This window comes from Devosia sp. (assembly GCF_035944845.1).
Classification (GTDB): domain Bacteria; phylum Pseudomonadota; class Alphaproteobacteria; order Rhizobiales; family Devosiaceae; genus Devosia_A.
On the sequence record NZ_DASZAW010000112.1, the window covers coordinates 1 to 46,344 of the forward strand.

Consider the following 46,344-nt stretch of genomic DNA (forward strand, 5'->3'; position numbering starts at 1 on the left):
CGTTCTCGGCGATGTTGAGCGCCAGATTGGAGCCCATTACTGCGAGCCCGATCAGGCCGATATCGGCAGACGCCATCATTATCTCCATTGGGAGTCATTAGGATTTCTTTGCGCGGCTTTTTGGCACGGGCGACGCCCGAATGCCACCCCATCGGCAGCCCGACCTGCCTGCCCTGTGTACGTTCCTCACCGCCGAGGTCGCCCGGTCTTACCAAGCCGCGCATCATCCACTAGTCTCGCGCCGCCTGAACCTGGGAGGGGCACTGACTTTGGACTCGATTTCTCTATTCAATCTGGGCGGCAAGCGCGCCTTGGTCACCGGGTCGAGCCGCGGCATCGGCTTCGGCATTGCTGCAGCACTGGCCGGTGCCGGCGCCGAAATCATCCTCAACGGCCGCGACCCGGCAGCCCTCGGCGAAGCCGCGTCGCGTCTCGCTGATGATGGCGCGCTGAACGTCAAGGCGCTGGCCTTCGACGTCACCAGCGAAGACAGCGTCGAAGACGCCATTGCCCATGCAGAGACCGAGATCGGGCCGATCGACATCCTCGTCAACAATGCCGGCATGCAGCACCGGGCACCGCTCGAAGAATGGCCGCTCGACAAGTTCAGGCAGGTCATCGACACCAACCTGACTTCGGCCTTCATCGTCGGCCGCGCCGTGGCGCGCGGCATGATCGCCCGCAAGTCGGGCAAGATCATCAATATCTGCTCGGTGATGAGCAACCTCGCCCGCCCCTCGATCGCCCCCTATGCGGCGAGCAAGGCGGCGATCGCCAATCTGACACGCGGCATGGCGGTCGATTGGTCCAAGCACGGCCTCAACGTCAACGGCATCGCCCCCGGCTATATCCGCACCGAACTCAACGAGGCGCTGCTCAAGAACCAGGAGTTCAACTCCTGGGTCGAAAAGCGCACGCCCATGGGCCGCTGGGGCGACCCGGCCGAGCTGGGCGGCGCCGCCGTATTCCTCGCTTCCGACGCTTCCACCTTCGTCAACGGACACATCCTCTATGTCGACGGCGCCTTCACTGCCACCGTTTGAGAACGCGCGGATCATCATCGCCATGGGCGTGTCGTCGTCGGGCAAATCAGCCACCGGCGCGGCCATAGCGCGGCGCCTGCATGCGCCGTTCCTCGATGGCGACGGCTACCACCCGCCGGCCAACAAGGAGAAGATGCGCAACGGCATCCCGCTCACCGACGAGGATCGCTGGCCCTGGCTCGAAACGCTGGCCGGCGCGTTGCATGAAGCCGCCGCGCAGAAGGGTGTCGCGGTCGGCGCCTGCTCCTCGCTGAAGCGCGCCTATCGCGATTTCCTCACCGAGAAGGCGGGTGAGCCGATCCTCTTCGTCTTCCTCGACGGCGACATCGACACCATCCGCAAGCGCATCGAAGCCCGCAACCACGAGTTCATGAGCCCAAAACTGCTCGACAGCCAGTTTGCAACGCTCGAACGCCCTGCCCCGGACGAAAACGTGCTGGCGGTGTCGATCGAAGATCCGATCGAAACCGTCGCCACCAAGGTGGTGAAGCAGCTCGGCCACCTGAAGGTGTTCAAGCGGGGCCAGTAGGCCTGCAGCACGCCCTCGCTTTGAACATTTCACGATTGAGTTGCACCGGCTCAGTGTTTGCGCTCGATGCGGCACCTCCCCACGGCGTCATCCCCGCGCAGGCGGGGACCCAGTGGGATCTCTCGGCCTCAGCGAATTCCGCAGCATCCCACTAGGTTTCCGCCGGCGCGGGAATGACGCCGGTGACGGGCTGAGATGCCGTGCTGCATCTGCTCAGAACCCGAACGAGAACTGCCCGGTTGGCGAAGCGGCTTTTTCCAGCGCCAGCATTTCCATCTTGGCCCTGACGCCACCCGGCGAAGAGAAGCCGCCGGTCCGGCCGTCGGCGGCCAGCACCCGGTGACATGGGACGATCAGCGGGATCGGGTTGGCGCCCATGGCGGCGCCCACCGCGCGCGACAGCGCCACGTCGCCGAGCCAGCGGGCGATGGCGCCGTAAGTCGTGGTTTCGCCCCAGGCGAGCCCTCGGATGTGCTCGTAGATGCGTCGGCTGACCTCGGGCACGCGCGACAGGTCGAGCACGACATCGGCGAAATTATCGTTCGTCCCCTCGGCATAGGCGAGGACCCGAGTTGCGATCTCCGGCTGCCCATCGGCAGCCTCGACGCCATCAGCCTGCTCGAGCCGCGCCCGCATTTGCTGAGCCGTATCGCCGGGCAGCAGCACGCGTGATATCCCGGCATCGGTCCAGCCGATCGCCATGGGCCCAAGTGCGGTATCGAGCATGCGGTAGTGCATGGCGGCAATGTAGTAGCGCCGGGCAGCGGAATGAACCCGGAAACTACGAAATTCCGATTGCCGAAAGCCACTCACGCAGCTCGCGCCTCAGCAGGCCGCGCAGCGTCCCCTCGCGAGAGAATCCCCACCACAGCACTGCACCCTGCCATTGGCTGGCCATGAGCCGGCCCAGCAACTCCTGCCGGGCCGGATCAGCGCTGAGACGCCGGCCCAGCGCCTTGGTCATCGCCCGGTTCCAGGCCACGCCACGCTCCCGTAGCACCGGATCGCGAAAATCTTCGCGCAGCAGCAGCAGGCCCTGCGCCGCCTCGTCGCCCGCGCCATAACCGGCCGACAGCCGGACCAGCAGCGCGATCGCTCCCTCCGGATCGACCGGATGGCTGGCATCGGCGCCGGCAACGTTGAGGTCGAGCTGATCCCACATCCACAGCAATGCCGCGCGCAGCAACGCCTCGCGATTGCCGTAGCGCTGCACCAGGGTAGCAGGCGAGAGCCCGGTGGCTGCCGATGCCGAGGCGAAGGTCAGCCCGGCCGGGCCCTCACGCGACACCAGTGCCGCAACGGCCTCAACGACATCCTCATCTGAAATCTTGCGGGGTCTGGACATGGCTTCCAATATAAACGAATGTTTGTTTATAAATGACTTACGTTAGCACCGACAAGGAGAATCGCCATGGCCCGCATCGTTGGCTACATCGCTTCGAGCCTCGACGGCTTCATTGCCGACCCCCAGGAGTCGCTGGCCTGGCTCACCCAGCGCACCGATATGCAGCTGGGCCAGTTCGACTACAACCTGTTCATCAAGCGCATCCGCACCGTGGTGATGGGCCGCGGCACCTATGACTGGCTGGAGCGCGAGAACATCCCTTGGCCATATGGCGAGCAGCGTGTCATCGTCGTGACCTCCCGCCCCTTGCCCGCACCGATCGGCCAGTTAGAAACCCGCACCGACATCGACGCACTGGTCGCCGAACTTCGCGCCCTCGACGATGGCGACGTCTGGATGCTCGGCGGCGGCCAGTTGCAGATGGCCTTCATGGAACGCGGCGCGCTCGACGAGATCGAGATCTACGTCATCTCACACCTGCTCGGGGGCGGGTTCCCGCTGTTTCCGGCCACCGGGTTTGAGAAGAGCCTGAAGCTGCTGTCGTCGAACACGCTCGGCGCCGGCTGCGTGCGACTGCACTACAGCTTCGAGTAAGCGCTGGACGCCAGCAAGGCTCACATGCGTGACTCAGCGCCAGTCGGTGAGCTTGCCACCAGAAAGCGCCCACGCTCGGTGTCATCCCCGCGAAAGCGGGGACCTCTGTTTGCGATCGTGCCGCAGGCAAGAAAACAGAGGTTCCCGCTTTCGCGGGAATGACCCGGTGGGTGGGGCACCGCCATAACAGCGCACCGCCCTAGATCGGCTGGCTCTCCAGCACGATCTCCCACTTGTCGCCGAGCGCAATCTGGATCTCCGAGGCCACAAACGGCAGCAGCGCGTTGAACTCGTTGCGGTCGCGCTCGGAGATCCGCCAGGTCGGGTCGTTTGGGTTGTCCCAGTTGACCTGCCGGTCGTAGAGTTCGTTGAGCCGGGTCAGCCGCCGGATGATATCGTTGGAAAAGCCCCAGAAGCCGATCTCGGTGGCATGGCCGTCAACGAACAACGGGGCCAGCCCATGGCTGACCATGCCGAAATCGACGAGGAACACCACCTGCTTCACTGCGGATCGCGCCCCAGTTTGACGAGGTTCCCACGCCGCTTCCGGCGTCTCGTCCGTCCAAGCGACCGATACTGTCTTGCTTGAGGTCATAGGACCTCCGCCATGTGCCATAAATAGGGCAGCACCGCCCTCGATCGGAGGCGTGGCCTCCGCCGTACCAGATAGCTCACTGTCTATCGCCCCCTCAGTTCCGTCCGCAGGGGCAAGGTTAGCCAGTTCGGCTTGTGTGAGCAATTTATGTCCAGGCGAGTATCCACCTGCTTGTGCAAAAGCTCAGGCCAACCAAACTCCAACTAGTGCGACGACGGCGGGAATTGTCTGTACAAACAATATCTTGCGACTAACGGTGACGGCCCCGAACAGACCGGCGACGGCAACGCAGAGGAGGAAGAAGATCTTGATCGGATCGCCAGCCTCACCCAGCCAGATCCCCCAGATCAGTCCGGCTGCGAGAAAGCCGTTATAGAGTCCCTGATTGGCCGCCAGCGTTTTGGAGTCGGCGGCGAAGGCCGGCGTGGTGCCGAACGCCTTCATGCCCTGCGGCTTGTCCCAAAGGACCATCTCGAGGATGAGGATGTAGATGTGGATCAGGGCAACGATGCCCGTCAGAATGCTGCCGATCATGCCCGCGACTCCGTGCTGGATAAGCGGAGCCTAATGCAAAAGGCCGCCCATTGGGCGGCCTTCGCGCGAGCAGAACGCGGAAGTCAGTGCTTGAGCGCGTCGCGGGCCGCCTGCTTGACCTTGCCGGCAGCCTTCTGCACCGAACCTTCCACCTTGTCGGCGGCGCCGTCGGCCTGCAGCTTGCTGTCGCCTGTGGCCTTGCCGATGGCCTCCTTGACGTTGCCGCGCGCCTGTTTGGCGGCGCCCTTGATCTCGTCCTTGTGCATTTTCCCGGTCTCCCTGGGGGTTAGCGTTCGGGGCGGATAATGCCGGCCAGTTGCCAAACGTTCCGGCCGCCGGACGAATTAATCCGGCGGCCATGATCTTACCCCTGCCGGTTGGCGTAGACCTTCATCGAGCCCGACAGGTACTGGGCGAAGCCCGGTTCGATCGCCTCGAAGCGGGCGATGAAATCCGGGTGCGACAAATAGAGGTCGGCGAGGCCGGCATAGGCCTCGGGCGGGCACGGCTTGCCCCACATCTGCGATACCCAGGCGCGGTGGCGCCCGAGCAGCGGATCGAGGCTGGGCGAGCCCATCGGCACGCCGCGGCGCAGGCCCTCGGCCAGGCCCTGCTCCAGGTCGTGCAGCTCCTGGTTGAGCTCGAGCTTCTCGGTGTCCGACAGGCTTTCGTACTTGCGCTTGCTGAGCGCGATGCGCTCCGGCATGTCGCCGCCATAGTGCTCCACCAGCCAGGCCTCGTACTCGGCCTGCTTGTCGGGCGAGATGCCCTTATACAAATCCGCGTTTCTCATCGCGCGATCTCCTTCAAGACTGGCGATCGTGCGGTCGATCGTCCTGACAAGTTGGGCATAGCGCTTGGCTTCTTCACTCAGCCGCTCGCGCTGCTGGCGCAGTGTTGCGAGCCGATCGAAGTCAGGTGCATCGAGGATGGCGGCAATCTCCGACAGGGGAATGCCGAGTTCCCGGTGCAACAGGATCTGCTGCAGGCGCAGCAGTTCCTCCTGTCCGTAGTGGCGATAGCGGTTCTGCCCGGTGAACGCCGGTTTCAACAGACCAATCTGGTCGTAGTGGTGCAGCGTCCGGACCGATACCCCGGACAGTCTTGCAACCTCTTTGACGGTAAGTGTTTTCATCACGCGCGTTCTCCGCGGGCTTGGGGATAGTCCCTGACGCTACGTGAGGGTCAATATCGATTTGCGCAGAAGCTGCGACGGCTGGCTTTACGTCGCATCAACCAGGCCTCCCGCTATCGACGACAAATGTGGAAACTCGGTATTTCGTTGGCCGTTCCTCCCCGACAGACTGAGTTCCTGCGAGGTGAAATGGCCCAACGGATCGACATACAAGAGTTGCTTATCTGGGCGTTTCGTCACCAGTCGGTAGAGACGGCGACCGCCTCCGACCCTGACGCACTGACGGTATACTGGGCGGTGCTCGCGTTGCCCGTACCGCATGCCACGGTGATCCGCCGCTTTGCTCGCGAGGCGCGCTGCCCCGATTGGCATGCCGCCCACACGCGCTGCGTTTCGCTCGACGGCGTTCGCCGGTCGCGCAGGCTCTACACCGAGTGGGTCCGCGCCCTGGTCGTGCTGCAACGGACCCTTGAAGGCTCGCTTGGCCGCTTCACCGTCACCGGCCCCAGCCTTGACGATCAGCCCTGGCTACGCGAGCGCCTGCGCGCCTAGCGGCACTGCTGCACCAGCCGCGTCAGCGCCGCGGACGAACCGGTGAGCCCGAAACTGTGGACCGGATAGCGGCCGTCCGCATCGACGACATTGAGCCCCTGCCCCGATCTCAGCAGCGCCACCAACGGCCCGTTCGCCGGCACGCTGCCGGCAAACATCCCATCCATTGCCTCGTAGCGCATCGACAGCCGCTGGGTGGAAACGCCGACACTGAAATCGACGTCGTTGACCTCGTCTTCATCCGGCGAGCGCTCGGCTCCCGCCGCAAGATCGTAGCGGATGAAGACCTCGCCAGCCGAGCAGGTCATGAATAGGTAGGCATCGGGCCGGTCGGTGGCACAGGCGGCGACGGTGAACACCAGCCCGCCCTCATCTTCCTGGGCGCCCGCCGTCCAGGTTTCGCAGGCTTCCTCCGCTGCCGCCGGGAGCGTTGTTCCAAGCAGCAATACGGCAACCAGCCAGAGAGCCCGGATCATGGCGCCTCACCGAGATAGCTGACCTCGATTCGCTGGAACAGCGGGCCCTGCTTCATCGTGCCGAGCCATCTGTCGAACTCGGCCACATCCTTGAACCCCGCCTTCCGCGCATCCGCCTCAGTCACCTCGGCCGGCGACATGTCGTCGATCCGGCCGATCTGCAGCAGCCCGACCTTGGTCTTCAGGGTCCCGCCCGGCTTCACCGTCGGCCGGCTCCAGCGCCGGAACTGCAGCGTAATCTCGCCGCGCTTGATCGCCTCCAGCACTTCGAGCTTCAGCAGCATCCGTCACTCCTCAAAAACCGGTGCGGGCGGCGGGACTCGAGATTCAACACCACCCTCATCGAATGCTTGCGGAACCCGGCAGGCGGAAGTCAAGGCCGGCACCATGCAACACAGTCAGCGAGCCTGCTCGACGACATCTGCAGCGAGGGGGTTCGCGTTGGCCGCAATACGGAGGGCAACCAGCATCACGAGCAACTGTCGGAAGCTCGCATCTGCGATGCCGGGAGTTGAAGCGGCTCTACGATGCACCGACGAACGTGCATTACTTCCGAATATCGTCGTCGCAACGCTTCCACGAGCAAGAAATAGCGGTTACCGTCGCCACAGGAGACGGACATTCAATTCAATCGGATTTCCTGATGTGAGAACTGACCTGTCACAGTCCACTGGAACATTTACGGAACGGAAGAACGACACTGTCCCTCGTCTTCTGATTGTTCCGCCGCGCCACAGCTCGCCACTGGTTGACGCGCAAGATCACAGAATTGCCCTCTCTCTGGTCACAGATGTTACGCTCAGCCTGTGCCGGAGCCGCCTCTACGAGGTAATCGCGCCGCACTCGGCAATGAAGCTGACGATTGGCCCAATCTGGGAGGAGATGCTCCCTGCCGACTACGTCGTTCTGACTGACGTGGTTCTTTGCCAGAGAGAACTGCCATTTGCGTTGATGACCATCGACGTGGTCGCCACAGGCCCGGGCCGGCGCATCTATCGCAGCGAAGTCGAGCTGCGCTCGGGTGCGCTGCAAGGCATCCATGACAGTTTCTGTGCAGTACTCGCCGACAAGATCTGCGGCGAAATCGGCGCCTGCGAGTTGCAGCAATACCGACGTACCGGCGCCGCATCGGCATATGTGCACTACCTGATCGCCATGCAACGGCGGGATCGAAACGATCTCAACTCCCTGCTTCGAGCCCAGAAGTCGCTCCAGCGCTCGATCCAGTTGTCGCCGGATTTTGCACCGGCACTGGCGCAACTGGCGCGCACCAAGACACTGGAGTGGCTGGAGCGCGGCAGCGCGGACCGCACGCTGCTGCACGAAGCTCGACATCTGGCGCAGCGCGCCTACAGCTATGAACCGAACGACAGCGCCGGTCTACGCGAGATCGGCCACGCCACCTTGTACCTGCATGACCTCCCCGGCGCCCGCGAGCTTTTCGAAGCCGCCCATGAATTCGCCCCCAACCATGCCGACCTGCTGGTCGACCAGGCAGACGTGCTCACCCACCTGTCCCGGCACGATGAAGCCGAAGCCAAGATCTCGCGGGCGCTTTCCCTCAATCCGCTGGCGCCGGACGATTATTACTGGATCGCCGGAGCCGTCAGCTTTTTCCGGGGCGAGTACCAACAGGCCCTGACGAGATTGTCGGCGATGGAAACCCCGGGGCTGGCGCTGCGCCTGATGGCGGCCTGCGCGGCGATGCTGAACGACAAGCAGGCTGCGGCATCATACCGAGAGCAAGCGTTGGCCCGCGATCCCGGGTTCACGGTTGAGAAGTGGCAGAGCCTCTATCCGGCGCCCAATCCGGACGACACCGCGCACTATCTCAACGCCTTGCATTTGGCTGGGTTCTCGCGCGGCGCGTAAACTCTGTCTTAATTCGATTGTGCGCCTCCTGCTTTGTCATCAGGAGGATTGCAATTGAACACTTCATCTGCTTCGCCGAAGGTCGCCCCGGTTGCCAAGGCCCTGCCGGCTCTGCCCCGAATTCCCAGCCGCAAGTTCTTCCGGCAATAATCGGTGGACGGCGCCGTTTCGACGCCGTCGAGCTGGTTTGAATATGGCGAACGCAGTTCGCCGGCCGTGCAAACGGTCGAGCGGCTGCGGTCGCACCTTGCCTCGCTCGGCATCACCCGGCTGGCGCGCCAGACCGGCCTCGATCGTATAGGCATCCCCTGCTTCTCAGCGATTCGTCCCGCTGGACTGACGCTCAGCGTCAGCCAGGGAAAGGGACGCGACGATGCCGGCGCCATGGCATCGGCGCTGATGGAGGCTGCCGAGTTCGCCATTGCGGAGCGATCGGAGGTCCCTGACCGGCTTGCCACGGCCGATGCCCTTCGGCTGGCCGGCGAGAGCTACTACGATGCGGCCCGCCTCTTGCCACCCGACCGGCCGCTACCCACCGGGGCGCCGATCCGCTGGCTCAAGGGCAGCAGTTGGCCCCACAATGAGCCCCTTTGGATCCCCCGCGACGCCTTGACCATCGGCGAGGAAGCCACCGACCTTCCGGAGGTTGGCCGGAGCACCAACGGCCTCGCGTCCGGCAACACCACCGAGGAAGCGCTGTTTCACGCCATCTGCGAGTTGCTGGAGCGAGACGCGACCTCCTTGTGGTCGCTCCTCTCTGATGCAGCGAGGCTTGCGACCGAGTTCCCCATCGAGGCCGTAAACGACGCTGCAATCCAGGCATTCGGGAAACAGATCCGAGATGCCGATCTCGAGCTGCGGCTGTTCGACCAGACCACCGACCTTGGCGTACCTTGCGTTATGGCGGTGATCAGCGAGCGCGCCTCCGACACCACGAGGTTGTTCGATATTGCCGCCGGCTACGGCTGCCACCCGACGGGCCCCCGAGCGATCGGCCGCGCCATCACCGAAGCGGCTCAAACCAGAATCACCAACATCGCCGGTGGTCGGGACGATTTTCTGCCGGCCGAATACTTCGAGCAGCCGGACGAGTCGGTTGCGTTCCTCGCGCATCGTGGCCCAGGCCAGGCCGCCCCCCCGGCTTGGCTTGCCCCCGACACACCATTGCCTGAACTGCTCCATCATCTGGCGGAGCGCATAGGACCGACCGCTGAGATCGTCTGGAGCGAACTGGGCGGTGACCGCTACGGTATCTCGGTGGTGCGAGCGCTTTCGGCGGTACTCGAGGACCGGGAAACCAACGTCAACTGGTCGCCGGGTCGGCGCGCACTCCGGGTACTCACGCAATGAGGGTGCTGTTCGTCGGCCCGTCGCTCTACGGCGAGACGCCGGATCTGACCGGAATCTCGGTCCGCCCTCCAGCCAGGCAGGGTGACATCGCCCAGGCCGTGCTCGATGGCGCTGAGGCCATCGGCCTGGTCGATGGTTTCTTCGACGCCGTGGCGGCGCCATGGCACAAGGAAATCCTCTTCGCCCTCGGACGTGGGGTGACCATGCTCGGTTCATCCTCGATGGGCGCGCTTCGTGCCGCCGAATGCGCCACGTTCGGCATGCTTCCCATCGGCGAAATCGCGCAGGCCTATGGCAGCGGCGCCCTCGACGATGATGCCGCGGTGGCGATCTCCCACGGCCCGGAAGAACTCGGCTATCCTCCGTTGACCGAGCCGCTGGTCAACGTGAAGCCGACCCTTGCTCGCCTACGCAACCAGCAGCTCATCTCCGAGGGGGAACAGTTGCGCATCTGGGAGCGAGCCTGTCGGCTCTACTTCAAGGACCGCTCGATCGAGGCTCTGCTCCCCGCGGACGAGCGCCCGGAAATTCTTGCCGCCTATCGCGAGCACCGGGTCAACCGCAAGGCCGAGGATGCGCTGTTGCTGGTCGCCGAGCTGAAGACATGTACGACGGCAGGCAACCAGCGTTCCGCAGACCCTCAGCACCCTTCGTTCTTTTCGAAGCACATCCTCCCCGGCATGCTCGGGTAAGACTGGGCGTGTTCAACCGACGAGACGCGGGCCCCGATCGTCGACATTGCCGCCACCCGTTTTGAAAGGCCGTGCCGGATAGTTCCTTGGCATCCAGTGGTGCGGGCGGTGGGACTCGAACCCACACGGGGATACCCCCTCCGGATTTTAAGTCCGGTATGTCTACCATTCCATCACGCCCGCGGACGCTGAGCACTGCCACATCGGTTCGGACACTGACAACCATACAATTTCCGTCCATAGTCGTTCCGAGGCAAAGGGGTGCACTGTGCGCAACGCGCGACCAAACCTGGTCGGGGTCAACATCTATGGCGGCCTCGGAAACCAGATGTTCCAGTATGCCGCCGGGTTGACCCTGTCGGAGCGGCTTGGAGCCGAGCTCTGTTTCGATATCCGCCATTATGAGCGCAAGGATCGTGGCGACCGCCGCCTCGGCCTTCGCGATTTTGGCATCGAGCTGCAATCGGCCCGGGTCCCGCCGTTCAAGATCGGCCGCCGAATCGCCACCGCGCTACGGCTGCTGCCAACCCCCTTTCGCGGTGGCACGCGTCTCGTGAGCGTCGAGGGATTCGACCCAAGGTTCTTGAAACTCACCGCCCCCGCCGCCTTGTCCGGTTTCTTCCAATCCTGGCACTATTTCGAGGGGCACGAGGCTTCGGTTCGCCGGGCCTTCGACATCAAAAGGCTGGCAACGCCGCGCACCGCCGAGCTCGCCGCCGAGCTCGCGGCCGCCAGGAACCCTGTCGCCATCCATATCCGCCGCGGCGACTATACGAACTCGCCCGAAACCGTTGCGTTTTTTGGCCTGCTCCATGCCGAGCACTATTTCGCTGCCAAAGCTGCCCTCGAAGCGAGGGTCGAACGCCCAACCTACTTCCTGTTCAGCGACGATCCGGACATCGCCTTGGCGGAGCTCCAGGGCTGGCAGGGATTGCGGCCGGTGACCGGCTTTTCGGCCTATGAAGACATGCACCTGATGTCATCGTGCCGGCACTTCATCATCGCCAACTCGACCTTCAGCTGGTGGGCCGCATGGCTTGGCGCTGCGCCGGACAAACTGGTGATCGGCCCAAAACAATGGTTCGGGCCGGACTATCCGTATCCGGTCGACCCGACTGATCGCTCACCGCCCGGCTGGCTCATGGTCTGAACCGTCAGCCATCGGGAGCTGGTGCACTCGATAAACCCTGACATCGTCCGTCAGGATCAGTGCACTATCCCTGTCGCTCCAACCTGGCACAGGAGGCCGACATGCAGTTCATCGACCGCTACCCCATCACCGTCACCGAGCAGTTCCTCGCCTGCCGCGACTTCTGGGCCAGGCACCTCAGCTTCTCGGTGGTGTTCGAGAACGAGTGGTTCGTCTACATGCAGGCAGACGGCGCCAGCATTGCCTTCATGTCGCCCAACCACCCGTCGTATCCGCCTGGCCCCGAGGCCTATGCCGCCGGCACCAGCATGGAGCTCGAGGTGAAAGACGCCGCCGCGGCCCTCGAGGAAGTGCGCGCCACCGGCAAGGAGCCCGACTATCCGCTGACCGACGAACCCTTCGGCCAGCGCCGGTTCAGCCTGAAAGACCCCTCGGGCCTCTGGATCAACGTCGTGCAGCAGCTTTAGGCAGAGCGACGGCCCTCAGTCGGTGCCGCCCGAGATCGGCGGCACATAGGCCACATCCAGGTCCCACGGGAAGAAGATCCAGGTATCCTGGCTCACTTCGGTGATGAAGGTGTCGACCATCTCGCGGCCCTTCGGCTTGGCGTAGACGGTGGCGAAGTGGGCGCCGGGCAGCATGTCGCGCACCACGCGCGCCGTGGCTCCGGTATCCACCAGGTCGTCGACGATCAGCAGCTTGCCGCCCGAACGGGCCTTCTCCAGCAATTCCGGGGCGATCGGCTTCAGCACCTTGATGCCGCCCTGGTTCTGGTGGTCGTAGCTCTTCACCGCGACGCTCTCGACCACCCGGATGTTGAGCTCGCGCGCTACGATCGCCGCCGGCACGAGGCCGCCGCGGGTGATCGCCACCAAGGCATCGAACGGGCCCAGCGCCTGCAGCCGCCAGGCCAGTGCGCGGCTGTCGCGGTGAAACTGGTCCCACGTCACCGGGAAGGATTTTTGCGAGGTCTGGTTCAATTGTTTCTCCTGCGGTGGCCTTGCCACCTGTTGTGGAAAAGGCCCGTCAGGGCCGGAAACTCAATAGGCCTCGACATCCGGCGACAGGCCCGCGGCCCGGTGCGCCTCGGCAATCATGTCCCGAACGCGAGCGGCGGCTTCGGCCAGCCGCGCCTCGTTGGGTGAACGCAGCACCAGTTCAGTCATCACGAAGGTCTGCCCCATCTGCGGGTAGCTGCCCATCTTGACGTCGGGGAACTCCAGTTGGATCTGGCCGAGCGGACCGCCAATGGTGCCCTCGCCGACCCGGCAGCGGAGGGTGACCGACTTGATCTTGTCCCCGCCCTTCAGGGTCGGCCGGATCGCCTCGAGCATGGCCAGCATGATCTTGGGCACGCCGGCCATGACGTGCACGTTGCCGATGCGGAAACCCGGCGCCGCACTGACCGAGTTGACGATCAGCGCCCCGCCCTCCGGAATCCGCGCCATGCGCAACCGCGCCTCGTTGATTTCGGTGCCGGTCTGCTGCCAGCGCGCTTCCAGCATGGCGCGCGCCTCGTCGTTGATCGGCAGCTTGACCCCGAACGCCTTGGCAACCGCATCGGCGGTGATATCGTCATGCGTCGGCCCGATACCGCCGGTAGTGAACACATAGGTATAGCGGACGCGCACCGCGTTCACCGCGGCGATGATTTCGTCCTCGACGTCCGAGACCACCCGCACTTCTCGGAGCTCGATGCCGAGCTCGGTGCAGAAATCCGCCGTGGCGCCGATATTCACATCCTTGGTCCGGCCGGACAGGATTTCATCGCCGATGACGACGAGTGCGGCGGTGACGGGTTCGGGCGATGGCATGGCGGCCCCGGGATTTGCGAGGCACAATGCATTGCCTCACCAAAGCCCGAAAGGTCAAGCAATCCGGCATGTCATCGGGCCCGGTGCCCACAGTATTGGCGGAGGGCGGGCAGCGCCAACGAGACTTCCAATCCCGAGCCGGAACGCTTACTTTCGTTGACAACGGAGCCGCCATGATCACCTACGTCGAAGCCGAAACCAAGAGCCGCCGCACTTCCGGGGTCATCCCGCTGCACGGCGAGGCGGGCTTCAACGGCATGCGCAAGGCCGGACGCCTGACCGCCGAAGCCCTCGACTTGCTGGTTGATGCGGTAAAGCCCGGCGTCACCACGGCGGCGCTCGATCGGCTCGCCTACGAGTTTGCCCGCGACCATGACGCGATCCCGGCGACGCTGTTCTACAAGGGCTACCGCCACTCCATCTGCACCTCGATCAACCACGTGGTCTGCCACGGCATCCCCGAGGAGCGGCCGCTGCGCGAAGGCGACATCGTCAATATCGACCTGACGCTGATCGTCGACGGCTGGTACGGCGACAGCTCGCGCATGTATCCGGTGGGCGAGATCAGCCGTAAGGCCGAGCGCCTGATCGACGTCACCTATGCCGGCCTCGCCGCCGGCATAGCGGCGGCCCGAGCCGGCGCCACCACCGGCGATATCGGCGCCGCCATCCAGGCGCTGGCCGAAGCCGAGCGGATGAGCGTGGTGCGCGATTTCGTCGGCCATGGTGTGGGCCAGCTGTTCCACGACGAGCCCAACATCATGCATTTCGGCGTACCGGGCACCGGCGTGCCGCTGAAGCCGGGGATGATCTTCACCATCGAGCCGATGATCAACCTCGGCCGCCCGCACGTAAAAATCCTTGCCGACGGCTGGACCGCCGTGACCCGCGACCGCACGCTCTCGGCCCAGGCCGAGCATTCGATCGGCATCACCGAGACCGGCGTCGAGATCTTCACGCTCTCGCCTCGCGGCCTGTTCAACCCGCTCGACGCCCGCCGCTAGCCGATGCGCAGGGGGGAAAAGCCATCGCCGGACGGACTCGGCGAGGCTCCCGCTCCGCACTATCTCGGCCATCGCGAACGCGCCCGGCAGCGCTTCCTGCAGCTCGGCGAACAGCACATCGAAGACTATGAACTGCTGGAGCTGATCCTGCAGATCGTCATCCCGCGCAAAGACACCAAGCCGCTGGCCAAAGAACTGATCCGGGTGTTCGGCTCGTTCTCCGGCGTATTCTCCGCCACCCCGCAGCAACTCGACGGGGTCAAAGGGCTCGGGTTGGTTTCAGCCGCCAACCTCAAGATCATCCAGGCTGCCGCGCAGCGCTTCGCCCGCGACCGGATGACACCTGACCTGCCGATCCTCGGCTCATCGACGGCACTGATCGACTATTGCCACGCCCAGATGGCGTTCAACAATATCGAGCAGTTCCGCATCCTGTTCCTCGACAAGAAGAACCGCCTGATCGCCGACGAAGTGCAGCAGACCGGCACGGTCGACCACGCGCCGGTCTACCCACGCGAGGTGATCAAGCGCACGCTGGAACTGAGCGCCACGGCGCTGATCCTCGTCCACAACCACCCCTCTGGTGATCCGACCCCATCGACTGCCGACGTGCAGATGACCCGCCAGATCAACGACGTCGCCCGGCCGCTCGGCATAACGGTGCACGACCACATCATCATCGGGAAGAACGGGCACGCCTCAATGAAGGGGCTGAAGCTGATCTGAGGCTCAGCCTATTCTACCTGCCCGCGAACCTCGCCCTCGCCGCATCCGTCACCGGCGTGTAAAGCGCCACCGGCGTGCCTTCGGGGTCTCGAAACATCGTGGTGCGGTTGCCCCAGGGCATGGTCTTGGGCTCGTGGACGACCTCCAACTGGTCCTTGAGGCGGGAGTATTCCGCTTCGACATCGTCGACCATGAATTCGAGGATAGCGGTGCGGTTGGCGCGTGGTTCGGCGCTGCCTTCTTCGAACAGGGCGACGGTCTCGGCTGCGCCGATCGCGATGGTGGCGGCCGGCGTGACGATCTCGGCGAAGACTGGGGCGAGCCAGTCGGCCTTCTGGCGCGTGACCAGTTCGTAGAAGGCAACCACGGATTTGATGTCGGCGGCGACGAGGCGGGTGGAAGCGAATTTCATGCTTGCTCTCCTGAGTGATGCCCCGCTTGTAGCCAGCAGCTGCTGACAGCATTCTGGCAGCAGGAGTCATCAAGATGCGCCGCGCTGACAGGTTGTTTCAGATCATTCAGATCCTCCGCCGCTCGACTCGACCGGTGACGGCGGCCGCAATTGCGGGTGAGCTCGAGGTGTCGAAGCGCACGGTCTATCGCGATGTGGCCGACCTCATCGGCCAGCGTGTACCGATCGACGGCGAGGCGGGCTTCGGCTACCTGCTCGCTCCGGGCTATGACATGCCGCCGCTGATGTTGACGCCCGACGAGCTCGATGCCGTGGTACTGGGTGCACAATGGGTAGCCGGGCATGCCGACTCCGCCCTCGCGCTCGCGGCGCGTGACGTGGTGGCGAAAATCGCAGCGACGGTGCCGGAGCGGCTCAGGCCTTACGTCGAGCTGCCTAGCGTCGGCAGTCGGCCGGTGGTGCAGACCAACGTGGGGTCCATCGGCGAGACAGAGTTGCGGCAGACCATCCGCGACGGGCGAAAGCTGCATCTCCTCTATCGGGCGGAGAGCGGCGAGGTCAGCAGGCGCACAGTGTGGCCGGTGATCCTCGGCTACGACGACACGCATCGCATGCTGGTGGCGTGGTGTGAATTGCGTGAGGGGTTCCGGCACTTCCGGCTGGACCGGATGCTCGAAGCGCGGGTGCTGGAGGATGTCTATCCGCTGCGCCGAGCCGAACTCAGGGGCCGCTGGGAGCGGTGGCGCGAAGCGGAGTTGGCGCGACGCCGAATTGGCGTCCCCTAGGCCTCAGGCTCCGCGGCACGCTGCTCAGCCTTCGCCTTCAGCATTCGCCCGCGAACCGCCTTCACCACACCCATCACCGTCTTGTTCGCCTTGAGCTTCTGCCGCAGCACCTGCCAGCCGAAGTGCCCCTTGGCCGCAACGGTGCCGAGCGTCGTCAGCGGCACATAGTGCTGGCGCACCGGCAGCTTTAGGTTGCACCAGTGGCGCTTCTCGTCGGTGAAGCCGGCGCCCATATCGAAGACGCGATAGCCCGTATCGAACACCGTCTGCATCACCCGCAGCAGGCATTGCTTGCCGGGGGAGCCGGTCTGGATCGTCGCATCGTCGCTCATCGAGCTGATCAGGCAGAACAGCCGCTCGCCATGCGCGATGTTGTAGCGCACCGCGACGATCTCGCCATTGAGCCGCAGCACGTGCAGCCGCACGTCGATGGCAGAACTCGTTGCCAGGGTCGCGTCATAGAACGCCCGCACGCCCGGCTCCGCGAACGGGTCCGGTACGCCCATCGCGACGAAGCGCGCGGCGCGCTGGCGGAACATCACGTCGAGGATCGGTAGGGCCTCGGGGCCACCCCGCACCTCTTCGAAACCCACCTGCCCCAGCGCCTCGAGCCGCTCGCCCTGCTGGCGATCGTGCTTGCGGCGCGATTTCGAGCGCTGCGTGGTGTTGGCGTCATCCCAGCTCGCGAACTGCGCGCGATAGAGGGTCTCCGCCTCGATCGACTGGCCCAGCTCGGCGAAGATATCGACACCCTCGACGAACAGCTGTGGCACCGATTTCAGATAGATCAGGTCGGCGCCCTCGAGCCGCTCCAGCATTGCCGACCACAGCGCCGCCCGCTCGACCGAACCGAGCGTCGCGAGCCGTGCCGCATCGACCAGCGGCGCGTTGCAGCCGACATGGGCCCCGGGAAACCATGACAGCAGCCGCACGCCTTTGACGCGCCGCCGCCACAACGGCAGCAGTGCCACCGGCTCACCGTCAAAGGCAGCAGTCAGGTAGAACTGGTCGGCCTCGGCAATACCGAACGCATTGACCCAGGCACGGGTGAAGGCGGCGCTCTGGCCCGGCGACTCGATCTCTGCGGCTTCCAGTGCTGCCCAGATCGTCGCGACGTCATCGATCCGATGCGCCAGCTGCACGGTCGCCACCGGCACCACGGTCAGGCGCTGGCGCTGCGGCCGCGGCGGCGGGGTATCTTCTGCATAGGCTTCGAGAGCCATAGTCGCATCCTCGGGAGAAGGTTGCGGCGACTATCGCCAGCGGCAGTGAATGGCCTGTTGACGGAACCGTGATCGCGCGATCCGCCAGGGGATTTCGGCAGCGACGGTTAAGCCGCGCTTACCCGAATTGCTGCAGAACCGGGAAGGTTTCGAGGAACCAGTACGAAATGCGCGTGAACTGCCCAGTGAGGAACAATAGCCCGGTGATCACCAGCAAGCCGCCCATCACCTTTTCGACCAGCCCCAGATGTTTCTTGAAGCCGGAAAAGAAGGTGAGGAACGGCCCGATAGCAATGCCGGCGAGCAGAAACGGCACGCCCAGTCCGAGCGAGTAGAGCCCCAGCAGCGCCGCGCCATCGAGCGCCGTCTCCTTGGTCGAGGCCACGGCGAGGATCGCCGCCAGCACCGGGCCGATGCATGGCGTCCAGCCGACGGCAAAGGCCAGCCCGAGCAGAAACCCACCCACCGGGCCGCTGGCGACGCCCGGACCGTTATGCCGCAACTGCCGGTCGAGCAGGCCGATCCGATAGACCCCGAGGAAGTGCAGCCCCATGGCGATAATGAACAGGCCGGCAATCGGGGTAATGATCGGCAGCGCCTGGCGGAACGCCTGGCCGAACGCCGTGGCCGTGGCGCCGAACAGGATGAAGACGACGGAGAAGCCGGCGATGAAGAACAACGAGGTGAAGACACTTTTCCGCCAGATCACCCCGGCCGTGGCGCCATCGTCGCGTAACTGGTCGAAGCTCGCACCGCTCATATAGGTGAGGTAGGGCGGCACCAGTGGCAGTACGCATGGGCTGAGAAAGCTCAGCACCCCTGCCCCGAACACCAGCCAGAACGAAAACCCGTCCATCATGCCTCCGACAAATCGCGCGAAGTCATAGCCGGTTCGGGGCCGAAGGCAATGCGACGGGCGGCCGCTCGCTCTGATGTGAAGCGCGTCACTTAAACTTGACTATCTGCATCTTTCCTCTAGTGCCGCCAATTCAGGACTCCAGGGAATTTCAGATGAGACAGATATTGGCCACGCTGGCGCTGCTGGCGGCTCTGGCGGCTCCCGCCCTCGCAGCGGATTTTCCGGTGACCGTCGAGCACGTCTATGGCGCCACCACCATTCCGGCCAAGCCGCAGCGTGTCGTCTCGGTCGGCATGCACGAGCAGGATTTCCTTTATGCGCTCGGCATCGCGCCCGTCGGTGTCAAGGAATGGTGGGGTGAGCACGCCTACGCTACCTGGCCCTGGGCCGAGGCGGCGCGGCAGGCAGTTGACGCCAAGCCCGAGGTGATGACCGCCGACGGCATCAACATCGAATGGGTCGCAGCCCAGCGCCCCGACCTGATCATCGCCATCTACGTCACCATGGACGAGCCGATGTACCAGAACCTTTCGAAGATTGCGCCCGTCGTGGTCACCCCCGCAGGCTACCAGCACTGGGGCGCGCCGTGGCAGGCCGAGCTGACCATCATCGACCAGGCGACCTCGGGCAGCACCGAGAAATCCGACGTCATCATCAACAGCTTTGCCGATCGCTACGCCGCGGTGCGCCAGCAATATCCCGAGCTCGAGGGTAAGACCGGGACCAATGTCTACCTCAGGGAGGACGGCTCGTTCGACCTGTGGAGCAGCAACGATCTCGCCAGCAAGTTCCTCATCGACCTCGGCCTCACCTTCCCGCCTGAGCTCGACAAGCTGGCGCAGGACGACAACCGCATCACCGTCAGCGCCGAGTACATCGATCTGCTCGACATGGATGTGGCGATCTGGCCGGCCGACAATGCCGAGATCCAGCACAAGGTCGAAGCCATGAGCCTCTACCAGGGCCTGAAGCTCGCTACACAAGGACGCTCGATCTGGCTCGACGACGGCGACGGCCTGGCGAGTGCCGCCATGAGCTGGCAGACACCATTGTCGCTCGGCTACCTGCTCGACCTGCTGCCGCCCAAGCTCGCGGCTGCGGTAGATGGCGATCCGGCGACCGCTATTCCGTAATCGGATCGAACCACCGGGCATCCCTGGAACTCGGTGTCATCCCTGCGAAAGCAGGGACCCAACTCGCCAGTTGCGCCGGCGGATAAATGGGTCCCTGCTTTCGCAGGGATGACATCGCGGTTGGGGCGGGGTATCAGCCACCTAACAACCGGCTTTTGCCCCGACGAGGCCCCATGTCCCGCCCCATCCGCATCGCGCCCTCCATCCTGTCCGCCGATTTCACCCGGCTCGGCGACGAGATTCGCGCCATCGATGCTGGCGGCGCCGACTACATTCATGTCGATGTGATGGATGGCCATTTCGTGCCCAACATCACCATCGGCCCCCTGATCGTCTCGGCCATCCGTCCCCTCACCAAAAAGGTCATCGACGTTCACCTGATGATCGCCCCGGCTGACCCCTATCTCGGCGCCTTCGCCAAGGCCGGCGCCGACTCGATCACCGTGCATGCCGAGGCCGGCCCGCACCTGCATCGCTCGCTGCAGGCGATCCGCGCCGAAGGCAAGCGCGCCGGCGTCGCCATCAATCCGGCGACCCCGGTTTCGGCGATCGAGCACGTCATCGGTGATGTCGACCTCGTGCTGGTGATGAGCGTCAATCCCGGCTTCGGCGGGCAGAAGTTCATCCCCGAGAGCCTCAACAAGATCCGGCAAGTCCGCGCCCTGATCGGCAACCGCTCGATTGACCTGCAGGTCGATGGCGGCGTCACCGAGCACAACGCCAAAGCCCTCGCCGATGCCGGCGCCGATCTCTACGTTGCCGGAACCTCAGTCTTCGCCGGCAACGACCCCGAGACCTATGCCGGCCGCATTGCGGCCATCCGCAACGCCGCCACCACAGTTACCGCGTAACGCATCGGTTACGCGAACAAAGAGCCATAAGCCCATGATCCCGCGCTATTCCCGCCCCGAAATGGTCGCCATCTGGTCGCCCGAGACCCGCTTCAAGATCTGGTTCGAGATCGAAGCCCACGCCACCACCAAGCTGGCGGAACTCGGCGTGGTGCCCAGGGAGGCCGCCGAGACCATCTGGGCCAAGGGCGGCAACGCTACTTTCGATGTCGAGCGCGTCGACGAGATCGAGCGCACCACCAAGCACGATGTCATCGCCTTCCTGACCCACGTCTCAGAGATCGTCGGCCCCGAGGCCCGTTTCCTGCACCAGGGCATGACCTCGTCGGACGTGCTCGACACCTGCCTGGCGGTACAGCTGGCCCGCGCCTCCGACATCCTGCTCGGTGACATCGACCGGCTACTGGCCGCGATCAAGAAGCGCGCCAAGGAGCACAAGTACTCGATCACCATCGGCCGCAGCCACGGCATCCATGCCGAGCCGACCACCTTCGGCATCAAGCTGGCCGAAGCCTATGCCGAGTTCGCCCGCAATCGTGCCCGGCTGGTCGCAGCGCGTGCCGAGATCGCCACGGCTGCCATTTCCGGCGCCATCGGCACCTTCGCCAATATCGATCCACAGGTGGAAGCCTATGTGGCGGAGAAGCTGGGGCTCACGCCGGAGCCGATCTCCACCCAGGTGATCCCCCGGGATCGCCACGCCATGTTCTTTGCCACCCTCGGCGTCATTGCCTCCTCGATCGAGCGCATCGCCACCGAGATTCGTCACCTGCAGCGCACCGAGGTGCTGGAAGCCGAGGAGTTCTTCTCGCCTGGCCAGAAGGGCTCTTCGGCCATGCCGCACAAGCGCAACCCGGTGCTGAGCGAAAACCTTACCGGCCTCGCCCGCCTGGTTCGCGGCATGGTCACCCCGGCGCTGGAGAACGTCGCACTCTGGCACGAGCGCGACATCTCGCATTCCTCGGTCGAGCGCATGATCGGCCCTGATGCCACGGTGACGCTGGATTTTGCGCTCAATCGGCTGGTCGGGCTGATCGACAACCTGCTCGTCTACCCAGAGAACATGAAGCGCAATCTGGATCTGCTGGGCGGGCTGCACAATTCGCAGCGCGTGCTGCTGGCGCTGACCCAGGCCGGCATGAGCCGCGAGGATTCCTATGCTGCGGTGCAGCGCAACGCCATGCAGGTCTGGCAGGCGCGCGGCGATCGAGCCGGGCTGTTCGCGCAACTGCTGAAAGCCGATCCCGAGGTTTCGAGTAAACTCGGCGCTTCCGAGATCGACGCCATGTTCGACGATTTCTATCACCTGAAGCATGTTGACGCGCTGTTCGAGCGCGTCTTCGGACCGGAGGTCTGATGGCCATCGTCTACGCGCGCGAAGCGGCCCTGCCGGTCGACGACTATATCGCGGTGGTCGGCCACAGCGCGCTCGGGCCGACCCGCCCGATCAACGATCGCGCGCGTATTGCCGCGATGATCGAAGGTGCCGACCTGATCGTCACCGCCCGCATCGACGGACGCTGCATCGGCCTCGCCCGCTGCCTCACCGATTTCGCCTGGGTTGCCTATTGCGGCGATCTCGCCGTGCACGACGACTTCCAGGGCCGCGGCATCGGCAAGGGCCTGCTCGAGGCCTGCCGGCAGCACCTTGGCGACGGCGTCGGCATGGCCCTGCTGTCCGTTCCAGGCGCTGTCGGCTTTTACGACAAGCACGGGCCGTCGGTGGACCTCCACCGCTACGGACATGCTTACTTCATGAACCGAAAGCGCGGTGTATGAGAATCGCGGAAGCAGACATCCTGATCCTCCCCGGCCTGGGCAATTCCGGCGCCGGCCATTGGCAGCGCCGCTGGGCCGATCGCTTTTCCACCGGCCGTATCGTCGAACAGGACGAGTGGGACGACCCCGATCTGCGCGACTGGACCGCAGCGATCGTGGAAGCGGTAGAAGCTGCCCGGCGTCCCGTCGTGCTGATCGCCCATTCGCTGGCCGTTTCGGCATTGGTACACGCAGCGCCGCGCTTTCCGGCCGGCAAAGTGAAGGGGGCATTCCTCGTTTCGCCGCCCGACCACGAAGGTCCAGGTTTTCCGCGCGAGGGCCGCAGCTTCGACAACGTTCCGACCGACCCGCTGCCCTTCCCCTCGCTGCTGGTGGCCTCGACCAACGACAGTTATGTCTCCCCCAACCGCGCCGCCGACATGGCCACGGCCTGGGGCTCGGAGCTGCACTTTGCCGGTGAAGCCGGCCACATCAACCTCGCCTCCGGGCATGGCCCGTGGCCCGAGGGCCTGCTGATGTTCACCCGCCTGATGCAGCGGATCTGACCCCTTACATCGCCGAGAACTGCGCCACGACCTTCCCGGCATCGTCGCTGAGGAACAGCTTGCGCTGCGCCGGATCGATCCGATACGCCCGCGCCACGGCCAGCGCCGCGTGCAGTTTCATCTCCTGGTCCATCGCCGCTTCGGTGCAGGCCATCATGGTCGAAGCGAGTTCGCCGAAGCTGATCTTGTCGCCCGCGATGGTGGCGCTGCCGCTGAAGCGATTACAGCCGCCATTGCCGGAGACTTTGCCGCCCGCGCCGATCTCCAGCGTCGTCTGCAGGTAGTCGATCACCCCACCGCCAGCAATGTCTTCAGCCAGCCAGGCTCCCTCCAGCGGCAGTGTCGTGGTATCGCCGCCGGCGACGCGCTGCACCAGCAGTTCCACGTCCGCCACCTGCGGGTCGAAGCTATGTCGCTCGGTGGTGGTGAACATCAGTTCGTCGCCGGCTGTGATGCTGGCGCGCCAGGCATAGGTGTGGCCGGTCTCGAGCTTTGCCGGATCGAAATCGAGGCTGAAAGCCGTGGGGCTGGTCGTTGCCGGTACGGTTGTTTCGGCGATCACGGTTGCCGGCGCGTCGGCCAGCGACACATCCTCGAGCCGCACCGTCGCCTTGGCGCCGACGGGCAACAGCATCCGCTCGCGATAGACAACGGTGCCGGTGATCGTCGTGCCGTCGGCCAGCGCGATGCCAGCGACCGAGGCCAGCATGGCCCCGACGATCAGGGTCATGGCAGGACGCCGGCCAATCAGCAGAGTACGTTCCATCCTGGACCTCCAGCTTAGGTCCAAACCGAAACGCCTCGCACCCATGGGGCGCAAGGCAAATCGAGACGATGGTTTAGGTTGGCTTACCGCGAAGGCATCAGCCCTCGTTGAGCACCTGGTCGCGCGCTACGCCGACGAGCTCGGCCATCTTCTGACGAATCATGTCGTCCGACACCGAAGCACCCTTGGCCTTCAGGTCGCCCGAGATCTTGCGGAATACGTCTTCGTCGCCGGCTTCCTCGAAGTCGGAAGCGACGACCTCCGCGGCGTACTGCTTGGCGTGCTCGTCGCTCAGGCCCATGTGCTCTGCCGCCCACAGCCCGAGCAGCTTGTTGCGACGCGCCTCAGCCTTGAAGCGCAGTTCCGAGTCGTGAGCGAACTTCGCTTCCTGACCCTTTTCGCGATCGTTGAATCCCGACATCTACGCTCTCCGCAAATCTGCCCGGCAGTGGGCACCCTCGATGGGTTTGCACATAAGCTGGACCGCCAGCCAAATCAACGGGTGCCGGTCGCGGCATTTGGTCAATGCGATCAGCGGCTGATGCGCGACCCCGATGCTCGTCGCTCGCCGGCAACCCCACGGTTTGACCGAATTTTCTCAGGCGAATGAGCTCCGCCGCAGGGCTCGCCTGCAGGTGAAAGAGCTTGCATTGCGCTGCCATTCTGGCGCATGAACGCCGCAATTCCCCACATTGTCCGAGAGGCAGGGCTCATATGAACCGTCGCCGCAAAATCTATGACGGCAAGGCCAAGACGCTCTACGAGGGCCCGGAGCCCGGGACGCTGATCCAGTATTTCAAGGACGACGCGACTGCCGGCAACGGTGCCAGGCACGAGATCATCGACGGCAAGGGCGTGCTGAACAACCGGATCTCGGAGTACATCTTCTCCAAGCTCAACGGCCTTGGCATTCCGACGCACTTCATCCGGCGGCTCAACATGCGCGAGCAGTTGATCAAGGAAGTCGAGATCATCCCGCTCGAGGTGGTGGTGCGCAATGTTGCCGCCGGGTCCCTGACCAAGCGCCTCGGGCTCGAGCCCGGCACCCAGCTGCCCCGTTCGATCATCGAGTTCTACTACAAGGATGATGCACTCAACGACCCGATGGTGTCGGAAGAGCACATCACCGCCTTCGGTTGGGCGACCCCGCAGGAACTCGACGACATCATGGCGCTGGCCATCCGCGTCAACGATTTCCTCACCGGACTGTTCATGGGCGTCGGCATCCAGCTGGTCGACTTCAAGATCGAGTGCGGCCGCCTCTATGACGGCGACCTGATGCGGATCGTTCTGGCCGACGAGATCAGCCCGGACAACTGCCGCCTGTGGGACATCAAGACCCGCAACAAGCTCGACAAGGATCGCTTCCGCGAGAACCTTGGTGGACTGGTCGATGCCTATCGTGAAGTGGCGCAGCGCCTCGGTATTCTTGTGGAAACCGACAACGCGTTGACCACCGGCCCACGACTCGTGCAATAGCCGCCCAGCGTGCTCGGAAGGCGGTGACGCCTTCCACCTCGAGCCCGCCGCACTGAAAATCCAGGGCAGCCCCCTGCCCTTTTTCGGGAATCCTCGATGAAAGCCCGCGTCACCGTTACGCTGAAATCCGGCGTCCTCGACCCCCAGGGTCAGGCCATCCAGGGCTCGCTCAAAAGCCTGGGCTTTTCTGGTGTCGGTGCCATTCGGCAGGGAAAAGTGTTCGACCTGGAGCTCGGTGAATCCGATTTGTCACAGGCCGAGGCTAATGTCCGCGCGATGTGCGACAAGCTCTTGGCGAACACCGTCATCGAAAACTACACCATAGAAATCACGCCTTAAGATTCACCGCTTATGGTACCGGCCGCTCGCGTAACCCTGAGCCTGTACCAGTAAAAGACCGCCCCAATGCTCAAGACATTCTCCCTGTCGATTGCCTTCTTCCTCGCGCTCGGCCTGCTGTTTGCCGCCTACGCGTCGGTTCCCGTCTGAGCCGTAGGCCTCAGAACCCCTTAGCCACTGCCAGCGGGCACGCTCCGGCCTTCATGCTTGCGTGCGTGTTTGGTCCTCCCCACCCGGCAGCGCCAAAAACTCGTTGTCATCCCAGCGAAAGCTGGGACCCAACTCACAGCCCGCGCAAGTGGATGGATGGGTCCCAGCTTTCGCTGGGATGACAGCCGGTGGGTGGGGCACAGACCTGCTCACGAAGGGCAGCATGATCACCCTTAGACTTTGGTCGCGTGGCGCCGCTACCACAGGCGGCGCCCCACCACTTTTCCGCCGCCCCGCGCTCTTCGAATAGTCACAGGACCCCATCACACCCTGCAATTAACCGTGCCGGTTCAGACTCCATTCAGCCGTCGGGGCGCATTGGAGCCATGCACGGTCCGAGACTATTCCGGTCCCGCGAACCGACCTAAGCACGGCCCTGAACCAAAGCGCAGTTTCGCGCTGCTGAACGATATCGAAAATGCTCAAGACCTTCTCGCTCTCTGCCTTGTTCTTCATGACCATCGGCGTCCTGCTCGCTACTCATCTGTCGCTGCCGTTCTGAGGTCCGGCAGCCCGCGAGGCTGCCTTCGACGCACCGCCGCCAGCTCGATAAACCTTTAGTGATTAAGCACTTGGCTTAAGCCTAAATGCAGGCACTTCGCCCCAGATGACCCGCCAGGCGCTAAAACGCGCTGGACGCGCCTCGGGAGCTTCGAGAAATGTCGACTGCAGCCAACCGCCTCGAATGGGTTGATGCCGCCAAGGGCCTCTCCATCATCCTCGTGGTGATGATGCACTCGGCCTATGGTGTCGGCGAAGATCTCAACGGCACCGGCGTCCTCCACTACATCATCGGCTGGGCCACCCCGTTCCGCATGCCGGAGTTCTTCCTGATCTCCGGTCTGTTCCTTGGCCAGGTGATTGCGCGTCCCTGGGCGGCCTATGCCGATCGTCGCGTGGTGCACTACCTCTATTTCTATGCGCTGTGGGCCGTGCTGCAGATCGTCTTCAAGGTCGGCCTCGGTACCGGTGACTTTGCATCGGTGGGGAGCCAGATCCTCTGGGCCATCGTCGAGCCCTACGGCGTCTTGTGGTTTATCTACATGCTGGCGGTCTACTCGCTGGTGACCAAGCTGCTTTTCACCTTCAAGGTGCCGCACGGGCTGGCGCTGGCCGCCGCGGCCGCGCTGCAGATCTTCCCGGTCACCACAGGCATCGGCCTGCTCGACCACTTCGCCGCCTATTTCGTCTACTTCTGTGCCGGCTATGCGTTCGCTCCGCTGGTGTTCCGCATCGTCGCCTCGGCGCAGGGCAATGCGCTCTGGGCCGCGTTGGCGCTCATTGGTTATGCGGTAATCGAGGGCTACCTGGTCTTCGCCGGCGGCTCCGAAATGCACCCGCGCGGCATCACCATGGGCTATGCCGCGCTGCCCGTGGTGCATCTCGGGCTCGGCTTCGTCGGCTCGCTCGCCGTCTGCCTCACCGCCGCGCTGCTCATCAAGCTGCCATGGATGGGGTGGCTCCGCTGGCTTGGCGAACACTCCATCGTCGTCTATCTCAGCTTTTCGATCCCGATGGCGGCGAGCCGCACCTTGCTGGAAGCGACCGGCCTGATCTCCGATGTCAGCACCCTCAGTATCATCGTCATGACCGTCGCACTGCTGTCGCCGCTGGTGCTCTTCTGGCTGATCGAGAAGACCGGCTGGGGCCGGTTCCTGTTCGAGCGCCCGACCTGGGCTCACCTACCCGGCACCCCGGGCAGCCGCGGCAACGTCAAGCCAGCTTCGGTTCAGCCTGCCGAGTAAGCCACAGCCGAGCGGACGGAACTGCGGTTCCGCCCTTGCTTTTGCCACCAAGACTCACCAAAGGATCGGCATCTCGCACCAGGAGCTGCTGCCGATGAAAGCCGCCGTCGTCGTGTTCCCCGGCCTCAACCGTGATCGCGACATGATTGCCGCACTGACCAAGATCGGCGGCGCGGCGCCGGCGATCGTCTGGCACAAGGATGCCGAGATTCCCAAGGTCGACCTGATCGTGATCCCTGGCGGCTTCTCCTACGGCGATTACCTGCGGGTCGGCGCCATCGCGGCGCGCTCCCCGGCCATGGACACAATCCGCGAACGCGCCTCCCAGGGCGTCAGGGTGATGGGCGTCTGCAACGGCTTCCAGATTCTCAGCGAAGCTGGCCTCGTTCCCGGCGTGCTGATGCGCAACGCCTCGCTGAAGTTCGTCTGCCGTGAGGTGAAGCTTTCGGTCGAGAATGCCTCGACCGCCTTCACCAGCGGTTACGCGCAGGGCCAGGTGATCCGTTGCCCGGTCGCCCACCACGACGGCAACTACTTCGCCGACGCCGAGACCTTGGCCGCCGTCGAAGGCAACGGCCAGGTAGCGTTCCGCTATGCCGAGGGCACCAACCCGAACGGCTCGCTCAACGACATCGCCGGCGTGTTCAACGCACAGAAGAACGTCCTCGGCTTGATGCCGCACCCCGAGAACCTGATCGAGAGCGCGCACGGCGGCACCGATGGCCGGCAGCTCTTCGCAACGTTGCTGGACGCGGCCTGATCGCCAACTAGCGGTGGCGCAGCGCGGCGGCGCGCTTTAGGCTCGGCAGCATTGCAACGACTTTGCTGAGATTGCCAAATTGCGGATATTGCTCGCCTGGGTCGCCATTCTTGTCGGCGCAACCGGTCTCGCGCTCGACTGGTCGGCCATCTTTCCATCGGTGATGACCGCTTCGGCGACCAACGCGGTGGCCCGTAGCTTCCCCGATGCCTTCATCTACTTCTGGACCTACTTCACCCACCTGACCAACCTGTGGCTGCTGCTGACCTATGCCTCGGTGCTCTCGGGCTGGCGCTGGCTCGGCTGGTTTCGCCGCCCGGTGATCATGGCCTCGGCGGCCGCCTTCATCACGCTGGTTATGCTCTACTACCATTTCATGCTGGCCCCGACGCTGAACATGCAAGGCGCGCTGGCAGTGGCGACCTGGCTGCTCCACTACGCCGCGCCGATCCTTTACCTCGTCTGGTGGGCCCTGTTCGCGCCGCACGGCGTGCTGCGCTTCCGGCATATCGGCCTGATGCTGCTGCCCGGCATCGGCTACGTCGCCTGGGTGCTGCTGCGCGGCGCCGTGGTCCACGAGTATCCCTATGATATCCTCGATGCCGGCAAGTTCGGCTATGGCGGTGTGGCGATCGGCGTCGCCGTGCTGCTGGTTGCCGTCTGCATCTTTTCCGTGATCATTGTCTGGGGCGATCGCGTTTTGGCGCAGAGGGGGAAACCGGCATGACGTTGCGCATGGTGCTGCTGTGGTTCGGCGCCATTGCCGGCCCGCTGACGTTGCTGGCGCGCACCTGGCTGACGCTGGGGAGCCGGCTGGAAAACGGCGACAACCTCCTCGGTGCGTCGGCCTTCCTCCTCACCTTCTTCACCGTGCTCACCAACCTGATGATGGCGCTCTGCTACGTCGCGGCGCTGACCGGCTGGACATGGCTCGGTTGGTGGAATCGTCCCTTCGCTCGCGGCCTGACCGTCGGCTCGATCGTCATGGTCTCGGTCTACTACATCTTCTTTCTGTCGGGCCTCGAGAGCTTCACCGGCATCGACAACGTCCTCAACATCTACATGCACTACCTGGCGCCATGGCTGTTCGTGCTGTGGTGGCTGCTGACGCCCGGGCATGGTGCGCTGCGCTTCGCCGACGTGCCGAAGATGCTGCTCTATCCGCTCGTCTACGTCATTGTGGTGATGGTCCGCGGCGCGCTGGTGCACGAATACCCCTACCCCATCCTCAACGTCGACAAGCTCGGCTACGGTCAGGTCGCCATTGGCTGCCTGGGCATGCTGATCGGCTTCGTCGTCATCTACGCCCTGACCGTCGCCATCGACCGTTGGTTCGGCCGCCGGCAGCCGGCGAGCGCCTGACGCCTTGTTTGTGACAGCCGCCCGACCCTAAGCTTCCCCTTTCAACGGGGCCGAATGTCCATGGGTTTCGAATGGTCGCGGGATGACGCCACCGTGGGTGATGGGTTTCTGCGCATAGCGCGTGAGCAGATCGGCAAGGCTGTCGCCGGCGCCGAGAACAGCCAGGAATCGCCCGAACGGCGGGTGCACGAAGCCCGGCGACGCTGCAAGAAGCTGCGGGCTTTGTTCCGCCTGGTCCGTCCGGGCTTCGCAGGTTATGGCACCGAAGATGCCTTCGTACGCGACGCCTCGCGCGGTCTCGCCGCCGCCCGTGACATGCGGGTGACGCAGCAGACCTATGTCGAACTGATGGCCTGGGCTCACCGGCCGGTGCCCCCCCTTGCGTCCGATGCGTCCGGTCGCGATGGCGAGGTGGAAGCCCTGCGGAGCTTCGCAGATCAGATGCGCGAACTCGATCACCGCAGCCGCGACTGGCGGCTCGAGCGGATCGACCTCGACACCCTCGCTGCGGGTCTCAAGCACACTTACCGCCGCGGTCGCCAGACCGGCCGCGAGGCAAACCGGCGCCGCACCGACGAGGCCTTCCACGAGTGGCGCAAGTACAGCAAGTATCATTGGAACCAGCTCGGACTGCTCGAAGGCTGTGCGGGCGAAATCCTCCCCGCCGCCCATAAGTGCGCCGGCGACCTCGCCGACCAGCTGGGGCTGCACCACGACCTGGCGGTGCTGCAGGATCTGTTGCGTACCGCTCCCGCGGAACTCGGCCCGGATATCGACGTGGGGTTCGCCATTGATGCGGCAGACCGCCGGCAGGCCGAGAGCGAGGCGAGGATCGCCAGTCTCGGCCGCCAGGTCTTCGCCGAAAAGCCCAAGGCCCTGAAAGCGCGCTTTTCCGCCTATTTCGACGGTTGGTTGAGCCGCGAGGCCGCCGAGTAATGGGCATCGAGATCGAGCGGAAATACCTCATCGCCCGTAGTGGCTGGCGCGATATCGTCACCTCCACCCAGTTGCTGCGCCAGGGCTATCTCACTGCCGGGAGTGGCGTCACCGTGCGCGTTCGCACCGTCGATGATCGCGTTGGCTACATCACCATCAAGAGCGGCGGCTCGGCCTTAGCCCGCGCCGAGTTCGAATACGAAGTTCCGATCGCCGATGCGCGCCAGATGCTGGGCTACATCCGCGGGGCACAGGTCGAGAAGCTGCGCCACCACCTCGACCTTGCCGGCGGCGACTGGGTGGTCGATGAGTTTCAGGGCCGTCACGCCGGCCTCTTGATCGCCGAAGTCGAACTCGAAACTCCGACTGGCAAGCCCGACCTGCCCGACTGGCTCGGCGACGAGGTCACCGGCGATCCGCAATACTACAATTCCAGCCTCGCCATGCTGGTCGGCGGGGAAATCTAGGACCTTTCCAGTGTCGCGCGTCGGCGTCATCCGCTATAGCGGGCGCTAGCGGATCAAGGCCGGATTCTCATGACCTTCAACAACCACATCGCCATCACGCCCGAACTCGTCAAAGACCACGGGCTGAAGCTCGACGAGTATCAGAAGATCCTGCAGCTGATCGGCCGCGCGCCGACCTACACCGAGCTCGGCATCTTCTCGGCGATGTGGAACGAGCACTGCTCGTACAAGAGTTCGAAGAAGTGGCTGCGCACGCTCCCCACCACCGGCCAGCTGGTAATACAGGGCCCGGGTGAAAACGCCGGCGTCGTCGATATCGGCGACGGCCAGGCGATCGTCTTCAAGATGGAATCGCACAACCACCCCAGCTACATCGAACCCTACCAGGGCGCGGCGACTGGCGTGGGTGGCATCCTCCGCGACGTCTTCACCATGGGGGCGCGGCCCGTCGCGGCCATGAACGCGCTGCGTTTCGGTGATCCGAAGCATGAAAAGACCAAGCACCTCGTCTCCGGTGTCGTCGCCGGTGTCGGCGGCTACGGCAACTCCTTCGGCGTCCCCACGGTGGGCGGCGAGGTCGAGTTCGACGAGCGCTACAACGGCAATATCCTGGTCAACGCCTTCGCCGCCGGCCTCGCCGATACCGACAAGATTTTCTACTCCAAGGCCGAAGGCGTCGGCCTGCCGGTCGTCTATCTCGGCGCCAAGACCGGCCGTGACGGCGTCGGTGGCGCCACCATGGCTTCGGCCGAATTCGGCGACGACATCGAAGAGAAGCGCCCGACCGTGCAGGTAGGGGACCCCTTCACCGAAAAGCGCCTGCTCGAGGCCTGCCTCGAGCTGATGGCCACCGGCGCGGTGATCGCCATCCAGGACATGGGCGCTGCCGGCCTCACCTGCTCAGCCGTCGAAATGGGCGCCAAGGGCGACCTCGGCGTCGAGCTCAACCTTGACATGGTGCCGGTCCGCGAAGACGCCATGACCCCCTACGAGATGATGCTCTCGGAAAGCCAGGAGCGCATGCTCATGGTGCTGCATCCCGAAAAGGAAGCCGAAGCCCGCGCCGTGTTCGAAAAGTGGGAGCTCGACTTCGCCACCGTGGGTCACACCACCGACGATCTGCGCTTCCGCGTGATGTGGAAAGGCGAGGAAGTCGCCAACCTGCCGATCAAGCAGCTCGGCGACGAAGCGCCGGAGTACGACCGCCCATGGACCGCTCCGGTGGTGCCTCCGGCGCTCGCCGCTGACGACATCCCACAGATGGATATCGCCGACGCACTGCTGAAGCTGCTCGGCTCGCCGGCGCTGTCGTCGCGTCGCTGGGTCTACGAGCAGTACGACACGCTGATCCAGGGCAACTCGCTGCAGCGCCCCGGCGGCGATGCCGGCGTCATCCGCGTCGACGGCCACCCGACCAAGGCGCTCGCCTTCACCTCCGATGTCACCCCGCGCTATTGCGAGGCCGATGCCTACGAGGGCGGCAAGCAGGCCGTGGCAGAGTGCTGGCGTAACCTGACGGCTACCGGTGCCGATCCGCTGGCCGCCACCGACAACCTGAATTTCGGCAACCCCGAACGCCCCGAGATCATGGGCCAGCTGGTCCATGCGGTGAAGGGCATCGGCGATGCCTGCCGCGCACTGGGCTTCCCCATCGTTTCGGGCAACGTCTCGCTCTACAATGAAACCAATGGCCGCGGCATCTTGCCGACCCCGACCATTGGCGGCGTTGGCCTGATCCCCGACTGGTCGAAGATGGCCCGCGCCGCCTTCGCCGCCGAGGGCGAAGCGATCCTGCTGTTCGGCGCCCCGGATTGGTGGGGCACCCACCTGGGCCAGTCGATCTACCTGCGCGAGCTGTTTGGTCGCCGCGACGGCACGCCGCCGCCCGTCGATCTCGAGCATGAAAGGAAGGTCGGCGACCTTGTTCGCATCCTGATCCGCGACGGCGTGGCCACGTCGGTGCACGATCTCTCCGACGGCGGCCTCGCGGTTGGCCTCGCCGAGATGGCGATGGCCTCGGGCATCGGCGCCACGGTCAACCAGCTCGATGGTGGCGACCCGCTGCCGCTGTTCTTCGGCGAAGACCAGGGCCGCTATATCGTCACCATGAGCCGGGCCAACCTCGATAAGTTCTACGCCGAGGTCTACCCCTATGCTGGCGTCTTCGCCCCCTGGATCGGCAATACCGGCGGCACCACGCTGACCCTGGGCGAGGCCCGCCCGCTGGCGATTGCCGACCTCAAGGCGGCGCACGAAGGCTGGTTCCCGCAATACATGGCGGGCGAGATCGCCGAGGTTTGAGGCAAACCTGACCGATAGAGACGGCCCCCACCCGGCCTCCCCCATAAAGGGGGAGGTGAAGAGTCGAGGCTCGATCTTCGATAGAGCCCAACGAACCGGCAGGGCACCTCCCCCTTCATGGGGGAGGATGGGAGGGGGCCGTCTGCCGCAGCGACGCACCTCGCCAATGCCATTTCCGTGACCGGGTGTAACATTCCACCCCGCCAGTGCGTATATAGAGCGCATCCCAAATAATGGAGACCATCATGACGACCACTGAGCGGGCGGTTCTGGCTGGCGGGTGTTTCTGGGGCGCGCAGGAGCTGCTGCGCCACAAGGACGGGATTATCTCCACCCGTGTCGGCTATTCGGGCGATGACGGCTTCGCCAATGCAACTTATCGCAGCCACGGTGACCATGCAGAGGCGGTCGAGATCGTCTTCGATCCGAGCCGCATCAGCTATCGCGATATCCTGGAGTTCTTCTTCCAGATCCACGATCCCTCGACCAGGAACCGCCAGGGCAACGATGTCGGTCGCGCCTATCGCTCCGCGATCTTCTATGAGAATGCCGAGCAGAAGGCAGTGGCCGAGGACACCATCAAGGATGTCGACGCCTCCGGCTTGTGGCCCGGCAAGGTGGTGACCGAGCTGCAGCCGGTCGGCCCGTTCTGGGAGGCCGAGCCCGAGCATCAGGATTATCTGCAGCGCATCCCCAATGGCTACACCTGCCACTGGGTACGGCCGAACTGGAAGCTGCCCAAGCGCCAGGCCGCTTAACGCAAACGGGCGCCGGGACACCGGCGCCCGCTCCCGTTGAACAGCCCCTGCCTGCGTGCCATATCTCAACCAGGGCTCAACCACCGGGAGACTCGCCATGGGCATGGCCGCCACCGAAATCGAACGCCGCATCCTCAAGGCGCTTCCCGACGCCATCGTCGAAATCCGCGACCTCGCCGGCGACGGCGACCACTACGCGGCGACCGTCACCTCCGAAGCCTTCCGCGGCAAGAGCCGCGTCCAGCAACACCAGATGGTCAACGCCGCCTTCGGCGCCGACATGGGCACGGTGTTGCATTCGCTGGCGCTGCAAACGAAGGCGCCGGATTGACCCTCTTCATCCTCCCCCGCGTGGCGGGGGAGGGGGACCGGCGAAGCCGGTGGAGGGGGCGGCCCCATGCGCGGACCCATCATCACCTTCAAGCGTGCCAAGCGTCTGAGACGAGAGATGTCACTGCCTGAAGTCGTGCTGTGGCAGCATCTCCGACGCGACAAACTCAAAGGCTACCGGTTCCGCCGCCAACACCCGATTGGCCCCTTCATCCTTGATTTCTACTGTTCACAGGCGCGGCTATGCATCGAGATCGATGGCGCGGTCCACGACAGTGCAGAGCAGGCGGCACATGACGAACGGCGCACCAAATGGCTGCAGGAACAAGGGATACACGTGTTACGCTTCATAGCAGCGGACGTACTGATCGATAGCAGTCTTGAGGGAGTGCTCACCACCATCGAGCTTGCGGTCGCCCCCTCCACCGCCGTCCCGGCGGTCCCCCTCCCCCGCTTTGCGGGTGAGGATCAAAAATGACCCGCACCATCCTCTTCGACGTCGATGGCGTGCTCGTGCACGGCTACCATGCTCGTCCGGAAAAGCAGGTCCGCTGGGATCAGAACCTTTTCGCCGACCTCGGCGTCGATCCTGATCGGTTCAAGACCGAGTTCATCCACGACATCTTCATCAAGAAGGTCATCATCGGGCAGATGTCGCTGCTCGAGGCACTCGATCGCACCCTGCCCCGTCTCGGCTATCGCGGCCCCAGCATGGCCTTTGCCGGCTACTGGTTGAGCCATGACAGCAACGTCAACCAGCCGCTGCTCGATGTCGTGGCGCAACTGAAGGCCAAAGGTACGCCGCTCTTCGTCGCCACCAACCAGGAGCACATGCGGGCGCAATGGCTGTGGCAGCAGCTCAGGTTCGGCGAGTTGTTCGATGACATGTTCCACTCGGCGCGCATCGGACACACCAAACCGGCAAAGCCCTATTTCGACTGGATCAGCAACCGTCTCGGGCCACAGGCCGAGCCGCCGCTGTTCTTCGACGACCGCGAGGACATCGTGAAGGCCGCCCGCGCCCATGGGTGGGAGGCAGTGCAGTATGACGAACTCGAGGACGTCACCGGTCACCCCTATATCGCCGCGAGGCTCGGGTGACCTGGACCATCCGACCGATGCGAAGCGGTGACGGCACTGCCATGCAGCGGTTGCACCAGCGCGCCATCATGGCGACCTCAGACGCGTACTACTCTTTGGAGGAACGGCAGAGCTGGGCCTTCGGGCTGCGGCCGGACCAGTACGTGACGCCCACAAGCGGCCATTTCGACGTCGTCGTGGTGGACGATCTCCTCGTCGCCTTCTGCGATCACGGGCCGGACGAGGTGATCGGCCTCTACATCGACCCGGACTTCCAGGGCCGCGGCATTGGCAGCGCGCTGCTCGGCCAGGCGGAAAGCCGCATGCGCGGGGCCGGCACCAGCTTCGCCAAAGTCCATTCGGCACTTTCGTCGCAAGGTTTCTACGAACGGCACGGCTATCGCGAGACCGAACGAACCACGCACAGGAGCCGCGGCGGCATGATCCTGCCCAGCGTCCGCCTGCAGAAGCAGCTCTAAGCATCGTCAAATGACGATGTGCACCTCGACAGCGCCGCATTGCAGGATTATCTAACGGGGAGAACGGAGCCGGCATCCTCCCCGGCCTGAAAGGCATGCATATGAGCGACATCAACGCACTGATCGACGAGCAGGTGAAGAACAACGACGTGTTCCTCTATATGAAGGGCACGCCCGACTTCCCGATGTGCGGCTTCTCGGGCCGCGTCGTGCAGATTCTCGGCTACCTCGGCGTCGACTACCAGAGCGCCAATGTGCTGGAGAACCAGGACCTGCGCGAAGGCATCAAGGCTTACGCCAACTGGCCGACCATCCCGCAGCTCTACATCAAGGGCGAGTTTGTCGGCGGCGCCGACATCGTCACCGAAATGTTCCAGGCCGGCGAGTTGCAGTCGCACCTCGCCGACAAGGGCATCGCGGTCAAGCAGACCGCCTGACGGCAGCTTAGGCAGAGTACATATCAAAGGCCGCGTCCATCGGGCGCGGCCTTCGCTTTGCTGCTAGCCGCGCTGGCGCGCGACGATGGCTGCGAACCTCTCGCTGTCGCGGATGGCGGCATAGGCCCAGTGCTGCTCCAGCCATTCGGCCCGCCCCCGCCACCCGGCGCTCACCATCCGATCCAGGCACCGGAGCGCCCGCTGCGGTTCACCGGCCAGCGCCCAGGCGCCGGCCGCGTGGAAATCGTGCCAGAGCACGCTTTCGGCGGCCGTCTCGAGGTGCGCTGCCCAATCCCGGCACTGCGCCTCGCTGAGGTCACCGACGTTCTCAGCCGGCAGATTGCTCGAATAGCCAAAATACTGGCTCCGTTGCCGGAATCCGGCGGCTTCGGCGATACGGATCGAGCCGGCATTCGAGGCATGGCAGTGCCAGCCGATATCCACGAGCCCCCGTCGCAGGCATTCGTTGACCGCCGCCGTGGCGGCGGCGCGCCCCAGCCCGAGCCGGCGGAAGCCTTCCTCTGTTCCGACCCCAAGTTCGGCCCGGTCGCCGACCACGCAGTCGGCGAGGCTGTGGCTCACCACCGCCCCGTTGCAAAGCACCGCATACCCGACGCCCTCATCGAGGAAGTCCTCGAAGGATCGCCAGCGATCTCCCTCATCCTCGGCAAACTGGTGCAGCGCGGGATAGCCCGCCACACTGTTTCGGTCGATCGGCACCAGTTCGAACCCCTCCGGCAGTGCGGCGCCGGGCCCGGGGTGCTCCAGTTCGAACCGCAGCCGCGGGTGCGGCCGCGCAAATGGGTTGTCCCAGATCTCGGAGAGCCGGAAGACCCAGTTGTCCTCGGGAAGGAAATAGGTCCAGGCCGGGATCAGTGCCCGCAGCGCCTCGGGCTGCATGGGATGGCGGGGGTCGCCGGCGAGGTAGCATGCCTCGCCATCGGAAATCAGCGTCACCGATGGTCGGATCGGGTCGTCAGCCCACACCTCGCCATCCAAACCACCTGCGAGGATCGCGGCGACGGGGGCGTGGCGGGAGATGGTCTGCGTCAGAAGGGGGCGGACGGCCTCATAGGCGGTCTCGTCGAGGAGTTGCATCGTGCAAGAATCCTGCAAATTGCGACGCTCGAAGCGCCGCTGCCAGTCGAAAGAGCGGTGAACCCGCTCACACAGGTGCCGGCATTGGCCCGCCGGCGCTCGGCGATAGCTACTGTCATCTGTGATCCTCCCGACTGCGCAGAGATTGCGGCGTTGCAGGTAGCCCGACGTGGCTCAATACGAAAGCCCAAACTGGATTTCGATGCGATGGTACCGCCCTCCCTGCCCGGCCCATTGATGATAGACCTCGCGGCTTTCTCCGGAAAACGCGTGCCGGGAGGCCTCGATCGCCGCCACCAGCGGCGCATAGCCCTGTTTGAACAATGTCCGCATCGAGCCCTGATGCACAGCGCTCGCCACCATGATCGGCTCGAGGCGCTCAACGGCAAACAGCCCATCATAGCCAGCGGTGCTGATCACCGGCCGGCAGAAGCGCAGCTCGAACTCGGTCTTGCTGTCCCTTGGCAGATGCCGCGCCACGAACACCCACGGCCCGGCGATCTCCAGCCCGCAGCGCGCGATCTCAGCATCGAGGTCGCCGGTGACCTCCGGGCTGACCTGCTTCACCGCTGCAATGGTCAATCGCCTGCTGGCGCTCAACACCAGCATGGCGTCGGTTTCCTTGATCTCCATTATCGCCCTCCCGATCGCGGCAAAACTGCTGCGCGCTCAGTTTCCGGGCAAGCCAAACCGTAGAAAATCCTTGCGCGAGGGCGGCAATCCAATGGCGATGGAGGAATGGTCTTCCGTTCAGGCCGAGCGGCGCAGCACCTCGGCAGACCGCGTCGGAACGTCTGCGGCGAACCGCTGCTCTCGCAACGGCCGTACCCGTCGTGTCGCTTCGGCATAGAGCGGGTGCGCCTTGTAGGCAGCCAGCGCCGCCTCATCGGCGAACTCGGCATAGACCACCACGTCGATATCGTTGCCGAACTGATCGACCTTGGAGTTCCGCGTCACTTCGAAATGGTCCGAGTGGGGGATCTGGCCAAGCAGGTTCAGCCCCTCGACGACGGCGTCGAGGTTGGCCGGCTTGGCAGTGAAGAAGACAATGTGGCGGATCACGAGTCGAGGCTCCTTTGTCGCCATCCGACATAGTCATCCCCGATCGCCGGACAAATGCGGCAAGAGGCCACGATCACGCAACGTGATGGCAGGCATCACTGAAAAGCGTTTCCCGGCCCGCCGGCCCGGGGTGTAAGTACACAGTCTCCTTTCGGCTGTCCTCCCGAGTCCCCGCCATGTCCTCGATCACTGCCCCCCGCTCCCTGGCGACGCCGCTGATCGCCTTGATCATCTGCGGTTGCATCATCGCGGCAGTGACCAATGGCATCCGCACCAGCTTTGGCTTGCTGACTCTGCCGATGACTGCCGATCTGGGGCTGACGCGCGAAGCCTGGGGCATGGCCATGGCCATCCAGAACCTCGCCTGGGGCATCGCGCAGCCCTTCGCCGGTGGTCTCGCCGATCGCTACGGCACCGCCAAGGTGATCGTGGGCGGTCTGTTGATCTATGCGCTGGGCCTGGTGCTGATGGTGGCCTCGCCCACCGGAACACTGCTCAACCTCACGGCCGGCGTCATTACCGGCGTCGGCATCGCCACCTCGTCCTTCTCGATCGTCATGATCGCCTTCGGGCGCAGCGTGCCGCAGGAGAAACGCAGCCTGGTGTTCGGCGTGGCCACCGCCGCATCGTCCTTCGGCCAGTTCGCTTTCGCGCCGCTCGGGCAGGCCTTCATCAGCAATTTCGGCTGGCAGAGCGCCCTCATTTATGCCGCCGCCATCCTCGCCTTGGTGATCCCGCTGACCTTTGCGCTCCGCGGACGCACCGAACGCGGCGCTGGGCAGGCCGATCTGAAGTTCATGCAGGCACTGAGCCGCGCCTGGGGCTTTGGCTCCTACCGGCTGCTGGTGATCGGCTTCTTCGTCTGCGGCTTCCACCTCGCCTTCGTCAACGTCCACATGCCCGCTTACCTCGTGCAATGCGGCCTCGCGCCTGAAGTCGGCAGCTGGGCCATCGCAGTAATCGGCCTGTTCAACATCGTCGGCTCGCTGCTGGCCGGCTATCTCGGCGGGCGCCTGCCCAAGCAGCTGCTGCTTGCCACCATTTACTTCAGCCGCGCCGTGGCCATCGGCCTGTTCGTGCTGTTCCCGGTCACCGAGGTCAGTGCGTACATGTTCGCCGCCGCGATGGGGCTGCTGTGGCTTTCCACCGTACCGCTCACCGCCGGACTGGTAACGCTGTTCTTTGGCGCCCGCTACATGGGCATGCTCTATGGCGTTGCCTTCTTCAGTCACCAGGTCGGCTCTTTCGTCGGCGTCTGGCTGGGCGGCTTCGTCTACGATCACACCGGCTCCTACAGCCTCGTGTGGTACCTGGGCATCCTGCTTGGTCTCGCCTCGGCCGCCATTCACCTGCCGATCCGCGAGAAGAGCGCCACCAGCTTCCAGCTGCAGCCGGCACGATAGCCTCCGCCACTCCACAGTATTGATCGGCCGCGGGTTGCCAAAGGCCGAAGATGCGCGCATCTTCCCGGCCTTTCCGGCCCCTCCCGCGGCCACATCTGAGCTTACAATGTCCAATACATCTCTTGCTGCGCGGGACCTGTCCCGCGTCGAATTCATCATCCTTGTTGCAGGGCTGATGGCGCTCAACGCACTCGCCATCGACGTCATGTTGCCGGCCCTGCCCTACATGGGCGAAGCATTCGGCATCAGCCACGAGAACGAACGGCAGTTCGTGGTCGGCGTCTACATGTTCGGCTTCGGCATTGCCCAGCTTGCCTTCGGTCCGCTCACCGATCGCTTTGGCCGCCGTGGCCCGCTGCTGGTCGGCCTGGGCATTTACCTCGTCTGCGCCTTCGCCGCGACCTTTGCGCCAACCTTCGGGGCATTGCTGGCGCTGCGTTTCGTCCAGGGGATGGGCGCCGCCGGCACCCGCGTCATTGCCACCGCCGTCGTCCGCGACAAGTTCTCGGGCCGCGAGATGGCCGAGATCATGTCGCTGACCTTCATGGTGTTCATGGCGATCCCGATCCTTGCCCCCGGGATCGGCCAACTGATCCTGCTGACCGGACCATGGCAGTATATCTTCCTGTTCATGGGCGGACTCGCCACCCTGATCAGCCTCTGGGCCTTCTTCCGCCTGCCCGAGACCATGCACCCGGAATATCGCCGGCCGCTAAGCTTCAGCTCGGTGATCGACGGCTTTCGCATCGTCGTCACCAATCGGGTAGCGCTGTTCTACGGCCTCGCCGGCACCTTCCTGTTCGGCGCCATGTTCGGCTTCATCTCGGCAAGCCAGCAGATCTTCGTCGAAATCTACGGTCTCGGCCCCTACTTCCCGGTAGCCTTCGCGTTCATGGCCGGCACCATAGCCATTGCCCAGTTCATCAATTCCCGCGTGGTGCGCCGCTTCGGCATGCGGCGGCTGAGCCACACCGCGGCGCTGGTCTACTTTGGCGCTGCGTTGATCCTCGTGGCGGTGGCCCTGATGGGCCCCGTGCCTTTCCCGGTGTTCTTCGGGCTGCTGATGGTGATCCAGTTCTTCTTCGGCTGGGCCGCCTCGAACATGAACTCGTTGTCCATGGAGCCGCTCGGCAGTGTCGCCGGTACGGCCGCCTCGGTCTTCGGCTTCACCCAGACGGTCGGGGGGGCGCTGATCGGCACCTATATCGGCCAGCACTTCGACGGCACGATCCTTCCGAACGCCCTGGGCTACGCCAGCATGGGCGCGCTGGTGCTGATCTCGATCCTCGTCGCCGAAAAGGGCAAGCTGTTCGGCGTCAGCCCGCAATACGAAACGCAGCACGGCGAGGGCGGGCATTAGGGCCAAACCGCAGCAAGCACGGAGTCATTTCCGCGAAAGCGGGAACCTCTGTGTTCTTGCCCCCGCACCATCGCAAACGGAGATCCCCGCTTTCGCGGGGATCACACCCGGCTCAACGCACGCGAACCCGCTCAGTCCTGCTTGCGACCCACGAAGATCGTCCAGCCGAGCATCGGCCGGATGATCCGCTGGTAGTGCATCCAGTCTTCGCGGCTCTTTGCCAGCACTTCGGCGTGGTCGCGATGCCCGGGGTTCTCGCGGGCCCACGTCAGCGTCGCGTGCCGCTGGTGACTCTGGTAGCGCTCATAGTCGGCGTCTGATGCGCTGATGGTCGCCGAAACCTCGGCGCCATGCCGCTCCATCACGCCGATCATGCTCACCGTATCCGGCGGCAGGATGTCGCCCTTCGGCACCGCCGGCGCGTGCCGCAGCACGGTCGTGCCCAGCACCAGCGAACCACCGGGCTTGGCGGCGGCGGCCATCCATTCAAGCGCTGCCGGGACGTCGCCCAGTGATGCCGCAGCACCAAGGCACAGCACCACATCGTACGACGCGGGCTCCACCCGGAACCCCTTCACCGAGGCGTTGTGGAAGGTCAGTCGCCCCTTGGCCGGGCTCTTGCGCCGCGCCGCCTCGAGGAAGCGCGCGTTGATGTCGATACCGACGCCCTGGATGGCGAACTTCTCGGCCCAGTGCCGCATCAGCCAGGCCTTGCCGCAACCCATGTCGAGGACGCTCATCCCGTCGCGGATCGAGCAATAGTCATCCAGCAGGCGCAGCTTCCGATCGGTGATCGGGTTCTGGATTTCGACCTCGCGATCAGCGATCGCCCAATAGTTAAGCTGGTCCAAACCGCGTCTCCCCTCGCCGATCAGAGGGCTTACTATACCGTAAACACCTCTGAGCGCAGCAAATTCCAGGTATCGGGGTCACTCGCAATAAGCAGGCCGCCATCGCGATGGCTCGGCAGATAGGACGAACCGTCGAAGCGCGCCACGTAACCGCCCGCCTCCTGGGAGATCAGCGACCCCGCCAGGTGGTCCCAAGGCATCAGCTTGTTGAACACCACGAAATGCGAGAAGCCCGTCGCGAACGTGCGGTAGTCGTGCCCGGCGACGCGATAGTTCGCCGCGACCTTGAGCTTGGCGAGGTTGGCCAGCACCTTTGGCTTGCTGTCCGCCGTCAGGAAGGTGATCGACACGTGCCCGACGAGGTCGGCAAGTCCCGGGGCCGGCGCCACTTTCAGTCGCCATTGCGTGCCGTCCGGCCGCCGCTGCCAGGCGCCGCCCCCCTTTTCCGCCAGCACCCAGTCGTCGCCCATGGGGTCGTAGATGATGCCGGCAATGGTCTCGCCGTTCCTGACCACTGCGGCCATCGTGGCAAACAAGGGCAGCCCCGCCGCGAAGTTGGCCGTGCCATCGACCGGATCGACTACGATAGCGAACTCGGCCGCATTCAGTTCTTCCAGCAGGGCTGGCCGCGCCGCCACCGATTCCTCACCGACGAACAGCGCATCCGGCCAGGCCAGCTCAACCGCCGCCTTGATCCGCCGTTCCGCCTGCTCGTCGGCTTCGGTGACGAGGTCGATCGCATCGGTCTTCTGGCGGATCATCCCGGCATCGAGGTGCCGGAAGCGCGGCAGAATTTCTGCCTTGGCCGCATCGCGCAGGATGACGGCAAGGCGGTCGATATCGAATCTGGACATGATCACTCGGGTGCTTGGGTGGTCGGGGGAGTCGCCGCGTTTTCAACGAAACGCTCGAAGTCTTTGATGTGGTCGCGCTTTCGAACCGGAAAACCTGCAACTTTTCCTGAAAGCGCTCAGCCGCCGGAGGCGCCCGTGTCGGGCGTGCCCTGCAGGGCTAGGAAATCGAACAGTTTCGGGTCGAGCAGATGGCTCGGCCGCACATTGCCGAGTGCCCGGATCATGATGTCCTTGCGCCCCGGCATCCGCTTCTCGATGTCATTGAGCATCGCCTTCATGGCGTTGCGCTCGAGCCCCTCCTGCGACCCGCACAGGTCGCAGGGGATAATCGGGAACGCCATGTGCTCGGCAAACTTCTCGAGGTCCGGCTCGGCGCAATAGATCATCGGCCGCAGCACTTCGACGTCGCCGTCGTCGTTCATCAGCCGCGGCGGCATCGCCGCGAGCTTGCCGCCATGGAACATGTTCATGAAGAACGTCTCGAGGCTGTCCTCGCGATGGTGCCCCAGCACCAGGGCCGAACATCCCTCCTCGCGCGCGATGCGATAGAGGTTGCCGCGCCTGAGCCGCGAGCAGAGCGAGCAATAGGTTGCCCCCTGAGGCAGCGTGCTGGTCACCACCGAATAGGTGTCGCGGTACTCGATCCGGTGCGCGATGCCGTTTCTGGTCAGCCAGTCCGGCAGGATATGCTTGGGAAAGTTCGGCTGCCCCTGGTCGAGGTTGCAGGCGATCAGCTCGACCGGCAGCAGCCCGCGCCATTTCAAATCGAGCAGCAGCGCCAGCATGCCATAGCTGTCCTTGCCGCCCGAAATGGCCACCAGCCATTTCTCCCCGGCCCGCGCCATGCCGAACTTCTCGATCGCCTCGCGCATGTTGCGCACGAGACGTTTCCTGAGCTTGTTGAACTCGACACTGCGCGGTGCGGCGGCAAACAGCGGATGCGCGCCCGAGAGGTCCTCGGCGTCTGCTTGGAACTGAGCTGGGCTGGCGATTTCGTTCATGGCGATGCTGTAGCAAACCCCGCGCCTTACCGGAAGCTTGCGGCGATTTTAACTCGCGGCAAGGTTCACCCACATTCCTTGCCGGTTCCGAATTTAGTCAGTTAGATGACGCGACCTCACGGAACCCCAAGGAGTCTCCCTTGTTCCGCTCATTCTTCCCCAATCCCAGGCTATTCTTCCTTTCAGCAGCCATCTGGATGCTGATTGCAACGATCGCTTTTCCGTTCTTCGGCGAGTCGATGCGATCCGTCACCAGTCTCGACCGCTGGCTGATAGCGCCGATGTGTGCACCTGCAACCACGGCTGATCCTGCAGCGACGGACGCCACCCCGCAGACCGGCCAGGCGACCCCCGCCACTCCTGAGGTTGGCCAGAGCACGCTTCCAGAGGGCGTCGCGACCCCGGCCTGTACCCCGGAAGGAACCTTCCTCACCGGCGAACAGGCATGGCTCTACCAGTACGTGCTGATGGTCGCCCTGATCTTCTGCGTCTTCTGGTTCTTCTACGAACGAAACGAATGGTACTGGTGGTCGGTAGTCGGCTCCACCGCCATCCTGCTGATCACCTATTTCAACGTGCAGGTCGACGCCTTCGTCAACAACTGGCAGGGCACGTTCTTCAACACGCTGCAGAGTGCGCTGTCGCAGCCCGGCTCGGTGCCGGCGCCCAAGTTCTACGCCGAGATTGCCACCATTATCGCCGTGACCGTGCCGCGCATCCTCGTGCTGGTGATCCTGAGCTTCCTCACCAGCCACTATGTGTTCCGCTGGCGCAAGGCGATGAACTCCTACTACATGCGCTACTGGAGCGCGATCCGGACGACCGAAGGCGCCGCGCAGCGCGTGCAGGAAGACACCATGCGCTTCGCCCAGATCGTCGAGGATCTCGGCACCAGCTTCTTCGACGCCCTGATCACCCTGGCTGTGTTCCTCCCGATCCTGTGGGGTCTGTCGCAACACATTACCGAACTGCCGATCCTCGGCAGCGTCCCCGGCAGTCTCGTATGGGTCGCACTGGTCTCGGCGGCGCTCGGCACCGTGTTCCTTGCGGCCATCGGCTTCAAGCTGCCGGGCCTGCAGTTCGAAAACCAGAAGGTTGAGGCCGCCTATCGCAAGGAGCTGGTTTATGGCGAGGATAGCCCCGAGCGCGCCGCGCCGCCGACGGTGCGCGAGCTCTTTGCCGGCGTGCAGAGAAACTACTTCCGCATCTACTGGCACTACACCTACTTCAACTTCGCTCGGTACGGCTACCTGCAGCTGGCGGGCTACATCCCGCTGCTGATGCTTGCGCCCTCGATCCTTGCCGGCACGCTGACGCTGGGCCTCTATCAGCAGGTTCAGCAGGCCTTCGGCCAGGTGGCGTCGTCGTTCCAGTTCCTCGCGCGAGCTTGGGGCACGGTGATCGAGCTGATTTCGGTCTACAAGCGCCTGCGGCTTTTCGAAAGCCACATCCCCCGCGACCAGGAACCGATCAAGGAATCCTTGAGCGGTGTGGCCGGGGCGTAATGTCGAGGGCCGCTTTTCGGAGCGGCCCCCGCTGACAACGAAAAAGGGCCGCCCCATCGGGCGGCCCTTTCCAGTTCCGTGGTGTGTTCCGCGCGATTAGCGCGAGTAGAATTCCACCACCAGGTTCGGTTCCATCTGCACCGGATACGGCACATCCGACAGCGCCGGGACGCGAACGTAAACCGCGGTCTGCTTGGAGTGGTCGACTTCCACGTACTCGGGAACGTCGCGCTCGGCGAGCTGGTTGGCCTCGAGCACGATGCCGAGCTGCTTGGAGCGCTCACGCACCTCAACCTTGTCGCCGACCTTGACCTGATAGGACGGGATGTTGACGCGCTTGCCGTTGACCAGGATGTGGCCGTGCGACACGAACTGACGCGCCGCGAACACGGTCGGCACGAACTTGGCGCGGTAGACGATGGCGTCGAGACGGCTCTCGAGCAGGCCGATCAGGCGCTCGCCGGTGTCGCCCTTGACGCGGGACGCTTCGGTGTAGAGCTTCTTGAAGGCCTTCTCGGTGATCGAACCGTAATAGCCCTTGAGCTTCTGCTTGGCGCGCAGCTGCAGACCGTAGTCGGAGGTCTTGCCCTTGCGGCGCTGGCCGTGCTGGCCGGGGCCATAAGCACGGTTATTGAGCGGGGACTTCGGACGGCCCCACAGGTTTTCGCCAAGACGGCGGTCGATCTTGTGCTTAACTGAATCGCGCTTCGACATCGGAATCCTTTCATAGATCGTCGAAAGTGATTGCGCCCTCCTCTGCCCG

58 protein-coding genes and 1 tRNA gene are annotated in these 46,344 nt (G+C 64.3%); 35 read left to right on the top strand and 24 right to left on the bottom strand.

Going from position 1 to position 46,344, the window contains the following annotated elements; translation table 11 throughout:
- A partial coding sequence (locus VGV07_RS22850; RefSeq protein ID WP_326871106.1) for an NAD(P)-binding domain-containing protein occupies positions 1–76 on the bottom strand: 76 nt, incomplete at its 3' end.
- A gap of 187 nt (positions 77–263) precedes the next feature.
- On the opposite strand from VGV07_RS22850, the gene VGV07_RS22855 reads away from it, so the two are divergent.
- Together VGV07_RS22855 and VGV07_RS22860 are read left to right on the top strand one after the other, a co-directional pair.
- The gene (locus tag VGV07_RS22855; RefSeq protein ID WP_414649991.1) at positions 264–1,043 is read left to right on the top strand and encodes a glucose 1-dehydrogenase; all 780 of its coding nucleotides are present in this window, start codon (positions 264–266) and stop codon (positions 1,041–1,043) included.
- A complete protein-coding gene (locus VGV07_RS22860) occupies positions 1,012–1,572 on the top strand; it encodes a gluconokinase (RefSeq protein ID WP_326871054.1) in 561 nt (186 codons plus the stop codon). Before VGV07_RS22855 ends, VGV07_RS22860 begins: the two co-directional genes overlap by 32 nt.
- A 213-nt stretch (positions 1,573–1,785) precedes the next feature.
- Here VGV07_RS22860 and VGV07_RS22865 read toward each other — a convergent pair whose 3' ends face one another.
- Positions 1,786–2,385 carry a methylated-DNA--[protein]-cysteine S-methyltransferase gene (locus VGV07_RS22865; RefSeq protein ID WP_326871055.1) on the bottom strand — a complete coding sequence of 200 codons (600 nt, stop codon included), beginning with the start codon at positions 2,383–2,385 and terminating at the stop codon, positions 1,786–1,788.
- Positions 2,354–2,917 carry a TetR/AcrR family transcriptional regulator gene (locus tag VGV07_RS22870; protein WP_326871056.1) on the bottom strand — a complete coding sequence of 188 codons (564 nt, stop codon included), beginning with the start codon at positions 2,915–2,917 and terminating at the stop codon, positions 2,354–2,356. Before VGV07_RS22870 ends, VGV07_RS22865 begins: the two co-directional genes overlap by 32 nt.
- A gap of 66 nt (positions 2,918–2,983) precedes the next feature.
- Between VGV07_RS22870 and VGV07_RS22875 the strand changes: the two genes are divergently transcribed.
- Positions 2,984–3,511: a dihydrofolate reductase family protein gene (locus tag VGV07_RS22875; protein ID WP_326871057.1), complete on the top strand. Its 528-nt coding sequence runs from the start codon at positions 2,984–2,986 to the stop codon at positions 3,509–3,511.
- A 199-nt stretch (positions 3,512–3,710) separates the two neighbouring features.
- On the opposite strand, the gene VGV07_RS22880 is transcribed toward VGV07_RS22875, so the two are convergent.
- The 4 genes from VGV07_RS22880 to VGV07_RS22895 all read right to left on the bottom strand — a co-directional run bounded on the left by VGV07_RS22880 (position 3,711) and on the right by VGV07_RS22895 (position 5,775).
- The gene (locus tag VGV07_RS22880) at positions 3,711–4,106 is read right to left on the bottom strand and encodes a hypothetical protein (RefSeq protein ID WP_326871058.1); all 396 of its coding nucleotides are present in this window, start codon (positions 4,104–4,106) and stop codon (positions 3,711–3,713) included.
- A 183-nt stretch (positions 4,107–4,289) separates the two neighbouring features.
- The gene (locus VGV07_RS22885) at positions 4,290–4,640 is read right to left on the bottom strand and encodes a DUF1304 domain-containing protein (protein ID WP_326871059.1); all 351 of its coding nucleotides are present in this window, start codon (positions 4,638–4,640) and stop codon (positions 4,290–4,292) included.
- A gap of 83 nt (positions 4,641–4,723) precedes the next feature.
- On the bottom strand, positions 4,724–4,906 hold the full coding sequence (locus VGV07_RS22890; RefSeq protein WP_326871060.1) for a CsbD family protein: 183 nt from the start codon (positions 4,904–4,906) through the stop codon (positions 4,724–4,726).
- Between the two features lie 98 nt (positions 4,907–5,004).
- Positions 5,005–5,775, bottom strand: coding sequence for a MerR family transcriptional regulator (locus VGV07_RS22895; RefSeq protein WP_326871061.1), 771 nt, complete (start codon positions 5,773–5,775; stop codon positions 5,005–5,007).
- 189 nt (positions 5,776–5,964) lie between these two features.
- On the opposite strand from VGV07_RS22895, the gene VGV07_RS22900 reads away from it, so the two are divergent.
- Positions 5,965–6,327: a hypothetical protein gene (locus VGV07_RS22900; protein ID WP_326871062.1), complete on the top strand. Its 363-nt coding sequence runs from the start codon at positions 5,965–5,967 to the stop codon at positions 6,325–6,327.
- On the opposite strand, the gene VGV07_RS22905 is transcribed toward VGV07_RS22900, so the two are convergent.
- The gene (locus VGV07_RS22905) at positions 6,324–6,803 is read right to left on the bottom strand and encodes a hypothetical protein (RefSeq protein ID WP_326871063.1); all 480 of its coding nucleotides are present in this window, start codon (positions 6,801–6,803) and stop codon (positions 6,324–6,326) included. The two genes, VGV07_RS22900 and VGV07_RS22905, sit on opposite strands and share 4 nt — an antisense overlap.
- Complete coding sequence (locus VGV07_RS22910) at positions 6,800–7,087, bottom strand: hypothetical protein (RefSeq protein WP_326871064.1); 288 nt, start codon at positions 7,085–7,087, stop codon at positions 6,800–6,802. The genes VGV07_RS22905 and VGV07_RS22910 overlap by 4 nt, the downstream gene beginning before the upstream one ends.
- A gap of 565 nt (positions 7,088–7,652) precedes the next feature.
- Here VGV07_RS22910 and VGV07_RS22915 point away from each other — a divergent pair.
- From VGV07_RS22915 to VGV07_RS22925, 3 genes are all read left to right on the top strand, one after another.
- Positions 7,653–8,675 (top strand): hypothetical protein, encoded by a 1,023-nt coding sequence (locus VGV07_RS22915; protein ID WP_326871065.1) that lies wholly within the window; start codon positions 7,653–7,655, stop codon positions 8,673–8,675.
- 153 nt (positions 8,676–8,828) lie between these two features.
- A complete protein-coding gene (locus VGV07_RS22920) occupies positions 8,829–10,025 on the top strand; it encodes a YcaO-like family protein (protein ID WP_326871066.1) in 1,197 nt (398 codons plus the stop codon).
- Positions 10,022–10,717 (top strand): TfuA-like protein, encoded by a 696-nt coding sequence (locus VGV07_RS22925; RefSeq protein WP_326871067.1) that lies wholly within the window; start codon positions 10,022–10,024, stop codon positions 10,715–10,717. The genes VGV07_RS22920 and VGV07_RS22925 overlap by 4 nt, the downstream gene beginning before the upstream one ends.
- Positions 10,718–10,814: 97 nt before the next feature.
- Here the strand turns inward: VGV07_RS22925 and VGV07_RS22930 are convergent.
- A tRNA-Leu gene (locus VGV07_RS22930) sits at positions 10,815–10,900 on the bottom strand.
- Between the two features lie 85 nt (positions 10,901–10,985).
- Between VGV07_RS22930 and VGV07_RS22935 the strand changes: the two genes are divergently transcribed.
- A complete protein-coding gene (locus VGV07_RS22935) occupies positions 10,986–11,867 on the top strand; it encodes an alpha-1,2-fucosyltransferase (protein WP_326871068.1) in 882 nt (293 codons plus the stop codon).
- 101 nt (positions 11,868–11,968) lie between these two features.
- Entirely contained in the window at positions 11,969–12,334 is a 366-nt protein-coding gene (locus VGV07_RS22940) for a VOC family protein (RefSeq protein WP_326871069.1), read from the top strand.
- A 15-nt stretch (positions 12,335–12,349) separates the two neighbouring features.
- On the opposite strand, the gene gpt is transcribed toward VGV07_RS22940, so the two are convergent.
- Together gpt and VGV07_RS22950 are read right to left on the bottom strand one after the other, a co-directional pair.
- Complete coding sequence (gene gpt / locus VGV07_RS22945) at positions 12,350–12,874, bottom strand: xanthine phosphoribosyltransferase (protein WP_414649989.1); 525 nt, start codon at positions 12,872–12,874, stop codon at positions 12,350–12,352.
- 33 nt (positions 12,875–12,907) lie between these two features.
- The gene (locus VGV07_RS22950) at positions 12,908–13,681 is read right to left on the bottom strand and encodes a competence/damage-inducible protein A (RefSeq protein ID WP_326871071.1); all 774 of its coding nucleotides are present in this window, start codon (positions 13,679–13,681) and stop codon (positions 12,908–12,910) included.
- A 173-nt stretch (positions 13,682–13,854) separates the two neighbouring features.
- Between VGV07_RS22950 and map the strand changes: the two genes are divergently transcribed.
- Positions 13,855–14,685: a type I methionyl aminopeptidase gene (gene map / locus VGV07_RS22955; RefSeq protein ID WP_055049328.1), complete on the top strand. Its 831-nt coding sequence runs from the start codon at positions 13,855–13,857 to the stop codon at positions 14,683–14,685.
- Between the two features lie 3 nt (positions 14,686–14,688).
- Positions 14,689–15,411, top strand: coding sequence for a RadC family protein (radC, locus tag VGV07_RS22960; RefSeq protein WP_326871072.1), 723 nt, complete (start codon positions 14,689–14,691; stop codon positions 15,409–15,411).
- Positions 15,412–15,424: 13 nt separating this feature from the next.
- Here the strand turns inward: radC and VGV07_RS22965 are convergent, their stop codons facing one another.
- The gene (locus VGV07_RS22965) at positions 15,425–15,823 is read right to left on the bottom strand and encodes a VOC family protein (protein WP_326871073.1); all 399 of its coding nucleotides are present in this window, start codon (positions 15,821–15,823) and stop codon (positions 15,425–15,427) included.
- Positions 15,824–15,897: 74 nt separating this feature from the next.
- Here VGV07_RS22965 and VGV07_RS22970 point away from each other — a divergent pair, with 74 nt between their 5' ends.
- Positions 15,898–16,608, top strand: a complete 711-nt coding sequence (locus tag VGV07_RS22970) for a YafY family protein (protein ID WP_326871074.1) — start codon at positions 15,898–15,900, stop codon at positions 16,606–16,608.
- Here VGV07_RS22970 and VGV07_RS22975 read toward each other — a convergent pair.
- Both VGV07_RS22975 and VGV07_RS22980 read right to left on the bottom strand, forming a co-directional pair.
- Entirely contained in the window at positions 16,605–17,831 is a 1,227-nt protein-coding gene (locus VGV07_RS22975; RefSeq protein WP_326871075.1) for a GNAT family N-acetyltransferase, read from the bottom strand. The genes VGV07_RS22970 and VGV07_RS22975 overlap by 4 nt on opposite strands.
- 118 nt (positions 17,832–17,949) lie before the next feature.
- The gene (locus tag VGV07_RS22980) at positions 17,950–18,687 is read right to left on the bottom strand and encodes a cytochrome c biogenesis CcdA family protein (RefSeq protein ID WP_326871076.1); all 738 of its coding nucleotides are present in this window, start codon (positions 18,685–18,687) and stop codon (positions 17,950–17,952) included.
- A 155-nt stretch (positions 18,688–18,842) separates the two neighbouring features.
- Here VGV07_RS22980 and VGV07_RS22985 point away from each other — a divergent pair, with 155 nt between their 5' ends.
- From VGV07_RS22985 to VGV07_RS23005, 5 genes are all read left to right on the top strand, one after another.
- Positions 18,843–19,823, top strand: a complete 981-nt coding sequence (locus VGV07_RS22985) for an ABC transporter substrate-binding protein (protein ID WP_326871077.1) — start codon at positions 18,843–18,845, stop codon at positions 19,821–19,823.
- 173 nt (positions 19,824–19,996) lie between these two features.
- Positions 19,997–20,674 carry a ribulose-phosphate 3-epimerase gene (rpe, locus tag VGV07_RS22990; RefSeq protein ID WP_326871078.1) on the top strand — a complete coding sequence of 226 codons (678 nt, stop codon included), beginning with the start codon at positions 19,997–19,999 and terminating at the stop codon, positions 20,672–20,674.
- Between the two features lie 34 nt (positions 20,675–20,708).
- Positions 20,709–22,031, top strand: a complete 1,323-nt coding sequence (gene purB, locus VGV07_RS22995) for an adenylosuccinate lyase (protein ID WP_326871079.1) — start codon at positions 20,709–20,711, stop codon at positions 22,029–22,031.
- Complete coding sequence (locus tag VGV07_RS23000; RefSeq protein ID WP_326871080.1) at positions 22,031–22,453, top strand: GNAT family N-acetyltransferase; 423 nt, start codon at positions 22,031–22,033, stop codon at positions 22,451–22,453. Before purB ends, VGV07_RS23000 begins: the two co-directional genes overlap by 1 nt.
- Complete coding sequence (locus VGV07_RS23005) at positions 22,450–22,998, top strand: RBBP9/YdeN family alpha/beta hydrolase (RefSeq protein ID WP_326871081.1); 549 nt, start codon at positions 22,450–22,452, stop codon at positions 22,996–22,998. The genes VGV07_RS23000 and VGV07_RS23005 overlap by 4 nt, the downstream gene beginning before the upstream one ends.
- Before the next feature lie 4 nt (positions 22,999–23,002).
- On the opposite strand, the gene VGV07_RS23010 is transcribed toward VGV07_RS23005, so the two are convergent.
- Both VGV07_RS23010 and VGV07_RS23015 read right to left on the bottom strand, forming a co-directional pair.
- The gene (locus VGV07_RS23010) at positions 23,003–23,764 is read right to left on the bottom strand and encodes an META domain-containing protein (RefSeq protein ID WP_326871082.1); all 762 of its coding nucleotides are present in this window, start codon (positions 23,762–23,764) and stop codon (positions 23,003–23,005) included.
- Between the two features lie 97 nt (positions 23,765–23,861).
- Positions 23,862–24,185 carry a DUF1476 domain-containing protein gene (locus VGV07_RS23015; protein ID WP_326871083.1) on the bottom strand — a complete coding sequence of 108 codons (324 nt, stop codon included), beginning with the start codon at positions 24,183–24,185 and terminating at the stop codon, positions 23,862–23,864.
- A 293-nt stretch (positions 24,186–24,478) separates the two neighbouring features.
- Here VGV07_RS23015 and purC point away from each other — a divergent pair, with 293 nt between their 5' ends.
- The 15 genes from purC (at position 24,479) to grxD (ending at position 36,447) form a co-directional block, all read left to right on the top strand.
- Positions 24,479–25,243: a phosphoribosylaminoimidazolesuccinocarboxamide synthase gene (gene purC, locus VGV07_RS23020; protein ID WP_326871084.1), complete on the top strand. Its 765-nt coding sequence runs from the start codon at positions 24,479–24,481 to the stop codon at positions 25,241–25,243.
- Between the two features lie 96 nt (positions 25,244–25,339).
- The gene (gene purS / locus VGV07_RS23025) at positions 25,340–25,582 is read left to right on the top strand and encodes a phosphoribosylformylglycinamidine synthase subunit PurS (RefSeq protein ID WP_326871085.1); all 243 of its coding nucleotides are present in this window, start codon (positions 25,340–25,342) and stop codon (positions 25,580–25,582) included.
- Positions 25,583–26,451: 869 nt separating this feature from the next.
- Entirely contained in the window at positions 26,452–27,537 is a 1,086-nt protein-coding gene (locus tag VGV07_RS23030) for an acyltransferase family protein (protein ID WP_326871086.1), read from the top strand.
- 94 nt (positions 27,538–27,631) lie between these two features.
- On the top strand, positions 27,632–28,297 hold the full coding sequence (gene purQ, locus VGV07_RS23035) for a phosphoribosylformylglycinamidine synthase subunit PurQ (RefSeq protein ID WP_326871087.1): 666 nt from the start codon (positions 27,632–27,634) through the stop codon (positions 28,295–28,297).
- Between the two features lie 79 nt (positions 28,298–28,376).
- On the top strand, positions 28,377–29,024 hold the full coding sequence (locus VGV07_RS23040) for a Pr6Pr family membrane protein (protein ID WP_326871088.1): 648 nt from the start codon (positions 28,377–28,379) through the stop codon (positions 29,022–29,024).
- Complete coding sequence (locus VGV07_RS23045) at positions 29,021–29,659, top strand: Pr6Pr family membrane protein (protein ID WP_326871089.1); 639 nt, start codon at positions 29,021–29,023, stop codon at positions 29,657–29,659. The genes VGV07_RS23040 and VGV07_RS23045 overlap by 4 nt, the downstream gene beginning before the upstream one ends.
- Positions 29,660–29,713: 54 nt before the next feature.
- Positions 29,714–30,595 carry a CHAD domain-containing protein gene (locus tag VGV07_RS23050; protein WP_326871090.1) on the top strand — a complete coding sequence of 294 codons (882 nt, stop codon included), beginning with the start codon at positions 29,714–29,716 and terminating at the stop codon, positions 30,593–30,595.
- Complete coding sequence (locus tag VGV07_RS23055) at positions 30,595–31,062, top strand: CYTH domain-containing protein (protein ID WP_326871091.1); 468 nt, start codon at positions 30,595–30,597, stop codon at positions 31,060–31,062. Before VGV07_RS23050 ends, VGV07_RS23055 begins: the two co-directional genes overlap by 1 nt.
- A 69-nt stretch (positions 31,063–31,131) precedes the next feature.
- Positions 31,132–33,363: a phosphoribosylformylglycinamidine synthase subunit PurL gene (gene purL / locus VGV07_RS23060; protein WP_326871092.1), complete on the top strand. Its 2,232-nt coding sequence runs from the start codon at positions 31,132–31,134 to the stop codon at positions 33,361–33,363.
- 245 nt (positions 33,364–33,608) lie between these two features.
- Complete coding sequence (msrA, locus tag VGV07_RS23065) at positions 33,609–34,121, top strand: peptide-methionine (S)-S-oxide reductase MsrA (protein ID WP_326871093.1); 513 nt, start codon at positions 33,609–33,611, stop codon at positions 34,119–34,121.
- Positions 34,122–34,218: 97 nt separating this feature from the next.
- Positions 34,219–34,452, top strand: a complete 234-nt coding sequence (locus VGV07_RS23070; protein ID WP_326871094.1) for a BolA family transcriptional regulator — start codon at positions 34,219–34,221, stop codon at positions 34,450–34,452.
- Between the two features lie 66 nt (positions 34,453–34,518).
- A complete protein-coding gene (locus tag VGV07_RS23075; RefSeq protein WP_326871095.1) occupies positions 34,519–34,929 on the top strand; it encodes an endonuclease domain-containing protein in 411 nt (136 codons plus the stop codon).
- On the top strand, positions 34,926–35,552 hold the full coding sequence (locus VGV07_RS23080; RefSeq protein WP_326871096.1) for an HAD family hydrolase: 627 nt from the start codon (positions 34,926–34,928) through the stop codon (positions 35,550–35,552). Before VGV07_RS23075 ends, VGV07_RS23080 begins: the two co-directional genes overlap by 4 nt.
- Positions 35,549–36,010, top strand: a complete 462-nt coding sequence (locus VGV07_RS23085; RefSeq protein WP_326871097.1) for a GNAT family N-acetyltransferase — start codon at positions 35,549–35,551, stop codon at positions 36,008–36,010. Before VGV07_RS23080 ends, VGV07_RS23085 begins: the two co-directional genes overlap by 4 nt.
- 101 nt (positions 36,011–36,111) lie before the next feature.
- Entirely contained in the window at positions 36,112–36,447 is a 336-nt protein-coding gene (gene grxD / locus VGV07_RS23090) for a Grx4 family monothiol glutaredoxin (protein ID WP_055882173.1), read from the top strand.
- A gap of 63 nt (positions 36,448–36,510) precedes the next feature.
- Here the strand turns inward: grxD and VGV07_RS23095 are convergent, their stop codons facing one another.
- The 3 genes from VGV07_RS23095 to VGV07_RS23105 form a co-directional block, all read right to left on the bottom strand.
- Complete coding sequence (locus tag VGV07_RS23095) at positions 36,511–37,545, bottom strand: GNAT family N-acetyltransferase (RefSeq protein ID WP_326871098.1); 1,035 nt, start codon at positions 37,543–37,545, stop codon at positions 36,511–36,513.
- Positions 37,546–37,719: 174 nt separating this feature from the next.
- Complete coding sequence (locus VGV07_RS23100; protein WP_326871099.1) at positions 37,720–38,178, bottom strand: hypothetical protein; 459 nt, start codon at positions 38,176–38,178, stop codon at positions 37,720–37,722.
- A gap of 117 nt (positions 38,179–38,295) precedes the next feature.
- Positions 38,296–38,607 (bottom strand): Dabb family protein, encoded by a 312-nt coding sequence (locus tag VGV07_RS23105; RefSeq protein WP_326871100.1) that lies wholly within the window; start codon positions 38,605–38,607, stop codon positions 38,296–38,298.
- Positions 38,608–38,783: 176 nt separating this feature from the next.
- On the opposite strand from VGV07_RS23105, the gene VGV07_RS23110 reads away from it, so the two are divergent.
- On the top strand, positions 38,784–40,010 hold the full coding sequence (locus tag VGV07_RS23110) for an MFS transporter (protein WP_326871101.1): 1,227 nt from the start codon (positions 38,784–38,786) through the stop codon (positions 40,008–40,010).
- Positions 40,011–40,116: 106 nt separating this feature from the next.
- Positions 40,117–41,370, top strand: a complete 1,254-nt coding sequence (locus tag VGV07_RS23115) for a multidrug effflux MFS transporter (protein WP_326871102.1) — start codon at positions 40,117–40,119, stop codon at positions 41,368–41,370.
- 131 nt (positions 41,371–41,501) lie between these two features.
- Here the strand turns inward: VGV07_RS23115 and VGV07_RS23120 are convergent, their stop codons facing one another.
- From VGV07_RS23120 to ttcA, 3 genes are all read right to left on the bottom strand, one after another.
- Positions 41,502–42,221, bottom strand: coding sequence for an SAM-dependent methyltransferase (locus VGV07_RS23120; RefSeq protein WP_326871103.1), 720 nt, complete (start codon positions 42,219–42,221; stop codon positions 41,502–41,504).
- A gap of 32 nt (positions 42,222–42,253) precedes the next feature.
- The gene (locus VGV07_RS23125) at positions 42,254–43,078 is read right to left on the bottom strand and encodes an inositol monophosphatase family protein (protein WP_326871108.1); all 825 of its coding nucleotides are present in this window, start codon (positions 43,076–43,078) and stop codon (positions 42,254–42,256) included.
- 113 nt (positions 43,079–43,191) lie between these two features.
- Positions 43,192–44,076, bottom strand: a complete 885-nt coding sequence (gene ttcA / locus VGV07_RS23130; protein WP_326871104.1) for a tRNA 2-thiocytidine(32) synthetase TtcA — start codon at positions 44,074–44,076, stop codon at positions 43,192–43,194.
- Between the two features lie 140 nt (positions 44,077–44,216).
- Between ttcA and VGV07_RS23135 the strand changes: the two genes are divergently transcribed.
- Positions 44,217–45,581 carry a peptide transporter gene (locus VGV07_RS23135; RefSeq protein ID WP_414649990.1) on the top strand — a complete coding sequence of 455 codons (1,365 nt, stop codon included), beginning with the start codon at positions 44,217–44,219 and terminating at the stop codon, positions 45,579–45,581.
- Between the two features lie 96 nt (positions 45,582–45,677).
- Here the strand turns inward: VGV07_RS23135 and rpsD are convergent, their stop codons facing one another.
- Complete coding sequence (gene rpsD, locus VGV07_RS23140) at positions 45,678–46,295, bottom strand: 30S ribosomal protein S4 (RefSeq protein ID WP_326871109.1); 618 nt, start codon at positions 46,293–46,295, stop codon at positions 45,678–45,680.
- Between the last annotated feature and the right edge of the window lie 49 nt (positions 46,296–46,344).

Bases quoted from the DNA above. Each gene is read 5' to 3' on its own strand.
- rpsD (WP_326871109.1), bottom strand. From the start codon at position 46,295: ATGTCGAAGCGCGATTCAGTTAAGCACAAGATCGACCGCCGTCTTGGC.
- purQ (WP_326871087.1), top strand. From the start codon at position 27,632: ATGAAAGCCGCCGTCGTCGTGTTCCCCGGCCTCAACCGTGATCGCGAC.
- VGV07_RS23100 (WP_326871099.1), bottom strand. From the start codon at position 38,178: ATGGAGATCAAGGAAACCGACGCCATGCTGGTGTTGAGCGCCAGCAGG.
- VGV07_RS22925 (WP_326871067.1), top strand. From the start codon at position 10,022: ATGAGGGTGCTGTTCGTCGGCCCGTCGCTCTACGGCGAGACGCCGGAT.
- VGV07_RS23005 (WP_326871081.1), top strand. From the start codon at position 22,450: ATGAGAATCGCGGAAGCAGACATCCTGATCCTCCCCGGCCTGGGCAAT.
- purB (WP_326871079.1), top strand. From the start codon at position 20,709: ATGATCCCGCGCTATTCCCGCCCCGAAATGGTCGCCATCTGGTCGCCC.
- VGV07_RS22965 (WP_326871073.1), bottom strand. From the start codon at position 15,823: ATGAAATTCGCTTCCACCCGCCTCGTCGCCGCCGACATCAAATCCGTG.
- VGV07_RS23055 (WP_326871091.1), top strand. From the start codon at position 30,595: ATGGGCATCGAGATCGAGCGGAAATACCTCATCGCCCGTAGTGGCTGG.
- ttcA (WP_326871104.1), bottom strand. From the start codon at position 44,076: ATGAACGAAATCGCCAGCCCAGCTCAGTTCCAAGCAGACGCCGAGGAC.
- purS (WP_326871085.1), top strand. From the start codon at position 25,340: ATGAAAGCCCGCGTCACCGTTACGCTGAAATCCGGCGTCCTCGACCCC.
- VGV07_RS22940 (WP_326871069.1), top strand. From the start codon at position 11,969: ATGCAGTTCATCGACCGCTACCCCATCACCGTCACCGAGCAGTTCCTC.
- grxD (WP_055882173.1), top strand. From the start codon at position 36,112: ATGAGCGACATCAACGCACTGATCGACGAGCAGGTGAAGAACAACGAC.
- VGV07_RS23015 (WP_326871083.1), bottom strand. From the start codon at position 24,185: ATGTCGGGATTCAACGATCGCGAAAAGGGTCAGGAAGCGAAGTTCGCT.
- VGV07_RS23050 (WP_326871090.1), top strand. From the start codon at position 29,714: ATGTCCATGGGTTTCGAATGGTCGCGGGATGACGCCACCGTGGGTGAT.
- VGV07_RS22980 (WP_326871076.1), bottom strand. From the start codon at position 18,687: ATGGACGGGTTTTCGTTCTGGCTGGTGTTCGGGGCAGGGGTGCTGAGC.
- VGV07_RS23080 (WP_326871096.1), top strand. From the start codon at position 34,926: ATGACCCGCACCATCCTCTTCGACGTCGATGGCGTGCTCGTGCACGGC.
- VGV07_RS22910 (WP_326871064.1), bottom strand. From the start codon at position 7,087: ATGCTGCTGAAGCTCGAAGTGCTGGAGGCGATCAAGCGCGGCGAGATT.
- VGV07_RS22905 (WP_326871063.1), bottom strand. From the start codon at position 6,803: ATGATCCGGGCTCTCTGGCTGGTTGCCGTATTGCTGCTTGGAACAACG.
- VGV07_RS23095 (WP_326871098.1), bottom strand. From the start codon at position 37,545: ATGCAACTCCTCGACGAGACCGCCTATGAGGCCGTCCGCCCCCTTCTG.
- purL (WP_326871092.1), top strand. From the start codon at position 31,132: ATGACCTTCAACAACCACATCGCCATCACGCCCGAACTCGTCAAAGAC.
- map (WP_055049328.1), top strand. From the start codon at position 13,855: ATGATCACCTACGTCGAAGCCGAAACCAAGAGCCGCCGCACTTCCGGG.
- VGV07_RS22880 (WP_326871058.1), bottom strand. From the start codon at position 4,106: ATGACCTCAAGCAAGACAGTATCGGTCGCTTGGACGGACGAGACGCCG.
- VGV07_RS22875 (WP_326871057.1), top strand. From the start codon at position 2,984: ATGGCCCGCATCGTTGGCTACATCGCTTCGAGCCTCGACGGCTTCATT.
- VGV07_RS22975 (WP_326871075.1), bottom strand. From the start codon at position 17,831: ATGGCTCTCGAAGCCTATGCAGAAGATACCCCGCCGCCGCGGCCGCAG.
- VGV07_RS22870 (WP_326871056.1), bottom strand. From the start codon at position 2,917: ATGTCCAGACCCCGCAAGATTTCAGATGAGGATGTCGTTGAGGCCGTT.
- VGV07_RS22915 (WP_326871065.1), top strand. From the start codon at position 7,653: ATGAAGCTGACGATTGGCCCAATCTGGGAGGAGATGCTCCCTGCCGAC.
- VGV07_RS23045 (WP_326871089.1), top strand. From the start codon at position 29,021: ATGACGTTGCGCATGGTGCTGCTGTGGTTCGGCGCCATTGCCGGCCCG.
- purC (WP_326871084.1), top strand. From the start codon at position 24,479: ATGAACCGTCGCCGCAAAATCTATGACGGCAAGGCCAAGACGCTCTAC.
- VGV07_RS23010 (WP_326871082.1), bottom strand. From the start codon at position 23,764: ATGGAACGTACTCTGCTGATTGGCCGGCGTCCTGCCATGACCCTGATC.
- rpe (WP_326871078.1), top strand. From the start codon at position 19,997: ATGTCCCGCCCCATCCGCATCGCGCCCTCCATCCTGTCCGCCGATTTC.
- VGV07_RS22860 (WP_326871054.1), top strand. From the start codon at position 1,012: ATGTCGACGGCGCCTTCACTGCCACCGTTTGAGAACGCGCGGATCATC.
- msrA (WP_326871093.1), top strand. From the start codon at position 33,609: ATGACGACCACTGAGCGGGCGGTTCTGGCTGGCGGGTGTTTCTGGGGC.
- VGV07_RS22885 (WP_326871059.1), bottom strand. From the start codon at position 4,640: ATGATCGGCAGCATTCTGACGGGCATCGTTGCCCTGATCCACATCTAC.
- VGV07_RS23070 (WP_326871094.1), top strand. From the start codon at position 34,219: ATGGGCATGGCCGCCACCGAAATCGAACGCCGCATCCTCAAGGCGCTT.
- VGV07_RS22895 (WP_326871061.1), bottom strand. From the start codon at position 5,775: ATGAAAACACTTACCGTCAAAGAGGTTGCAAGACTGTCCGGGGTATCG.
- VGV07_RS23000 (WP_326871080.1), top strand. From the start codon at position 22,031: ATGGCCATCGTCTACGCGCGCGAAGCGGCCCTGCCGGTCGACGACTAT.
- VGV07_RS23075 (WP_326871095.1), top strand. From the start codon at position 34,519: ATGCGCGGACCCATCATCACCTTCAAGCGTGCCAAGCGTCTGAGACGA.
- VGV07_RS23110 (WP_326871101.1), top strand. From the start codon at position 38,784: ATGTCCTCGATCACTGCCCCCCGCTCCCTGGCGACGCCGCTGATCGCC.
- VGV07_RS23115 (WP_326871102.1), top strand. From the start codon at position 40,117: ATGTCCAATACATCTCTTGCTGCGCGGGACCTGTCCCGCGTCGAATTC.
- VGV07_RS23030 (WP_326871086.1), top strand. From the start codon at position 26,452: ATGTCGACTGCAGCCAACCGCCTCGAATGGGTTGATGCCGCCAAGGGC.
- VGV07_RS22900 (WP_326871062.1), top strand. From the start codon at position 5,965: ATGGCCCAACGGATCGACATACAAGAGTTGCTTATCTGGGCGTTTCGT.
- VGV07_RS22985 (WP_326871077.1), top strand. From the start codon at position 18,843: ATGAGACAGATATTGGCCACGCTGGCGCTGCTGGCGGCTCTGGCGGCT.
- VGV07_RS22970 (WP_326871074.1), top strand. From the start codon at position 15,898: ATGCGCCGCGCTGACAGGTTGTTTCAGATCATTCAGATCCTCCGCCGC.
- VGV07_RS22890 (WP_326871060.1), bottom strand. From the start codon at position 4,906: ATGCACAAGGACGAGATCAAGGGCGCCGCCAAACAGGCGCGCGGCAAC.
- VGV07_RS22950 (WP_326871071.1), bottom strand. From the start codon at position 13,681: ATGCCATCGCCCGAACCCGTCACCGCCGCACTCGTCGTCATCGGCGAT.
- radC (WP_326871072.1), top strand. From the start codon at position 14,689: ATGCGCAGGGGGGAAAAGCCATCGCCGGACGGACTCGGCGAGGCTCCC.